Below are 55511 nucleotides of genomic sequence, written 5' to 3' on the forward strand. Positions count from 1 at the left end.
CCGGACTGGCTACACACCTACAATCACCACCGCGGCCACACCGCACTCACCGGCAAACCACCCGCCAGCCGCGTCCCCAACCTCACAGGGCAATACACCTAGCCCGCGGACAGCGCCGCCAGGACCACCCCGCACCCGACACCACAGCACGCGCGATGCGACGCATCACCCGCCGCCCCAAGACGACAGCACCGAAGAAAACCGCCCGCATCATCCAGGAGACCTACATGCGCTACAAAGTCGTCGTCACCCGCGTCCAGGTCGCCGAACGCCTCATCCGTGCCTCCAGCGAGGAAGACGCCGCCACCAAAGTGCAAGCCGAGTTCGACCGCCCCTACGGCTACTTCGGCTCCTGGAAAACCACCGGCACCGAACTCGATGTCGTCGAAGCCGAACAAACCACCGCCATCCAGCCCGCACCCCTCTCAACACAAGGACCACTGCTACTCAGCCTCAAAGACGCCGCCAAAGCCCTCGGCCTCAGCTACTCAACGCTCTACCAAATGATCAACCACGGCGACCTCGACCACGTACTACTCGGCACCCGCAAATACGTCTCCCGCGAACACCTCGTCGAATTCATCGAACACAACACCCATAAGGGCTACCACCGGGCGCGATAGCCCGAGCCGTACCGCCTCATCACTCGACAGCACCTGGTGCAGACAGCCCATCCAGTTCACGGTGAAGCTTCGCCACCCGGCGGACCGCAGCATCAACCTTCTTCTGCGCACGGTCACGATCCTGCACCGCCTTCTCCAACTCCCTCGACAACCGTCCCTGCTCAGCACGCCACCGCACCTCACTGGCCGGCAGCTTCTCCGTCATGACGACACCCCGAGTCCGATCACACTCAACGCATGTAGCGGTGCTGCCCGTCCATGAGCAATGCGACCGATGCTGTGTTCTCTCCACGACATGACCGCACGTGAACGTCAACCGCCACGTGTCCAGATCCTCCGGGCGGGGCGGCGACAGACGTCGAAGAAACGCCACGACTTCCTGGCGATGACGGTCGGTCATCGGCAACGGAGGACAGCAGTAGCCACAGTGCGTCACCCGCGACCCCTGCACGCCCCACCGGTGCGCATCACAGCCACCGTGTCGACGCCGATACTCCACGTCCGCCGCCTCATACTCCGCACGTTCCTCGGCACTCATCCCCAGCAGCGGCCCCCAGTCACCCAACCCATCACTGATCGCCAAACCGCACCCACGGCACGCGACACCAGCCTCGACCTCCTCGAGACTCAAGCGCATACCATTCACCGCCCACTCACGGTGCCGCTCCTCGAAACGCACAGCATCCTGCTCAGCACGCAACGCATCACGACGACGCCGCTGCATCGCACGCCGTGCCTTCTCCTCATCAGACAGCTTGGCCATGACTCCCTCAACAAACAGCGGCAGCAACGGGGCGCACCGTACGCCCAACACAGACACCAACCAGCCGCCCGACAGACCCCTTCGACGAACGTCACCCGATCAGGCTCGACGACGACACCGTGCCAGTCGTCACACCGCAACCCGAGACGAACCGTTAGGCGCTGCGACGCCGAACCATCGATTCGACGTCGCAGCTGCCCCCACCCACAACCCCCCGTCCTTGGGCCATCCACGGGCCAGTAGCAGGGGCCAACAGCGGGCTCCTACGGGCCTCACAGTCCCAAATAATCCCAGCTCAGAGCCACATTCCCGCATGATCAACCTAATTCCCAAGCTGAATACGCGGGTTCGATTCCCGTCATCCGCTCCATAGCATTTTCCGCACTTCACGAGGGTGTGCTTTCCGTCTTGGAAAGCACACCCTTGTTTTTGCTGTCGTAGGTCTGCCGATGTCCGCCTCACGTTCCTTGACCGAACGGCGTCGGCCAGCCCGTCACCGAGTCGCGGCCACTACTCGGCGGGGTAAGCCATGCAACCGTGCGCGACCGGTTCGCGCGGTAAGCGTCTTTCCTCCATTGCGGTAGGCGGCTATCCGCCAGCGCGGCATCCGCCGAAGCGTTGTCGCCCCGCAAGTCCTCGTCAACCGGCCATCCAGGATTTCGAACAGCTTCGGCAGGCTACAACGAGCACTTCGCGAGGTCGCTTGAATGGCTTGTGCCGTCGGCCCAGCGGGCCGACGGGCACGCCCCGATCAGGTCGTGAAGATCGTCGTCACCTGATGGTCTTCGGCGGTTCAGGCGGGTCGACCATACTGTGGGCGCCAACCCTTTTCCCTGATCAGGAGGTCGCCGCGTGCGAGAGCTGTCCGAGCTGCTGGAGATCGCGCGGAGTGCGGTGGGGATCGGCGACCGGCTCATGACCACGGCCGAGCGCGGTGAGGTGCACGAGAAGGGCGATCGCGACTTCGTCACGGATCTGGACGTGCGGGTGCAGAAGGAGATCCGGGCCTACCTGGAGGGCGCCACGCCGGACATCGACTTCCTCGGCGAGGAGGAGGGCGGCGGCACGCTCGACGAGTCCGCCGAGTACGTGTGGGTGCTCGATCCGATCGACGGCACGTCCAACTTCGCGCACGGGCTGCCGCTGTGCGCGTGCCAGCTCGCGCTCGTGCACCGGGGTGAGCCGGTGCTCGGGGTGATCGCGGCGCCGTTCCTCGGCAAGCGCTACCACGCGGCGAAGGGGCTCGGCGCGTTCTGCGACGGCGAGCCGATCCGGGTCCGCGACAACACCGATCTGAAGCGCGCGATCTTCTCGCTCGGCGACTTCGGGATCGGCTCGGCGTCCGCCGCGAAGAACGAACTGCGGTTCGGGATCCTGCGTTCGCTCGCCGACAACGTGGAGCGCGTGCGCATGTTCGGCTCGGCCGCGCTGGATCTCGCGTTCGTCGCCGAGGGCCGCACCGACGGCTGCATCGTGCTCGGCAACAAGCCGTGGGACACCGCGCCCGGGGTCGTGCTGGTGCGCGAGGCGGGCGGCACGGTGATCGACCGGACGGGCGCGGCGCACACCTTCGGCTCGGCGGAAACCGTTGCGGGCGGGGCGGAACTCGTCGGCCTGCCGGACTTCCGCGAGCGCACCGGGCTCGGCTGAACCAGCCCGCGGCGTCCAGCCGGAACCCGTCCTCCGGACCATCGCACGCAGCACGTCTTCGAGATCGCGCCCGCGTTTTCGCTCCGGGTGTCGCCGCCCGGCCAGTCGGCGTGCGGCTGGCCGAGCAGCGAACGAAACCCACCGGACAGCGCCAGGCACACCGCGCGACTGACCGAGCTGGACGCCGGTCCGGCGATCATCTGGGGTGGGAAGAACGCCGACAAGGCCGTCCGTGCGGCAGAAGGTCAGACCTCAGTACCAACCAGAACCGGTCCTCGAACACCTAGGCTTCGGTCATGTTCTCCGGCGCGCACGTCATCATCCACAGCCGCGACGCGGAAGCCGACCGGGCCTTCTTCCGCGACGTGCTGCACTACCCGCACGTCGACGCGGGTCACGGCTGGCTGATCTTCAAGCTGCCACCGGCCGAGATCGCGGTGCACCCGGCGGAGGAGCCGCAGCACGAGTTCTACTTCATGTGCGACGACGTCGAAGCGGCGGTGGCCGAGCTGACCGCCAAGGGGGTCGAGTTCACGCACCCGGTCACCGACGCGCGGTGGGGGCGGCTGACCCGGTTCCGGTTGCCGGGCGGCGGCGAGGTCGGCATGTATGAACCGCGCCACGAGCGCGCGACCGAACTCTGAAATCTACTGTGGACGGTCGTCGACCTCCGGTGAGGCGAAGCGGTCGCCGAGGCGGATGAGCCTGGCACCAAGGCTTTCGGCCAACGAAACCGCGTAGTCGCCGATCCGGACCGCGGCCTGGTCCGAAAAGCGGGCGGTGAAGCACGCCGCCTGCTGGGCCAGGTCGTCGGTGCGGCCGGCGGCCCACTCGGCGGCGTTGTCCAGCCGGCCGGCCAGCCTGCCGCTGTGCCTGGCGACGTGGTCGCGCAGGTACTCCTCCGCCAACCCGGTGAGTGTCGGCACGGCGTTCGCTCCTTTCACAGCATTCCGGCCCGGCGCCAGATCGCGACGCTGGGGCCGCCGATCAGATCCGCTTCCCGCAGGAACCGCACGAGCCGCCCGGCGGCCTCGGTCAGCACCTCGCGCCGATGCGGGTTGTTCCGCGCGGCCTTCGCCGCCTCGCGCGGCGGCAGGCCCGCTCGCGCGTACGCTTCACGCCTGGTCAGCAGGGTGGACAGGAGCAGCGCCCCGATCGCGACGACGTGCCTGCTGAACTCCTTCTCCACCCGGTTCGCCCGCTGCAGCCGGCGGACCAGGTCTTCCCGCGCGTAGCGGACGTGGCGCGCTTCCTCGGTCACGTGGATCCGCATCACGGCGCGCACGAGCGGCTGGATGGACTCGTCGTGCAGGTGGTCGCGCTGGATCGCGTCGAAGATCTCTTCCCCGATCAGCGTCGCCACCCACATCGGCGCGCCGCGCAGGATCAGCGGCAGCGCGTGCGCGGGCCCCTGCAGCAGCGGATGGTTGCGGTACGGGCGTTCGCCGACGCGCTCGATCAACATCGCGAACATGGTGGAATGGCGGCATTCGTCCGCGGTTTCGGTGAGCGCGTACTGGACGTGCCGCGTGGTCGGGTCCTTGCGGTAGGACATCCGCAGCAGCAGCTGCATCAGGATGATCTCGAACCAGATCCCCACGCTGACCGTGTTCACCAGTTCCTGTTTGGACAGTTCGACGCGCTGCTCGTGCGACATCCGCGCCCAGATCCGCGTGCCGTAGAGCGACACCGTGCGTTCCGGGATGAACAGCTTGCCCTCGGCGAGCGGCGCGTCCCAGTCGACGTCGACTTCGGGGTCGTAGGAGAGCTTCGCGCTGGAGCGCAGCAAGCGCTCCGCGGTCGTCTCCCGGTCACCGATCTTCGGCATGGCACCTCCTGAGGCGGTTGTCACACAGGAAAACGCATGTAACAACTTTAGTCAAGCTGTAAAGCACGTATGCTTCGATGATGCGCAAGGACGACCTACTCCAACGAGCACTGTCGTCCGCCACGCCCGGCGACGAAAACAGCGACCGCATCCTCGGCGCCGCACTGGCGCAGGCGGAGGACTTCGGGTTGCGGCGGTTCACCGTCGACGACGTCGCGCGCCGGGTCGGGCTCTCGCGGGTGACCATCTACCGGTACTTCCCGAAGAAGGACCAGTTGCTCAACGCGCTGATCATGCGCGAGCTGCGCCGCTTCCTCACCAAGGCCGACGCGGTGATCGCCGCGCAGCCGACCCCGGAGGCCAAGCTCGTCGAGGGCCTGAAGTTCTGCGTGACCTTCCTGCGCAACCACCGCTTGCTGAACCGCCTGCTGCGCACCGAGCCCGAGTTCATCCTGCCGCACCTGACCGTCAAGGCGGGCCCGTTCCTCGGCGCCGCCAGGAACTGGATCGCCGGGCTGATGCGCGCCGAGATCGCGGCCGGTCAGCTCACCCTGCCCGACGAGGACATCGAGGCCGCCGCCGAACTGCTCGCGCGCACGGTGCTCTCGCTCGTCCTCACCCCGGACACGGTCCTCCCGGTCGATTCCGCCGAAGGCCAGCAACGCCTGGCGGACCTCTACTTCACGCCGATCGTGCACACCCTTCGCCCCTGATTCACCTCGGGTTACCCGGCAGGGCCCGGCAAGTGCGCGAAGGGAGAAGAACTTTCCCTTTCTTTACCCTGGCTTTCCCGTCGTCCGCTCGGTCTCGCCCTAGGCTTCACCACAAGATCGTTTGCACTCGGTGAAACTTGAAAAGGGTTGCCATGCCCCAAGAACTGCCCGAACCCGTGGTCGTCAACTACGACGACTCGAAGTCCGAACTCGGTGCGCAGGCGCAGAAGCTCACGCGCCTCATCCACGACGGCGTGATCCCGGGAATCGGCTTCTCGCTCGGCGTCGTCAACGTGGACCCCGGCCATTTCTCCCGCTCCCACACCCACGAGAACTCCGACATCGTCGTGTACATCGTTTCCGGGCACGCGGCGAGCCTCAGCGGGGAGGACCTGCGCCCCCACTTCCACCGGCCGGGAACGGCGTGCTGGATCGGCGCCGGCGTGCCGCACGCCGCGGTCAACCTCAGCACCACCGAACCGGTGCTCGGCGTCGAATTCCGGACGGACCCCGCGTTCAACGACGACGTGCGGACCCGCCCCGACCTGCAGTGGCTGGTCGAGCGGCGCGCGGCCGAGCTGCAGGACGGATGGGCGGACCTGCAGCGGGACACCGCGGTGACGGTGACCGAGCTGCGCGAGGCCTGGGAACGCGCGGTGACCGCGCAGTTCCCCGGCAGGCAACCCGCGAAGACGTTCGCCTGAGCCGCCGCGGCCGCCCCTGAACGCACCCGAAAGGGCACCGAAACTGTCGTACCCCGCTGAGACGATCGACTCGTCGAAGCAAAGGGGGACACATGAGCCGAGAAGCCACGGATAGCGTCCGGGTCCCGGATGAGGACGAAGGCACGCTGACGGCGGACGACCACACCTGGCTGTGGCTGTTCGACGAGCCCGCGCTGGTGTAGCCGCGGAACTCGGGCCGGCGGGAGCGCGCGCCCGGCTACGATCTGACCCCATCCTGGGAGATCGGGGGACAGACCGGTGCCGAGCACCCTGCACGTATCACCGACGGCCCGGCGCGCGTTCGGCACGATCGGCGCCGCGCTCGAGGTGGCGGCCACCCGCCGCGGGCAGGTGCGCGTGGTCGTCGAGCCCGGCGTCTACACCGGGTCGCTGTTCGTCCGCGGCGACGTCGAGATCGTCGCGGCGCAGGGGCCCGGCACCGTGGAGGTCGCCACCTCCGGAGAGGTGGTCACGGCCGACTGCGCGGGCGATGTCCGCCTCACCGGCCTGACGCTCGTGACCAGGGGCGGCACCGCGGTGTTCTGCGGCAGCGGGTCCGTCACGCTCACCACGTGCCGGGTGCTGGGGCAGGGCGGCGTCGGTGTCGACGCGCGGCAGGGGACGAACCTCGTGCTGCAGGGCTGCGAGGTGTACGCGGGACGCGTGGTGTGCCAGGGCGCCTCCGGCACGATCACCGGCTCCTCGTTCACCGACGCGCGTGACAACGCCATCGCCGTCATCGAAGGCGGCAGCGCGCGGGTCAGCGGGTGCACGATCGCCAACGCGTCGCTGCACGGGATCAGGGTGAGCGGGGCGGCGGCCAGCATCGAGAACTGCGACCTCACCGGTACCGGCAGGGACGCCATCGCCGCCGACGCGCACGCCACGGTGTCCATTGTGGACTGCGTGGTGCACGACGTGCACACGGTCGGGATCGGGGTGGCCGAGCAGTCCACCGGCACGATCAGCGGCACCACGGTGACCGGTGCCGAGGACGGCATCGTCGTGGCCAGCGGCGGGTCGCCGACGGTCACCGGCTGCGCGATCGCCGGCTGCCGCGACGCGGGCGTCATCGTCCGGGACCGCGGGCTCGGCCGGTTCACCGGCTGTTCGATCACGGGCACCGGCAACGTGGGCTTCTTCGTCACCGGCAACGGCGCGCCGACGGTGGAGAACCTGCGGATCGGCGACGGCAACGTCGGGCTGGCGCTGTTCGGCGGCCGCGGCCGGTTCACCGGGCTCGACGTGCTCGACCAGACCATCGCGCTCCGGCTGAAGGAACGGTCGGCGGGGCGGTTCGAGCGGATCAGGGTCGAACGCTGCGACATCGGCTTCGAGGCGGAGGAAAGCGAGACCACGGGCGAACTCCGTGACGTGCGGATCACCGGGGCGAGGCTGTGCGGGATCACGGTGGCGGGCAACGCGCGCGTGACGGTCGAGCGCGGGGTCGTCGACGGCGCGCTCGCGGTCGGCATGGCGGGCAACGGCACCGGCAGGCTGACCGTGACCGACTGCGAGGTCACCGGCGCGGGCACCGGCGGCGTCGTGCTGCTCGGCAACACCGCGTTCCTCGCCACCCGGCTCACCGTCAGCGGCAGCGGCGCCGCCGGGGTGCTCGGGAAGGAGTCCGCGCGAGTCGACTGCACGGAGTGCACCTTCACCGGCAACGCGGTCGACCTGAGCCTTGAGGAGACCTGCATCGAACGCTTCGTGGACTGCGCGTTCGACAGCGGCACGGCCACCGAAGAGTCCACAAAGGACACTGTGCCGCCTGGCGAACCCGCGCCGGGCGCCGCGGGTGACCCGCTCACCGAGCTGGACCGGCTGATCGGGCTGGCCCCGGTGAAGAAGCAGGTCCGCACCCAGGTCAACATGATCAAACTCGCGCAGCAGCGCCAGGCGGCCGGGTTGCCGATGCCGCCGCTGAGCAGGCACCTCGTGTTCTCCGGGCCGCCAGGTACCGGCAAGACCACGGTCGCCAGGCTCTACGGCCAGATCCTCGAATCGCTCGGCGTGCTCGCCACCGGCACCGTGCGCGAGGTCGCGCGCAGCCACCTCGTCGGCCAGTTCCTCGGGTCCACCGCGCAGAAGACCCGCGAGGTCTTCGAAAGCGCCAAGGGTGGCGTGCTGTTCATCGACGAGGCGTACACGCTGGCCAGGAAGTTCGGCGTGAACTCCGATTTCGGCCAGGAGGCGATCGACGAGCTGGTGAAGCTGATGGAGGACCACCGCGACGAGGTGGTGGTCATCGTCGCGGGCTACACCGGCGAGATGGAAACCTTCCTCGAAGCGAACCCCGGACTGCGCTCCCGGTTCTCGCGGGTGATCGAGTTTCCCGCCTACAGCACCGAAGAACTGGTCCGGATCATCGAGGTGACGGCCGCGAAGGACCACTACCGGTTCGACGCGGACGTACCGGCCCTGCTGGCGGACCACTTCGCCCGGCACGAGCACGACGGCGAACCCCGCAACGCCCGCGACGCGCGCAGCCTGTTCGAAGCCATGATCGAAAACCAGGCCGAGCGACTGTCCGAATCGGACGATCCGTCGGTCGACCAGCTGATGCTGCTGCTGGCCGAGGACATCCCGCGACCGGGCGGGGCCTAGCCCCGTCCATGCCCTGAAGGCGTCCTTCGGGGACGCCTAAGGAACCGGCTCGGTCAGCCCTCGTCGTGCTCGGCGACGTAGGAGCGGTATCCGAAGTAGACGCTCACCACGATCAGGAAACCGGCGATCATGAAGCCCACGTAGGCGATCGTCTGCAGTGTCGACAAATCACCGCGGATGAGGCCGACCAGCCCGTAGACGAGCATCACCAGCCCGCCGGCGAGGACCAGCCACCACCAGCGCCGCCACATCAGCGCGCGGTCGAACGCCACAAGCACACCCCCTGCTCGACTGAGCGCACCAGGCTACCGGGCGTCGAGCTCCTTGCGCAGCTTGGCGGGGGCCCTGAGCCGCCACGCTTCCTCGATCATCTCCCGTAGCTGATCCTCGTCGACCTGGCCGAGGTCGACGAGGATGTAGCCGTAACCGTCGTAGTGCGAGGTGGTGAAGAAGGCCGGATCGCCCGACGCGAGCAGGGCCTCCTTCTCCTCCATCGCGCACACGAGCGCCAGCCCGCCCTCGGCTTCGGTGCGCAGGCGCGCGAGGACCTTGCCCCCTGCTTTCAGCGACGGCGTCCGGTACGACGTCGATTCCTCGACACCGGGCAGCTTCTTCGCCATCGCCACTACTTCGTCCCAAGTCGGCATGGCCCCAGTGTTCTCCACCGGGGCCATGGCCGTCTTGGCGAAACGGGAACCCGATCAGGGGACGACCGTGATCCGGCCGGCCGGCGGCGGCGCGATCGCGGGGTGCGCGCCGAGGTAGGCGATCAGCGCGTCCAGGTCGACCGGGCCGCCGGCGAGGCCGGTGCCCTTGGTGAACTCGGTGAACCCGTCGCCGCCCGCGGCGAGGAAGTTGTTCACCGACACGCGGTAGCTGCCGCCAGGATCCACCGGCTTGCCGTCGACGGTGATGCCCGAAACCTTCGACCCGGCAGGCGCGGAGGCGGAGTAGGTGTACTTCAGCGTCTTCGAGATCTGCAGCACCTTCGCCCCGCCCGGACCCCACTGCTGCTCCAGCACGTTCTTCAGGTTCGCGCCGGTGAGCGTGATCGTCTGCATGATGTTCGCGAACGGCTGCACGGTGAACGCCTCGCCGTAGGTCACCACGCCGTCGCCCTCGCCGTTCGGCGACGAGGCGTAGGTCAGGTCCGCCCTGATCCCGCCGGGGTTGGTGATCGCGATCCGCGCGTTGTTCGACTCGGTCGCTTCGAGCTGCGCGTCGGCGATGACGTCCCCGAGCGGGGTCTCCCCGGAGGCGGGGCCGCTCTTGAGCAGATCCGCGGTGATCGTGCCGACCTGCTTGTTCGCGATCGGCGCGGCCTTCGCCTTCGCCTCGTCGATGAGCTTCTGCACCGCGGGGTCCGGCGCCACGTCACGGGTGACGATCTCGTTGCGCGCCTTGGATCGCGCGCGCACCACGTCGCGCGTGCGCAGGTCGATCTTGAGGTCCAGCACGGAAAGCAGCCTGCCGAACGAGGCGCCCTGGATCATCGTGCGCGGGTTGCCTGCGGGGTCCTTGACCGTGCAGTCGTACTGCTGGTGGCTGTGCCCGGTGAAGACCGCGTCGACCTTCGGCGTCACCTTCGCGGCGATCTGCGACGCGGGCCCCGGCGCGACCTTGCAGTCGTCCGGCCCGCCGCCTTCGGTGTTGTCACCCTGGTGCAGCAGGACGACCTGCGCCTTCACCCCGAACAGGTCGAGCAGGTCGGCGGTGCGGTTGATCGCCCGCACCTCGTCGCCGAACTCGAGGCCCTTGATCGCCTCGGGCGTGACCACCGTCGGCAGGTCCTTGAGCGTCGCGCCGATGACGCCGATCGGCACGCCGCCGGAGAACTGGACGCTGAACGGAAGCAGCGCGGGCACCCCGCTGGTGAAGGACACGTTGGCCCCGAGGAACGGGAACTTCGCACCGGGGAAGGACTTCCGGAACTGGCAGCCGTCCTTCGGGTGGCAGCCACCGAACTGCATTCGCTGCAGCTCGGCGTATCCCTCGTCGAATTCGTGGTTGCCGACGACGGAGGCCCGCACGCCGAGCTGGTTGAGGAAGTCGATGGTGGGCTCGTCGTGGAAGAGCGCGGAGAGCACCGGCGAGGCGCCGATGTTGTCCCCCGCGGACAGCAGCACCGAGTTGCGGACCTGCTCCCGCAACTGCTTGACGTGCGTCGCGAGGTAGGCGGCGCCGCCCGCGTCGACGGTCGACCCGTCGGACCGGGTCACCCGCCCCGAGGAACCGGACGGCGGTTCGAGGTTGCCGTGCAGGTCGTTGAAGGCGATCAGCCGGACATCGGTGGCGGGGCTCGCGGCCGCGGGCACCGCCGCGAGCGCGACGGTGGCGAGCACGGCCGTGGCGACCGCGCACGAGCGCAGCACGGCACGAATGGACGAGGTCATCTTTTCCCTCCGCTTCGCGCGCCACGATTCCCCCAACGGCGCGCCCGGCGGAGGATCTTGCCCGCTCGCGATGGCGTTTGACCAGGGTCAGGAGGTGGAAGATAGGTAAACGTCATCCGCCACCGGCGCGCTGCCTTCGAGCAGCACCTTCGCGACGAGTTCGGGGGCGTCGCTCATCGGCACGTGCCCGCAGCCGCGCAGGACCAGCAGGTGCGCGTCCGGTGCGACCCGGCGGAGGTCCGCCGCCTTCGGCCTGGCGAGGATGCGGTCGCGCTCGCCCCACGCGATGGTCACCGGCGGGCCGGTGACCGGCCCGAGGAACCGGAACCCGCCCTTGGCCTCGGCGAGCGTCGGCGCGAAACCGGGCGCGTGGCCGAACGCGTGCGCGTCGTCGATGACGGACTCGGGGGACTGGCGCGCCGGTTTCGCCACGATGAACCCGGTGAGCACGCTCCGGCCAGCCGGGGTCGCGGCGAGCCGCCGCACGCGGTCCTCCGGCATCCGCTCCGCGATCGCGCGGTGCGCGCGCAGCATCGCGAGCGCGTACCGCTGCTGGCGCGGCGTCCACAGCCCGGCCGGGGACAGCGCGGTGACGCTGCGGACCAGGCCCGCCTTCCCGAGCGCGAGCGACAGCAGCCCGCCGAGCGAGTTCCCCGCGACGTGCGGCCGGTCGATCCCGAGATCGGCGAAGAGGCGGCCGAACACGTCGATCGCCGCGTCGACGCTGTAGCCGCCTTCGCCCGGCGGCGACTCCCCGAAACCGGGCAGGTCGACGGCGATCACGTCACGGTGTCCGGCGAGCAGCGGCAGCACGGGCGCCCAGGCCTGGCGCCGGTGGCCGACGCCGTGGATGAGCACGAGCGGTTCCCCGCGACCGAGCCGGTCATAGACGACGGTGTCCATGGCCGGAGGGTAACCCGCAAAACTACCCAGCGGTAGATACTGGCGTTATCCGGATCATGCGCTCGCGCCGCCCCCTGCCCGTCGCCTCCCACTCGCCCGTGGCCGTGAAACCAAGCCGCTCGTAGAGGCGCCGCGCGGCGGTGTTGTCCTCCTGGACCTGCAGGGCGAGCACCGGAAACCCGTGCTCTGCCGCGGCCGCCGCGACCGCGTCCACCAGCGCCGCGCCGACCCCGCGCCCGCGTGCCGCCGGGGCCACCCACATCGCCGCCAGAAGCCACTCGTCCGGGCGAGGCAGCCCGGACGCGATGCCGACCGCGCGAGCGTTGTCGAGGGCCAAGAACCACGGCCCGGTACGCAGGCGCGCCCGCCAGTCGGCCTCGGTGAAGTCGACTTCCCGCGCGTAGGAGGAGCTGAACGCCTCGGGCGCTTCGCCGAGCGCGGTCAGCCGGACCTCCCGCAGCCGCTCCCAGTCGTCTTCGGCCACTTCCCGCAGGTCAACCACGGGCAGGCAGCGACAGGACCATCCGTTCGCGGCGCATGCCCGGGATGGTCTCCCACTCGCCGGTCGCGACGAATCCGTGCCGCTCGTAGACGCGGCGGGCGCCCATGTTTGCTTCGGCGACCTGCAGGACGAGCTTCGGCGCCCCGTGCGCGACGGCCTCTTCGGTCACCGCCTTGATCAACTTCGCCGCCACCCCGCGTCCTCGCGCGGCCGGGGCGACCCACATCGAGTGCAAGGTCCACTCGCCGTCGCCCCGTTTGCCCGCCGCGACGCCGAGGGGTTCGCCGCCGGGCCCGTCGGTCGCGAGGAAGTAGGTGCGTTGCGTGAGGCGCCCGCGCCAGTCGGCCTCGCCGAATGCGGCTTCGTCGGCGTAGGTCGACCCGAACGCCGACGGTGCGTCGGCCAGCGTGGCCAGCCGGACCTCGCGCAGGGTGCGCCAATCGGCTTCGGCGAGCCTTCGCAGGTGGACCATGATCGCCAGCGTCACACGGGGCGGTGCGGGGCGCATCCGAATTACCGATCGGCAGCGGTGGCATCGGCCGAATGGCCGACGCGGCGGACCGCACCGCCAGCCCTTCGACCGAAGTGCGCGCGCCGCCGGACTCCTAGCTTCGAAGCATGACAACAGCGCAGGTCACCGCCATCGGATACGGGTTGCTCGCGTTCGTCGCCGTGTGGGCCACGATCGGACTCCCGCAGCTGCTCGTCCAGCGTGCCAAGCACGGGCGGGTCGACCTCGGCCGCGTTGTCAGAACCGGTGCCGTCACGCTGTACTCCTGCCTCGCCGTCGCGGTCGTCATGCTGCCGCTGCCGGGGCCCGGCACGAAGCCGCTGGAGCAGACCATTCAGCTCCAGCCGTTCCAGTGGGTGGCCGACATCGGCACGGAACTGCACAAGTACGGGCTGAGCACGGCGGACTGGTTCACCACGCAGACCTTCCAGCAGGCCGCGATGAACGTGCTGCTGTTCGTGCCGCTCGGGATCTTCGCGAAGCTGTGGTGGCGGCGCGGGTTCACCGGCGCCACGCTGCTCGGCTTCGGCGCGTCGCTGCTGATCGAGATCACGCAGCTGACCGCGAACTTCGGCACCGCGCCGTTCCAGTACCGGATCTTCGACGTGGACGACCTGATGACCAACACGGCGGGCGCGACGCTCGGCTGGACGGCGGCGGCGCTGTTCGCGATCCTGCGTGCGGGGATCGCCAAGGCGGTGGTGGCGAAGGTCGAGACCCCGGTGACCATGCCCGTGCGGCTCCCGGCCCGCCCGTCTCTCGACGCGCTGCGCACGACACCGTTCCCGGTGCCCGCGAGGTCAGCCGTCTACGCGCAGCCTGCCCGGCGCCAGCGGGTCGACTTCTCCCATTCGCGCTAACCGGGCCTTGCGGCGCAGTGCCTCGCGGCGCTGCGCCCTGCGGTCTTCGAGCAGCACGGTCGCGGTCGCGGCGGCGAAGACCAGCAGGACGATGCCGACGATGATCGCCAGTTCCACGCGGCGCCTCCTCCGACCTCGTCGTCTTGTAAGGCAGATCACACAGGGTACGCAGGTCGTGGCGACTTTGACCACCCCCGGCCTGGTTGCCCGTTCGACCACGGTTCGCCACCCCATCGGCCCGAGGTGACACCAGCGGCGCCGCCGGGTGACGACAATCCGGCCACCACGAGCTCACGGAGGCCGCCATTTCCCCGCAGTACTTCACCCCGGACGCAGTGGACGAGCTGGGGAACCCGCACTGGATCAGCGCGCTCGCGACCGGAGACGACCACAACCACGTGGTGCACGCCGTCCGCGACCTCGAACCGGCCGAGGCGCTGGAGCTGCTCGGCGTGGACCGGACGGACATCCGACCGTGCGAGCTGCCGGACCAACCGGCTGAACTCGCCAGGGCCGCCGTGCGGCCGCTGAACCCGTCCGCCGTGCTCATCGCCGGGCGCGCCGGTGACTGGACCTTCGTCTACGACGACTTCGGCGTGACCGGGTGGCTGTCGCACCTCGCTGAACGGCCGCCCCCGGAGGCGGCGAAAGTGTTGTCCGGCAAGGGATCCGCGGCCGCGACGAGTCACGTTTCGATCACCGGCAACACCGGGTTCACCTACGCGACCGGTGGCGAGATCCTGGTCGACGTGTCGGACAAGCCGTTCGAACGAAGCGATCTCCTGGAAGAGCCCCCCGCCGAAATCCGTGCCGCGCTCGACGCCGCCGGAAGTTTCGACATCGAGTACGACGACGGTCTCCCGATGCGCATGATCTGCGCGCTGGCCGGACTGCCGAGGACACTGGACGAACTCCGCCGGATCCCGCTACTGATCGCCCCGCTCGAAAGCTGAGCTCACCAGGGGATGTGCCTCATGGCGACCTCGGTCATGAGTGCTTCCATGAAGGTCTAGGAGTGGGCTCTGCATGCACACAGACCTCGAAACGAGAGTGTGGCCTCTACGAGGCCGAGGGTCATCACGGTGGCCATGGGAAAACGGCCGTGTCCGAGAACTCCAGCTCCGGGAGTGCGCCTCAGCGCGGCGGGAGGACGCAGAATTCGTTGCCTTCCGGGTCGGTGAGCACGACCCACGGGAATTCGGGCTCGTCCGCGATCACCACGGCACCGAGCGCGACGAGCCGGTCGATTTCGTCGTACTGGCCGCCTTCGACGGGAGCAAGGTCCAAGTGGAGCCGGTTCTTCAGCGCCTTCGCATCGGGAACCGGTTGGAACACGAGAACGGGATCGCCGGAGGTCTCCACGTAGGTGACGCCCTCGGCGTCGTCGAAGCGGGTCGAGATCTCCTGCCCGAGCGCACCGCACCAGAACCCCGCGAGCGCTTCCGCGTCGTGGCAGTCGATCGCGATGGCGAGAACCTTGGCCGTCATGCGCCGGGGATACCCGGCGGGGCAGACTGCACACATGGCCACCCGCGCGGCTAAGCCGACCAAGGACCAGCTCGCCGCCGCGCACGGCACCACGATCCCCGACGTGCTCACGCCCGGCCTGCGCGTGCTGTTCTGCGGGATCAACCCCGGGCTGTACTCGGGCGCGGTCGGCCTGCACTTCGCCCGCCCGGGAAACCGGTTCTGGCCCGCGCTGCACGGCGGCGGGTTCACACCCCGCCGGTTCGACCCGAGCGAGCAGGACGCACTGCTGCCGCTCGGGATCGGGATCACGAACGTGGTGGCGAGGGCGACCGCGCGCGCCGACGAACTCTCCGCCGACGAACTGCGCGCGGGCGGGGCAGCGCTCGCGCGCAAGGTCGAGAAGTACCGGCCGGGGTGGCTCGCGGTCGTGGGGATCACCGCGTACCGGGTCGCGTTCGGACGTCCGAAGGCGACGATCGGCCCGCAGCGGGAAACCGTCGGTGGCGCCTCGGTGTGGGTGCTGCCGAACCCCAGCGGGCTCAACGCGCACTGGACACCGGCCGGGCTCGCCGCGGAGTTCGCGCGCCTGAACAGCAACTTGCCCTGACCGCGACCTCACAACCGGGGCATACCCTTAGTATCCGGACTCGCGGTAACAGATACTGGCGGCGCGCACGGTTTCCCACGAACGGGTGAAACACCCACCGAGAGATGCATGGGTGACCGCGCCCACCCCCGTGAGGGGGATATCGCGTCACGAAGACGCTCACGGCGACTCGGAAAAGTCAACAAGGTGTCATTCCTGGACTGGTCCTGACAGGGGGGACCGGTTCGCCGTGTGAAAGGTCTTGGGGGCGGTGCTTCGGGGGAGGCAGCGACAGCTCGACACGGCAGCCAGGGTGACTTGCTGAGACGGAGTGCCCCATGACGCGCAGCATCGAGCCGAACCGGCCGCACCATCCCGGCAGAAGCCTCGGGGTGGCCTCCATCGATCCCGTGCCCCTCTTCCGCGACGGGCTGTCGGCGCTGGTCCACCGCACGCAGGGCCTGCACTGGGCCGGGCACGCCGCGTCGCACCACAGCGCGCTCCAGCTCGCCGAACAGGTGCGCCCCGACGTCGCGCTGATCGACTCCGGGCTCGACCCGCAGTGCCACCTGACGAAACTGCTCGCCGCGGGCGACCCGGCGCTGCTGATCATCGTGCTGGTGCGCCAGTCGAACCGCACCGCGCACTACCTCACGGCCGCGATCGGCGCCGGCGCGCACGCGGCCATCCCCCGCGAAGCCGAAGCGCGCCGGCTCGCCGAGGCCATCCGGCGGGCCTACACCGACCGCCGCTACATCGACCCGGCGCTGTCCGCCCTCATCGCGCGCCCGAAGCGGCAGTCACCGGACGGCGCGAACCCGAAGGCGCAGATGCCGCTGTCCCGCCGCGAGTACCAGGTGCTGCAGCTCGTCGCGGAGGGACTGGAGAACTCCGCGATCGCGAAGATCCTCTACCTGTCCGTGGAAACCGTCCGCACGCACGTGAAGAGCATTCTGCGAAAACTGTCCGCGCGTGATCGCACGCACGCGGTGACCACGGCGTTCCGGAGTGGAATCCTCGTCACGCAGCCCGATGACGCGGTCGGCGTGCCGAGGGAAACGCAGTTCACGAAGGCCGTCGGAACCGCCGATACCCCTACAGTGTGATAGGTCTCACCGATATCGCGGCGATCCACCCAGAAGAAGCGTGGTTTCCCTTGCCGTCGGTTACTCACAGGTAATATCCTGAAGTTACCGGCCAGTAAGGGAAGCGTGCCCAGCCGGAAACCCGAGTACAGACGGAGCGACGACATGGGCCACTACAAGAGCAACGTCCGAGACCTGGAGTTCAACCTCTTCGAGGTGCTCGGCGTCCAGGACCGCCTCGGCAAGGGCGTGCTGGAGGAGTCCGACGAGGAGACCGCCCGTGGCGTGCTCTCGGAGCTGAACAACCTCGCCGTCGGCCCGCTGGCCGACTCGTTCGCCGACGCGGACCGCAACCCGCCGGTGTACGACCCCAAGACCTTCTCGGCCACGCTGCCCGAGTCGTTCAAGAAGAGCTACCAGGCGCTCTGGGACGGCGAGTGGTGGCGGCTCGGCCTGCCGAACCACCTCGGCGGCTTCGGCCTTCCCCCCACGGTCCAGTGGGCCGCGTCCGAGCTCATCCTCGGCGCCAACCCGCCGCTGTTCATGTACCTGGCCGGCCCGAACTTCGCGATGATCGTCGACAAGAACGGCACCGACGAGCAGCAGCGCTGGGCGCAGCTGATGATCGACCGCGGCTGGGGCGCCACCATGGTGCTGACCGAGCCGGACGCGGGCTCCGACGTCGGCGCCGGGCGCACCAAGGCGGTCAAGCAGGAGGACGGCTCCTGGCACATCGACGGCGTGAAGCGGTTCATCACCTCCGCCGACCAGGACCTGACCGAGAACATCATGCACCTGGTGCTGGCCCGTCCCGAGGGCCCCGGCATCGAGACCAGGCCGGGCACCAAGGGCCTTTCGCTGTTCCTGGTGCCGAAGTTCCACTTCGACACCAGCACCGGCGAGCTCGGCGAGCGCAACGGCGCCTTCGTGACCAACGTCGAGCACAAGATGGGCATCAAGGCCTCGACGACCTGCGAGCTGACCTTCGGCCAGCACGGCACGCCCGCGAAGGGCTGGCTGCTCGGCGAGGTGCACAACGGCATCGCCCAGATGTTCCAGGTGATCGAGTACGCGCGGATGATGGTCGGCACCAAGGCCATCGCGACGCTGTCCACCGGCTACCTGAACGCGCTCGAGTACGCCAAGGAGCGCGTGCAGGGCGCCGACCTGCCGAACATGCTCAACAAGACCGCGCCGCGCGTCACCATCACGCACCACCCGGACGTGCGCCGTTCGCTGATGCTGCAGAAGGCGTACGCGGAGGGCCTGCGCGCGATCTACCTGTACACGGCGTCGTTCCAGGACCAGGTGTGGACCCAGGAGGGCGACGAGGCGTCGATCAAGCTCGCGGAGGCCGTGAACGACCTGCTGCTGCCGGTCGTGAAGGGCGTCGGCTCCGAGCGCGCCACCGAGCAGCTCGTGCAGTCGCTGCAGACGCTCGGCGGGTCCGGGTTCCTGCAGGACTACCCGATCGAGCAGTACATCCGCGACGCGAAGATCGACTCGCTGTACGAGGGCACCACGGCGATCCAGTCGCTGGACTTCTTCTTCCGGAAGATCGTCCGCGACAAGGGCCAGGCGCTCGCGCACGTGGCGGGTGAGATCAGCGCCTTCATCGAGGCGGAGGCAGGCAACGGGCGGCTCAAGAACGAGCGCGCGCTGCTCAAGCAGGCGCTCGAGGACACCCAGGGCATGCTGGGCTCGATGATCGGCGACCTGACCGCGTCGCAGGAGGACCCGCGGAACATCGACAAGGTCGGGCAGCACAGCGTCCGGCTGCTGATGTCGGTCGGCGACCTGCTCGTCGGCTGGCAGCTGCTCAAGCAGGCCGAGATCGCGATCGCGAAGCTCGACGGCACGCCGTCGGCGAAGGACAAGCCGTTCTACGAAGGCAAGATCGCCGTCGCGTCGTTCTTCGCGAAGACCGTGCTGCCGGAGCTGACCTCCCGCCGCGCGATCGTCGAAGCGGCCGACAACGACCTGATGGACGTGTCCGAAGCGGCCTTCTGACCCAGCGGAGAATCCCCCGTGCGGCCACCGCGCGGGGGATTTTTCACGTCCGGGGTGAATCCGGGGTGAAACAGCGTTTGGCGATCTCCGGTTCCGGCCATTACCCCTGTGCACCATCCACCGCACAGAGGAGAAAATGCCCATGACCGTCACCGGAGTGATCACCGCGATCGTGGTCGGCCTGATCCTCGGCGTGCTGGGCCGGCTCTTCGCACCCGGCAAGCAGGGCATCCCGATCTGGCTCACCATCGTCGTCGGCATCGCGGCCGCCTTCATCGGCACCGCGATCGCGCGTGGGCTCGGGTACGCCGACACCAAGGGCTTCGACTGGCTGGAACTGATCACCCAGATCGTGATCGCCGCGATCGGCGTCAGCCTCGCGGCCGGTCTCTACGGCAGGCGCGGCGTCAGCCGATAGGGGTCCCCCGAACGCGGGTTCCGACGCGCGATGTCCGGTTCGCGATGGGACCCTTCGCCCAGCACAGGGCGAAAGGAGAAACAAAATGCTTGGTGGACTGTGGGGCATCATCACGACCGTGGTCGTGGGCCTCATCCTCGGTGTCATCGGCCGGTTCCTCGCCCCTGGCGAGCAGAAGATCCCGATGTGGCTGACGATCGTGGTCGGCATCGTGGCCGCGTTCATCGGCAACTGGCTCGCCGGGGTGTTCGGTGTGCGCGACACACCGGGCATCGACTGGATCCGGCACGCGTTCCAGGTCGTGGCCGCGATCATCGGCGTGATCGCGGCGGCGGGGATCTACGCGAAGGTCAAGGGCGGCCAAGTCGCCTCGAAGTCGTAGCCGGCGCGGAAAGGGCCCGCCGCATCGTGAATGCGGCGGGCCTTTTCGCGGCCGGGGTCAGACGCGCACCGCGCCGCAAGCGATCGCGACGTAGGCGCGCTGCGGCGCGCGGTAGAGCACCTCGGCCCAGCGGTTGTCGTTGACCTGCGCGCCCTTCGGCCCGACGCACGAGTACTTCCCGCCCACCACGAACGGCCCGCACGGGTCCTTGGCGTCGGCGTGCGCGCAGGTGGTGTAGTTGTCACAGCTCAGGGTCGTCAGGTTGGCCGAGGTGACCTCGGAGCCAGCCCGCACGTTCAACCGGCAGGCGTTGTCCGCGTTGGCGTGCACGAGCCCCTTCGGCGGCTCGTCGGCCCCGGCCGCGGCACCGCCCGCGAGCATGATCGCGGCCGCACCCGCGGCCACCGCGAACACCCTGACCGGCAAAGCACTTCTCGGCGACACCAAACCTCCATTGTGGACTGAGACGAATCCTGGACACTACTGACCGTAGCCGAATGTGGTCACGGAGCGAAGGGGGTCGCCGGGCCCCGACCGGGTGATCGTGGCGGCTGGGGTCGATGCCCATGAGAAATCAGCGAGCTGCCCGAACTCACCGAGTACCTCTACCTCAGCGACAACCAGGATCCAGACCCTGCCCGCGAGGATCGGCGCTCTGCGGTCGATGCGGGAACTGCATTTGCGGGGGAACCGGATCACGCGCCCGCCCTCGGCCTCGGGCTCGCTCGCGGAACTGCGCCAGCTCGATCTGCGCGACAACGGGCTCATCGAACTTCCGCCATCGCTGCTCGAACTATCCCCATTGGACAACCTGGATCTGCGGTGGAACAAGCACCTCCGGTTGCCTTCGTGGCTGCCAGCATGTGCGAGATCCCGTGCCGGGACAGCGCGGGTCAGGCGCAGATGACCAGGGGGCGGGGCTGGTAGGTCACCGCGGTGGTTTCGCGCCGCACTTCGGCACCGGAGGCGATATCGCGCAGGATGCGGGTGTCCGAGGTGCTGAACCCGGCCTTCCCCTCGTTCGGGACGCAGCCGGGGCCGGAGCCCGGCTGGATCGGGGGTGGCGCGAGGTTCGACCGGTCACCGGTGGAACTGTCCACTGTGTACCGTTTGGTGCTCCAGATCTTGACGGTCACGGTGGCGCCGGTGGCCGAAGCCTGGATCGCGACACCGGACGGCGAGTCGTTCGTGAACTTCAGGTCGGCCGCGGAACCGCTGTCGGAGAAGGAAGTCGCGTCGCGGCCGGGCGGGTAGCGGTCGAGATAGGTCGAGTGCGCGGTGTGCCCGGCGTCGCCGAGCCCGGCGAAGTAGACGGCGTTGTAGAGCGTGCTCGTGAGCTGTGAGATACCGCCTGCCGCGACCTGCGGGCCGGTGCCGTCCTCGTTCATCGGCGCGGTGTCGTAACCGCTTCGCGCGCCGAGGTGCGCGTTGAGGCTGAAGGTCTCACCCGGTTTCAGCACGACACCGTTGACGGCCGCCGCCGCGGCGCGGACGTTCCCCGCGACCTCGGGGGAGAAGCCGCCGGTGGTGAACTGCCCGACCACTTCCCTGACCCCGAGCGCGTTCACCGCGTCCGTGCTCAGGTTCGGCTTCTTCGTCTGGTAGGCGACCTTGAGATCGCGGGACTCCGGCAGCGTCAACACCCCCATGAACGGCTTGAAGGTGGTGAGCCAGTCGATCTTGCGGCCGTCCTGCGACGGCTGCACGGTCGGCACGTCGGCGACGAACACGAGGCTCGCGTCCTTGCCGTCCTGCTCGGTGCTGGCCAGCTCCGGCTGGAGGCCCTGCTGCAGCTTCGACTGGTCGACGCGGACTTCGAGATCACCGTTGTCGAGCGGGGCGAACCGGAACGAGCTCGCGATCGCGTCCGGTTTGAGCGCCACGTCCTTGCCATCGCCGTGCACCGTGATCGGCTTCGCGACCGCCGGGTTCACGATCTGCTCCAGCGCCTTGTGCACGCCGGCCGAACTGGCCTTCACCGGGGTCGCGGCGACCGGCACCTGCACCCCGCCGCGGTCGAGCCAGTGCTGGTGGACGAGATCGGCGGCCGCGTTCGTGTCCCCGACCGACTGGCCCTGCCGCGGTTCGACGGCGCGCGCGGTGACCCCGCCGTCGCTGCCGGGGACCGGGTCGAACCCGATACCGCCTTCGGCGGGCGGGTGGTCGAGCTGGGTGCGCGTCAGTTCGGCGACCGAGGACGCGAGGACCTTGTCGTCCGTCCTCGTCTCGACCCCGACCTCGCGCTTGGTGAAGAAGGACATGATCCGCGTGACCGGGCTCAGCGGCTGGTGTCCCGCCTTTTCCAGCGTCGTGGGCCAGTCGAGCCCGAGCCCGGAGTTCTTCGGGTCGAGCTTGGTCTCGACGTCACCGGCCCTGACCAGCACGGGCTGGGTCAGCCTCGGCTCCAGCTCCCGCCGCAGCTTCGACTCGGCGTCCTTCTGGCTGAGGCCGCCGACGTCGATCCCGGCGACGGTGACGCCGCGCGGCACGTCGCCCGCGCTGAACATGAGGTCGCCGACGTAGAGCAGGACGAACACCGTGAGCCCGACCCCGGTGATCATCATCGCCTTGCCGAGCCCGTGCCGGAACCGGCTGGCCGGCGTATCCGGTTCGGGGGCCACGTGCTCGCCGTCGAGCAGCTCCCCGGCCAGTTCGGAGTCGTAGTCGTCGTAGGCGTCGGCGCCCGCGGGCTCGATGACCTGGGGAGCGGGAAATGCCTCGGTGTCACCGGCGGCGGGCAGCCCTCCGGTGGTCTCACCGGAGTCGGTATCCCAAACCGGCCAGTGGTGCTCGTCGGCCACCCGTCCCCTCCACGGTCGCTTCGGCTACAAGTAAAGCCCCGTACCCTGCTCGGTGCGCTCGGTGGCGATCGCGTGAATGTCGCGCTCCCGCATCACCAGATACCCGTCCCCCTGTATCTCCACTTCGAGCTGGTCCTCCGGGTTGAACAGCACCCGGTCGGATACTTTCACGTTGCGCACATTATTGCCCACACCCAGTACATCGCCCCAGGACAGCCGACGGGCCACCTGGGCCGTCGCGGGGATGACGATGCCGCCCGTGCTGCGGCGTTCGCCGTCCTCGTCGGCCAGTTTGACCAGCACCCGGTCGTGCAGCATCTGGATCTCGAGCTTGGTCACGGGGGCCGGCACGCGGCTGGTTTCGGACACGCACGGAATGCTACTTACCCGCTGGAAGCGCGAAGGGCACGCGTACTTCACCCGGGTGGGGTACGTCTTGACCGGTCATGCCCCCGCGAGGATGAGTTCGAGGGTGCGCTCGGCGCCCGCTGCCACCCGGACGGGTAAGCCCCAGTCCTGGCGGGTTACCCGGCACACCGGGTGCTCGGCGCCGTCATCGCAGCTCGCGGCCTGCGCGACGACCTGGAGCACGCCGTCGGTGATGCCGTCGGCGAGGCGGATCCGCCTGGTCAGCTCGGTGCCGACGCCCGCACCGGAGAGCAGGAGCTCCGGCGGGGAAGCGCTGATCTCCAGCCTGGTCGACGGGCCGTAGCGATCGTCGAGCTTCTCGCCGGGCGGCGGGGAGAAGACCACCGAGAAGTCGAGGTCACCCGGCGCGAGGACGGCCGGCGGGCGGCGCACCTCGTGGGCGCCGCCGTCGACGTGTTCGCCTGCCGCGGCCGGGATGCGGACCAGGCGGTGCGCGGCGGACTCGACCACGATCAGCTCGTCTCCGTCGACCAGCAGGCCCGACGGCTCGGCGAGTCCGCTCGCGAGCGTCGAGACCGTCTTCGCCTCGGGGTCGTAGCGGCGGATCGCGCCGTTGTAGGTGTCCGCGATCGCGATCGAGGCGTCCGGCAGCACGGCCACGCCGAGCGGGTGCTGCAGGAGCGCGTCCCCGGCGGCGCCGTCGCGGTGCCCGAAGGAGAAGAGGTCGGTGCCGACCGCGGTGTGCACGGTCCGGCCGGCGTCCACCCAGCGCAGCGCGGAGGTCTCGGGATCGGCGAGCCACAGCCGGTCGCCGTCGACCGCGAACCCGGAGGTCTGGGCGAAGAACGCTTCCTGCGCGGGCCCGTCGCGCAGGCCCTCCACCGTGGTGCCCGCGAACCGCGACACCTCGCCCGTGACGGGGTCGAACAGGCCGAGCGTGTGGTTGCCCGCCATCGCGACGACGATGCCGCCCGCAGGCTCCCACCACGCCACGTCCCACGGGCTGGACAGCGCGATGCCGAGTGCCTTGCCGTCCGTCTCGCCGTTCATCCACTGGGCGCCGGTCCCGGCGACCGTCGTGACCTCACCGGTGTCGAGGTCCAGCCCGCGCAGGAGATGACCGGCCGTGTCGGCGACGACGGCGTGGTACCCGGCCTTCGCGGCGACCTCGGACGGCAAGAGCGCGATGCCGGACGGCTCGGTGAAGCGGGGCTGCTTCCCGTCGGCGTGGCCGGGTTCGCCGGTGCCGAAGCGGCGCAGGACCGTCTCTCCGTCGGCCGCGAGTTCGGCGATCGAATGGTGCGCGGTGTCGGCGACGAGCAGGGTGCCCCGGTCAGTCCTAACGGCCTTGCTCGGGAACTTGAGGTCGCCGTCCCGCTCGTCGCCCGGCACGTACGGGCTTCCGCCGCGCCGCAGCGTGCCCTTCGCTTCGTGCTCGGCGACGAGTTCGGTGATGACGCGGCGCAGTGCTTCCGCGTGGCCCTCGCCCGCCGCCGTGTGCACGACGTAGCCCTCGGGGTCGACGATCACCAGCGTCGGCCACGCGCGCACGGCGTACTGGGACCAGGTGGTCAGGTCCGGGTCGTTCAGCACCGGGTGGTGCACGCCGTAGCGGCTCACCGCCGCCTCGACCGCGGCCCGCTCGCCCTCGTGGAGGAACTTCGGCGAGTGCACCCCGATCGTCACGAGGACGTCGGCGAACTCCGCCTCCAGCGGCCGGAGTTCGCTGAGCACGTGGAGGCAGTTGACGCAGCCCGAGGTCCAGAAGTCGAGCAGGGTGATGCGGCCGCGCAGGCCGGCCAGCCGGATGCGCTCGCCGCCGGTGTTGAACCAGTGGTCACCGGTGAGCTCGGGTGCGCGGACGCGGGCCCGGTTTCGTGGAGCAGTCACATCCCGAGTCAACTACACCGCCGCGGGCGGTGTTCCTTCGTCCCGGAAGTCGGCGGCGTGATCCGCCGCCCATCGCGCGTACGAGGCCGGTTCGCGGCCGGTGATCTCCTGGAAGTCGGGCGCGATCGGCTGGGGGACGCCGTCGGCGGCGCGGAGGTGGCCGAGGAGCGTGTCGACCAGGCCGCCGTCGCCCCATTGGCTGAGCGTGCGGCGGTATTCCCCCGGAGTGATCTCCTCGAACCTCACGTCGGCGCCGATCGCCTCGGCGATGGCGGCGACCTGCTGTTCCTGGGTCAGCGAAGCGGGGCCGGTGAGATCGCGGGCCTTGCCGTCGTGCTCGCCGGTCGTCAACGCCCGCACGGCGATCTCGGCGACGTCCGCCTCGTGGACCAGTGCGGCGTGCGCGTGGCGGAAGGGGGCGCGGACCACTCCTTCGGCGCGGATCGAGGACGCCCACTGCAGGGTGTTGGTGGCCAGGCCTCCCGCGCGGAGGAAGGTCCACGGCAGGCCGGACGCCCGCACCGCGGCCTCGGCGGCGAGGTGCATCCGCTCGATCGGATCATCATCTGCCGCCCCGCCGGCACCGAGCGCGGATATCAGGACCAGCCTGGAGCTCGCACTGTCCACAACGGACTGGATACCGGCGGGGTCGGCGTAGAGGAGCGCGCCGTCGACGCCGTCGAACGCGCGCCGCCAACCGTCCGCTTTGGACAGGTCGCCTTCGAAGACCTCGACCCCTTCGAAGTCCACTTCGGACGGACGGCGGCTGGCAACGCGAACGCGGTGACCGCCCGCGAGCAGGCGGGCCACGGCGGCGCGGGCGATCCGGCCGCGTCCCCCAGCGACGAGAAACATCGAGAGTATCCTCCGGGTTAATTCGGACCAGCAGTCCGCTTCACCATACGGACCGACAGTCCGCTTTGGCAAGGAGGTTCGCGATCAGGCAGGACGCGGCACGGAACCGGGCGGCCATCCTCGAGGCCGCCACCGCCCTCTTCGACCGCGAGGGCGTCGAAGGGGTCTCCATGGACGACATCGCGGAGGCGGCCGGCGTGGGCAAGGGCACGGTGTTCCGCCGCTTCGGCGACCGCACCGCGCTGATCGAGGCGGTGCTCGAACCGAGGGTGCGCGAGCTGCGCGAGGCCGTCGAAACCGGGCCGCCGCCGCTGGGTCCCGGCGGCACCGTGCCCGCCTACGTGGACGCGCTGTTCGACTTCGTGTGGCGGAACCGGCCGCTCATCCGCGCGCTCGAACACCGCGGGCCGTACGCGTACTACGCCAACGACGCCAGCCAGTTCTGGATCGCGGAGCTGGCGAGGCGGCTCGAAGGCGTCGACACCGACTACCTCGCACACGCCGTGCTGACCGCGCTGCGCGCCGACGTGATCGACTACCTGATCAGCGCGCGCGGCATGACCCGCGACCGGATCAGGGCCGGGGTCCAGCTGCTGGCGGCGGCCCGTTAGGCGCGCTCGGCGGTGTCCTTGATGCGGCGCAAGGTGGTTTCGATGTTCGCGCGGTTGTGGGGGTCGCGGTGCCGCACGCCGGTGACGAGCCCGGTGATCGCGCGCAACCAGCCGGGGCGGCGGTCCCAGGTGCTTTCGGTGAGCCGGACGCCGTCGCCCGCGGGCTCGATGTCGTACTGCCAGCGCGAAATGGACAGCCCGATCGACGAAACGTCGAACGCGAACCGGCGGCCCTCGTCGGCGTCGGTGATCGTGGAAACCGTGCTCCACCGGCGGGCCCCGAGGCGGTTGCGCCCGCGGAACCGGGCCCCTTTCGCGGGCGCGGTCGCGCCGCCGAGCCACTGGTGGCCGTCGTACTCCTCGGCGCAGTCCGCCAGCGCGGACGGGTCGCTGACCAGCGCGTACACCTGCAGCGGCGGTGCGGCGACGTCGATGCTCGCGGACGCGTTCGGCTCAGTCATGGCCCGCACCATACCGTCGGTATGCCCCGCTTGGCGAGTTGTCCACAAGCGGCGGGCGAATGTGGACAACCCGGCCCCCGGAGCCTCGCCCGCCCCACCCCGCCCGAACACCCCGATAAACTGGGCTGGGGTCGCCCCCCGGAGCGGGTGGGGGATGAACCATGGTGTGCGCGCCGGGTGAGCTGGGTGTTGGCTGGTCGGGGCGGTGGGTTGACGCGGGCGCTGCCGGTCAGGTGTTCCGGCGCAGGGTGCGGGTGACGCCCGCGGCGACGGTGGTGGCCAGTATCCAGCCCATCGCGGTGAACCCGGCCGCGACCCACTTGTCCGCGTCGGCCATGTACCAGCGCGCCTTGTTCCCGAAGTCGACGATGGGCACCAGCAGGTCGGCGGTGTAGAGCACCGGGTTCCACTCCATGCCGGAGTCGTCGCGGTTCACCACGCAGCGCGGGCCGCTGTGCTGCAGATCGGGGTTGGCCACGCACGCGTCGTCGCCGAAGCCGAACCAGACACTGCCCGCGACCAGCAGCGTCAGCAGCCAGCCCAGCGCGCGCACCGGGCGGTACCCGTAGCCGAACATCCAGCGCTGCAACCAGCTCCACACCTTGACGCCGGGGCCGAAGACGGTGAAACCGCGAGCCAGCGCGTCGTAGCGGAACTGCTGTTTGCGGAGCAGGACGGTGTCGGCGTGTTCTTCGTTCCCGCTCGCCCTCAGCATCGTGGCGAGCTGGTCGTACGGGCCAGGCCGGTACCGGCCCATCGCCTTCCGCAGCAGTTCGATGCGCTCGTCCACCGAGTCGTCGTCCTTGACGTCGATGGGGGTCTTCATCACGTCGTAGCGGAAGTCCTCCAGTTCGAGCCCGCCGGTGGCCGCCCACAGCTCGCGGTTGTCGCTCAACGTCCCGCAATGCGCGCGCCGCAGCGAAACCCGGCCCTTCGGCGCTTCGGCGGGGGTCAGCTGGAACTCGTCGGCCGCGACGTCGCCCGCGTCGAGCGCGATACCGTCGCGTTCGGACGATCCGAGCACCGCGCCCGCGAAGTCGATGCGCCGCCCCGCGACCGCGCCGTCCATGTTGACGCCGCCCTCGGCGCGGAACTCGCGCTCGGAGTTGGCGGTGAGCACGAAGTCCCTGCCGACCTTCGCGGTCCGCAGGTCCAGCGAGAAACTCGACCGCTCGGTGACCGCGGGCTTCGTCAGCCGCGTGCCGAACAGGTCGATGCTGCCGCCGACGTCCACGCCCTGCAGCCGCAGCGTGCCCTGCACGGTGGCGTCGGTGAGGTGCAGGTTGCCCGCGATCTTGGTGCGGCGCGCGGAAAACACGTCGCGCTCGCCGTGCAGGAACGTCGCGTTCCAGGCCAGCAGGTTGCCGCCGATCGTCACGTCCGCGAGCCGCAACTGCCCCGACGGCACGGTGAGGCCGGTCGCCTCGATGTCTCCGCTGATCTCGCTGCCGTCGAGGTGCAGCGCGCGGTCGTAGTACGGCTCCGCGTCACGCCGCCGCACGGAAACGGTGGCGCCCGCGAGCCGCAGGGAGCCGCCGATCCGGGTGTTCAGCATCCGCAGGGTGCCGATCGCCTCCAGCCCGTCGGACAGTTCGACGTCGCCGTCCACCCGGAGCCGGTCCGCCACCAGCGCCGGGCGCGGATCGAGGTACGGGTCCGCCGATCGCCACGACTCGACCACGATCCGGCCGTCGGGGCTCGTTTCGAGCTTCGCACCGCGCAGGACGATGTCGCTGTCGACGCGGGCGCTCGGCATGAACACCACGCCGTTGGCCGAAAACTCCCGGCGCTCGCGCCGCGGGCCGTACGTGTCGACCTCGCACAGCAGGCTGCCGCCGATGTGCAAACCGTTGCCGTTGAAGGCGAACCCGTCCGGGTTGTGCAGCGTCGCGCCGGAGAAGTTGACGTTACCGCCGGTCCTCAGGCCGGGAAGGCGGACTTCGCCGTCGGCCTCCAGCCGGTACGCCAGCAGCGCGCCGGTGATGTGCAGCCGGTCCGCCAGGATGGCCTTGCCCCTCGGGTGCCGGATGACCGTGCGCGTCAGCACCATCGAGCCCTCGATGGTCGCGTCGGTGAGGTTGACCGCCGCGTCCGGCATGCCGCGGTCGCGGTCGTCCGCGCGCCGCACCGTCGTCTCGGCCTTCTCGTGCTTGCTGGTCTCGACCTCCACCACGCACCGGATCAGCCGGACGTCGTTGCGGCTGCGGAGGTTCCGCGCCTTCAGGCCGGGCAGCCAGCACTTCCGGAACACCAGGCCGAGCAGGTTCGCCTCGCGGACGTCCGGCGGGAACTCGAACCGGCACCGTTCGAACCGGAACAGGTACTCGAGGTCCGCCGCGCGCAGGTCCAGCCGCCCGGTGATGTAGGCGTCCTCGACGTAGACGATCGGCGCGTTCGTCGCCGGTTTGCGCCAGCGCAGCAATCCGCCGGTCCCCGGTTCGAGGAACGGCTTCAGCAGATCCGCCGCCTTGATCTCGTACCGCTTGTCCGGCACGCCGGCCATCGGGTCGAGCGGCGGCTTGCCCTCCGGCGGGATCGCCTGGCTGTCGTCGGGCTCGCTCCCGTCGCGTGTGGCGCCGCGTCGGAAGTTGGGCATCGGCGATCTCCTTGACGAGGTTCGGGGGGGCACCGGCAGTACAGCGGGTGAGTGATCATCCGCGCAACGGCAGAACTTCCCACGGCAGCATCCTGTCACCGAACAGTTGCGCCACACCGCGGTGTGCTGGGCCATCCGGGTTAATCTGTGCCACTGAACAGACAAAGCGCTTACTGGGGAGCCCGTCTTGAACCAGCAGTACCCGAACCAGCACTGGCCGCATCCCGGCGGGCCGCCGCGGGGATATCCGCCCTACCAGGGGTTTCCCGGCGCGCAGCCGCCAGGGATCCCGCCGAAGAAGTCCAAGAAGAAGCTGGTCTTCGGGATCGTCGGCGGGGTCGTGGTGCTGGTGGCGGCCTCCATCGTCGCGATCAACGTGTTCGGCTCGCACTCCGGCCGGAAGGCGGACACCGGCGGCGGCACCGCCACCGCGGCCACCTTCGAACGCCCCGGCTACCGGCGCGGCCCGGCGGAGGCCGACCCGTTCGCGATCGTCGAGGAGCCGAACCCGGCCCCCGCCCGCTACGAGGGCAAACCCGTGATCCAAGCGTGCAACCTCGTGTCGCTGAAGGACCTGGCCGACCACGGCCTCCGCCTGCTTTCCTTCACCGACCCGGACACCGCGATCAAACGGGTCCACCCGGTCGACGAGAACGAACCCGGCCTCGGCAAACCCCCGAAGTCGGACATCACCGTCCTCACCGACGACTCGCGGAACTCCTGCGACTACCACTTCGAACTCACCGGTGACCGGCCCGAGTCGGTCATGATCAGCGTCCACCAGGAGACCTACTTCGACGTCAGCAAGGTCCCCGGCCGCTACCTCTCCGGCCCCGACGCGGAGTACACGAAACAAGGCCAGGTAGGGGCCGTCGAGCAGTACACGACGATCAAGCGACCGGTGCTGGCCGATCGCGAGGCGCTGCTCAAGCTGGGCGACACCTACGTCCGCGTCAGCGCCTCGATGCCCGGCAACGGCGAGCTGAGCAAGCAGTTCGACCCGCTGGTGCGGCTCGCGGCGGAGAACGTGGCGAAGCAGGCCGCGAACCCGGCCGGCCCGAGCCGGTACCGGTTCGACAGCCCGGCCTTCCGGACCCCGGCCGGGATCGCCTGCGACATCCTGCGCGCGGGCGATCTGCAGACCCTGCTCGGCCAGCCGACCACACCGTTCATCCAAACAGGACCCCCGACCGCGATCGGCACGATCTCGGTGCCGGACAACCACACCGAAGGGAACTTCCTGCACACTTCGTGCTTCAGGCGAGCGGTGAACCGCGCCGGACTGGTGCTCACCGTGGACACCTACGACGACGCCAAGCTCGCCACCGGCGTGTTCGACTACTTCCGCGGCAATCACAAGGGCATACCGCTCCCGGCGCCGATCGCCGACGGCGCCTACGTCGACTCGGAAGGCGACCCCGACCTCGACCTGCGGACCCCGCCGGGGCGGCTCACGGTGCGCAAGGGGAACGTGATCCTGTCGCTTTCGCCATCACTGGGCCAGCTCGACCAGAGCAAGCTCGTGGAGACCGCGGACAGGTACCTCCGGCCGGTGGTCGAGCAGATGCTGACCAGGCTTCCGAAGTAGACGTCCACAGTAGACAGACGAAGGGCCCGCCGGGGCGGGCCCTTCGCCGTCAGTTCTTGTTCGGGTTCAGCACCCGCGCCAGGAACTCCTTGGTGCGCTCGTGCTTCGGGTCGCCGATCACCTGGTCCGGCGGTCCCTGTTCGACGACGACGCCGTCGTCCATGAACAGCACCTTGTCCGCGACCTCGCGCGCGAACTGCATTTCGTGCGTCACCACGACCATCGTCATGCCGTCCTTGGCGAGCTGGCGCATCACCTCGAGCACGTCACCGACGAGCTCGGGGTCGAGCGCCGACGTCGGCTCGTCGAACAGCATGAGCTTCGGCCGCATCGCGAGCGCGCGGGCGATCGCGACGCGCTGCTGCTGGCCGCCGGAGAGCTGCGCGGGGTAGTTGTCCGCCTTGTCCGCGAGCCCGACGCGGTCGAGCAGTTCGCGGCCGCGTTCGCGCGCCTGCGCCTTGTTCTCCTTGCGGACCTGCACCGGCGCCTCGGTGATGTTCTCCAGCGCGGTCATGTGCGGGAACAGGTTGAAGCGCTGGAACACCATGCCGATGTCCTTGCGCTGCGCGGCGACCTCGTTCTCCCTCAGCTCGTGCAGCACGTCGCCGCGCTGGCGGTAGCCCACCAGCACCCCGTCGACGTAGAGGCGGCCCGCGTCGATCTTCTCCAGGTGGTTGACGCACCGGAGCAGGGTCGACTTGCCGGACCCGGACGGGCCGATCAGGCAGAGCACTTCCCGTTCCTGCACTTCCAGGTCGATGCCCTTGAGCACGTCGACCTTGCCGAAGCTCTTGAAGATCCGCTGCGCGGAAACGACCGGGGTCATCACGCACCCCCTCCCGCGCCACCGGCACCACGGCCGAACCGGAAGCCCAGCATGCGCGAGCCCCACTTGTGCTGCGTCACGACCTCGCGCGAGGTCCCCTTGGCGAACTTCTTCTCGATCTGCATCTGGACCAGCGTGAGGATCGAGGTCATGAACAGGTACCAGAGCGCGGCCACGATCAGCAGCGGCACGATCTTGTAGTTCTGCGCGTAGATCGTCTGCGCCGCGACCATCAGCTCGAAGTACCCGATCACCACGACCAGCGAAGTCGTCTTCAGCATCGCGATCGTCTCGTTGCCGGTCGGCGGGATGATCACCCGCATCGCCTGCGGCAGGATGATCCGGCGCAGCGTCTTCGTCCGGCTCATGCCGAGCGCGCCCGCCGCTTCGAGCTGACCGCCGTCGACGGACAGGATGCCGCCGCGCACGATTTCGGCCATGTAGGCCGCTTCGTTCAGCCCGAGCCCCAGCAGGGACGCGATGAACGGGGTGATCAGGCTGTTGGTGTCCGCACCGACGAACTCGGGCCCGAACGGGATGCCGAGCCCCAGCCGCGGGTAGGCCAGCGCGAGGAAGTTCCAGAACACCAGCTGCGTGATGAGCGGGGTGCCGCGGAAGAGCCAGATGTAGAGCCCCGCCGCCCCGGAGGTCAGCGGGTTGGGCGACAGCCGCATCACCGCGAGCAGGATCCCGCCGACCACGCCGATGACCATCGAGATCACGGTCAGGATCAGCGTGTTCTGCAGACCACGGAGGATCCGGTCGTCGAAGAGGTAGTCGCCGACGACACCCCACTGGAGGTTTTCGTTGGTGACGACGCTGCGCACCACGATGAACGCGAGGAACAGGATGAGGACGCCGGCGACCCATCGCCCGTAGTGCCGCACGGGCACCGCCTTGATGGGCTCGTCGAGCGATGGCTCACCGGTCCCCGTCGTGTTCGACGGACTTGCCACGAGAATTCTCCGTGTTTCGGGCTACGAGGGTCAGGGCTGCGGGTTGACTTCCGACTTGGCGATCACGCCGACCGGGTTGAGGCCCCACTTCTCCAGGATCTTCTTGTAGGTGCCGTCGTCGATCAGCGCCTGCAGCGCCTGCTGGACGGCCTGGCTGAACTGGCCGTTTCCCTTCGTGACCGCGATGCCGTACGGCGCGCTGTCGTAGGGCTGGCCGACCACTTCGAGCTGCCCGCCGGTCTGCTTGACCGCGTAGTCCACCACCGGCGAGTCGGCCAGCATCGCCTGCGCGCGCTTCGAGGTCAGCGCCAGGTTCACGTCGGTCTGCGCCTGCAGCTGGGTCACGTTGATCGCGGGCTTGCCTGCCCCGGTGCACTGCGCGGTGCGCTTGTCGAGGTCCTCGACCTGGGTGGTGCCCTTCTGCACGGCGATGTTCTTGCCGCACAGGTCGTCGACCGCGATCTTGTCCGGGTTGCCCTTCAGCACGCCGAGAGAGGTGCCCGCCTTGTAGTAGGACACCATGTCGACCGTCTTCAGCCGGTCGGCGTTGATCGTGAACGACGACATGGCCAGCTCGTACTTGCGCGCGGACAGGCCGGTGATGATCCCGTCGAAGGCCGCGTTCTGGAACTCGGGCTTGAGGCCGAGCTTCTGCGTGACGGCGGTGCCGAGGTCGACGTCGAAGCCGACGACGGCGCCCTTCTCGTCGACGAACTCGTTCGGCGGGTAGCTCTGGTCCTGACCGAAGACGATCTTCCCGTCCGTTTTCACCGCGTCCGGCACCATCGCGGCCAGTTTGTCGTCCTTCGCCGCCGCCGGAATCGCGGCCGCTTCCGACGAGCCCGCCGCAGGAGCGTCCTTGGTGCCGCCGGAACCATCGCCACCGGCGCCGCACGCCAAGCTGATGCCGCCGGTCAGCGCGAGCACGGGCAGCAAGGCGAACGCTTTGAGTCTGGTTCCACGGGCCACGTTGTCACTCCTAGTAGTTCTTACTCGGCGAGTTCCCGCATCCTGCCATTCGGACGGGGTTGTGCACAGCATCAATCCGTTACAGGCAGGTTGCGGCACGCCAGTTCTCCGCGGCGTCCGGATGGGGTCCGGTGGGCATTCGGAGTAGGCAAGTACGCTGCGCGAATGCTCCAGGGGCGGCAACAGACCGAGGCGTACCTGAGCCGAGGGGCTCTGATCATCGCCCTCCTTCCGACCGGCGCGGCGTTACTCCAAGCGGTACGCGCGCCGAAGCTGCACGTGCTGCTCGACTACTGGTACGTGCTGGCGAAGATCACCGACGACAGCGGCTCGCTGCTGCCCGGCATGCTGTTCAGCTACCACCTCGATCAGCCGTTCGTGGTGCCGTCGCTGCTGTTCTGGGCGGACGCGGGCCTGTTCGGCGGCGACAACCGGGTGCTGACGCTGCTGGCGTTCCTGCTGATGGCGGCTTCGGTGGTGCTGCTGGGCCTGCTGGTGCCGAAGTCGTACGACCTGACCAGGCGCGCGGCGCTGCTCGCGGCGTTCGCGTTCCTGCTGCTCTCGCCGCACGGCACCGAGCTGTGGGTGCAGGGCACGAACGGGATCAGCTGGGTGCCCGCGCTGTTCTTCCTGGTGCTCGGCGTGTTCCTGGCGCACCGCGGCCGGTTCTGGCCGTCGCTCGCCGCGGCGGCGGCGGGCTGCTTCTGCTTCAGCGTGGCGTTCCCCGCGTGGTTCGCGATCGCGCTGGTCGGGCTGGTCCGGCGCGACCGTCCATTCCGGATCGCGCTGCCCTCGGCGCTCGGCGTGGCGACGCTGGTGTTCTGGTTCCTGACGAAACCGGGCGAAGCGCAGTCGCTCGCCAGCACCGATTTCGACCTCGGCCGCAGGCTGCTCGCGTTCACCGAGGCACTGGGCTCGATGTGGTCGCCCGGCTCGCGCCCGGTCGCGGTGATCGCCGGGGTGCTCGTGCTCGCCGCCCTCGTCGTGCTGGGGGTGCGGACGCGTGACGCCGAGCGGGCCGGCTGGCTCGGCATCGGGCTGAGTGCCGTCGCGCTGGCGCTGATGGTCGGGCTCGGCCGCACGAGCACCGCGATCGACGTCGGCCTGATCAGCCGGTACTCGGTGATCTCCGCGCTCGCGACCTGCGCGATCTTCGCGCTGGCCGCACCGCTCGTCCGCGGTGGCGTCGTGCTCGCACTCGCGCTCGTCACCGGGCTGGCCACCTATCTGACCGGGAGCGTGGTCAGGGACCAGGTCAACGCCTCCTACGGCAGGCTCGGCGTGGTCGCGCCCGCGCTACGGGCCGAGTCGCCCGAGGCGTTGCGCGCGTTGAACATCGAGCCGGGTGTGGTGCCCGCGGCGAAGGCGCTCGGCGCCTACCCGTTCACCGACGGCTTCACGCTCGGCTGCGGCGGGCACGAGCTGGGCGGCAGGATCGACCTCGCCGCGCTGCCGCCCGCCGCCGGGAAGATCGACGACCCCGCGCCGCTGCTGCGCGGCTGGACCTCACCGCATCCCGACTGCGTGCTCGTCACGGACCAGGGCGGCACCGTGGTCGGCGGCGGCATGGCGGCGATCGCGCGGCCGGACAGCGAGGCCGCCGCGCACGATCCGAACGCGGGCTGGCGTGCCGTCGTGCGCCCCGGCGTGACCAGCCCGGTGATCGTCGTGTCGTCCGCTGGGCAGCTCTACCGGCTGGGAGGCCAATAGGATGTCGGCCATGAACAGCACCTCGTCACCGCGGCTGCCGCCGTCGGGGCGCCGCGCGCGGGCGGCACGGACGCGGCGCAACGGGAAACCGGGCGCGCAGTTCGACGGCTACCTCGCGCCACAGCGACCGCACGCCGACGCCTACGACGAGATGTTCGCGCCGGACGGCACCGTCCGGCCGCCCTACCGCGCGCTCTACGAGTCGATCGCGGGCCTGGACAACTCGGACCTGAACAACCGGTCCGCCGCGCTGGACCGCGCGATGGTGGACCAGGGCATCACGTTCTCGCTGTCCGGGCAGGAGCGGCCGTTCCCGCTCGACCTGGTGCCGAGGGTGGTCGCCGCCGCCGAGTGGTCCAAGCTCGAACGCGGTGTGGCGCAACGGGTTCGCGCGCTGGAGGCGTTCCTCGCCGACGTGTACGGCGACGCGCAGATCCTGCAGGACGGGATCGTGCCGCGCCGCCTCATCACCTCGTGCGCGCACTTCCAGCGCGAAGCGGTCGGCGTCAACCCGCCGAACGGGGTCCGCATCCACGTCTCCGGGGTCGACCTCGTGCGCGACGAGGAAGGCACCTTCCGCGTGCTGGAGGACAACCTCCGCAACCCGTCCGGGGTCTCCTACGTGATGGAGAACCGGCGCACCATGGCGCGGGTCTTCCCCGATCTGTTCGTGCAGCACCGGGTGCGCCCCGTCGGCGACTACGCGGCCCACCTGCTGCGGGCGCTGCGCGCGGCGGCGGCGCCGAACGTGGCCGACCCGACCGTGGTGGTGCTGACGCCCGGCGTGCACAACTCGGCGTACTTCGAGCATTCGCTGCTGGCGCGGCTGATGGGCGTGGAACTGGTCGAGGGCCGCGACATGTTCTGCCGCGACAACGTGGTCTACCTGCGCACCACCGAGGGCGAGCGCCCGGTGGACGTGGTGTACCGGCGCATCGACGACGAGTTCCTCGACCCGGTGCACTACCGGCCGGACTCGGTGCTCGGTGTCGCGGGCATCCTCAACGCCGCGCGCGCGGGCAACGTGGTGATCGCGAACGCGGTCGGCAACGGCGTCGGCGACGACAAGCTGGTCTACACCTACGTGCCGGACTTCGTGAAGTACTACCTGAACGAAAAGCCGTTGCTGCCCAATGTGGACACCTACCGGTGCTGGCTGCCGGACGAGATGGACTACGTCCTGTCCCATTTGGACGAACTGGTGGTCAAGCCGGTGGAGGGTTCCGGCGGCTACGGCATCGTGTTCGGGCCGGAGGCATCGCAAGCCGAGCTGGCCGCGTTGCGCCGCAAGGTGAAGGCGAACCGGCGCGGCTGGATCGCGCAGCCGGTGGTGCAGCTCTCGACCGTTCCGTCCAAAGTGGACGACTGGCTGGCACCGAGGCACGTCGACCTCCGCCCGTTCGCGGTCAACGACGGCAAGGAGATCTTCGTACTGCCCGGTGGGCTCACCAGGGTCGCGCTGCCGGAGGGCAGCCTCGTGGTGAACTCCTCGCAGGGCGGCGGCTCGAAGGACACCTGGGTGCTCGCGGCGCGGTCGTCGAGCGCGGAGCGGGAGCTGGAGCAGCCCGCGCTCGCACCGTCCAGTGTGGACGGCAGGGCAGCCGAACAGGGCCCGGAGCTGACCACCGACCAGCAGCAACAGCAGCAGCAGCAATAAGGAGGGCCGGTGCTCGCACGCAACGCCGAATCGTTGTACTGGATCGGCCGCTACGTGGAACGCGCGGACGACACCGCGCGGATCCTCAACGTCTCCGTGCACCAGCTGCTGGAGGACGCGACCGTCGACCCCGACCACGCCAGCCGCCAGTTGCTGGCGGTGCTCGGCATCCCGCCCGGCGGCACCGGCGACGACCAGCTCGACCTGTGGAAGCTGACCGAGCTGGTGGCGTACTCGAAGGAGAACGCCAGCTCGATCGTCGGCTCGATCAACTCCGCGCGGGAGAACACCCGCGGCGCCCGCGAGGTCGTCTCGACCGAGCTGTGGGAATGCCTGAACGCGACCTGGAACGCGGTGCCGGACCGCCAGCGCTACGCGCGCCGGGCCGGACCGCACGCGTTCCTGTCCTTTGTGGAGGAACGCGCGGCGATGTTCGCCGGGCTCGCGGACTCCACGATGAGCCGCGACGACGGCTGGCTGTTCATGGTGCTCGGGCGCTCGGTGGAGCGCGCGGACATGGTGATCAGGCTGCTGCTCTCGCGGGTTCAGGACCGCGCGTCGTCGCCGGGGTGGATGACGGTGCTGCGCTCGGCCGGCGCGCAGGACACCTACCTGCGCACCTATCGCGGCGCGCTCGACGCGGGCCGGGTCGTGCAGTTCATGTTGCGCGACACGCTGTTCCCGCGTTCGGTGTTCCACGCGCTGCGGCAGGCGGAGGACTGCCTCAACCAGCTCGACCCGGCGCTCAACAGCCGCGGCAACGAGAAGGCGGAGGCGCTGCGCCTGCTCGGCCGCGCGCGCAGCGAGCTGGAGTTCCTGCGGCCGTCCGATCTGCTGGAGGACCTGCCCCACCGGCTCGGTGAGCTGCAGCAATCGATCAGCGAGATCGGCGAAGCCGTTTCGGTGCAGTACTTCAACACCTCGCCCTGGGTGGCGTGGCGAGGCGCGGAGGTGTCGATGTGACCGCCGTCAGCGAACCGTCCTCGAACGAGGCCGCCCGGAGCTGGCAGGTGCGCGTGGTGCACAGCACCGGCTACCACTACGCGCGCCCCGCGACCCAGTCGTACAACGAAGCGAGGCTGACCCCGCGCTCGGACCGGCGCCAGAACGTGCTCGCGACGCGCGTCGAAACGACGCCCGCGACCAGGGCCTACCGGTACACGGACTACTGGGGCGCCGTGGTCACCTCCTTCGACCTGCACGCGCCGCACACCGCGTTCACCGTGCTGGCGACTTCGGTGGTCGAAACCTCCGACGCCGCCGAGCCGATCCGGGAAGTCACCTGGACGGACCTGCGCGGCGACGCCGTGATCGACGAGCACACCGAGTTCCTGACCCCGACGAAGTACACGCCGCGCGACCGCGAGCTGGCGACCGTGGCGCGGGACCTGCGCAAGGGCAAGGAGCCTGCCGACGCGGTGCTCGCGATCTCGGACTGGGTGCACGAGCAGCTCACCTACCGCCCCGGCAGCACCGGCGTGCACAGCACCGCGACCGACGCCTGGAAGGCCCGCGAAGGCGTCTGCCAGGACTACGCGCACGTGACGCTGGTGATGCTGCGGTCGGTCGGCATCCCGGCGCGCTACGTCTCCGGTTACCTGCACACCCGCCCGGAATCGAAGCTCGGCGAAACCGTCGAAGGCGAAAGCCACGCCTGGGTCGACGCGTGGACCGGCGGCTGGTGGGCGCACGACCCGACGAACGCGATCCCGGTCGGCCCGCGCCACGTATGGGTCGCCACCGGGCGGGACTACGCGGATGTCGCCCCCCTCAAGGGAATCTTCACCGGCGGCGGAAAGTCCACTTTGGACGTCAAGGTGCAACTGACCAGGTTGGCATGACCGACGTCGAGCGCTCGTGGCAGCGGATCATGGCGTGGCTCGAGGAACACGCCCCGCTGACCGCGCGCACGATCCGCGCCCCGGACGCGGATGCCGGTGCGTTCGAGGACGAGGTCGGGATCGCGTTCCCCGCCGAGCTCCACGCCTGGTGGGGCCTGATGGGCGGGGTCGACATCGATCGCGACTACCGCGCCGGTTTCTGCGTTCCGCCGTTCTCCATGCCGCTCTCGGTGGCCAGGGCCAGGCACGAGTACGCCAGCTTGGCGGTGTCACCGGACCCGACGTGCTGCGGCCCCGGCCGGCAGCACCAGCGGGAAGCGGGCGATCGGGGCGGCAACTACTGCTTCGCGCTGGTACCGATCGCCCGTGACGTCTGCGGCGACGTCCTCGCGGTGGACCTGCGGCCCGGCGACCGCCACGGGCACGTCATGTCGTGGTACGCCGAAGAGGGCTTCCGCCCGGACAAGTGGTCCGATGTGGGCACGATGCTGCGGTACACCGCCGATTGCTTCGACCCCGGCGGCACGGAGGACGTCCCGCTGGTCAACGAAGAAGGCTTCCTCCGATGGGACCGTCGCTGAACTGGGCCCCGCACCGATCGGGAGAAGCCCGCGTGACGCTGTCCCCACCCGCGCACATCATCACGGTGACGTTCATGAGCGGCGCGCCCGGGCTCACGACCAGGCGGCGCGGCGGCGGGTGGCGAGGAAGAAGACCAGATACAGCCCGCCGAGCGCGGCCGCGACCACGCCGACCGGCAGCAGTGACGCGGCCAGAAGCCGTTGTCCCGCATAGTCCGCGCACACCACGAGCAGCGCGCCCATGCACATCGACCCGATCAGATTGGGGCCCGGCGCGCGAGTCAGCCGCTTGACGAGCTGCGGCGCGCACAGCGCCACGAACGGGATCGGGCCCGCGGCGGCGGTGGCGACCGCGACCAGCGCGACCGAAAGCACGAACAGCGCGGGGCGCACGCGCTGGACGGGGACGCCGATGCCGATGGACGTGTCGTCGCCCATTTCGAGCATCCGCAGCGGGCGCGAAAGGAGCGCGACGGCGGGCACCAGCACGACGAGCGCGACGGCGAGCGGGGCGAAGTGGTCCCAGTCGCGGCCCGCGAGGTTGCCGACGAGCCACACGGTGGCCTGCCCGGCGCCGTCCGTGGTGGCGCGGCTGAGCAGGTAGGAGTTGATGCCGGCCAGCACCGCGCTCAACGCGATCCCGAGCAGCACGATCCGGCTGCTCTGCAACCCGCGCGGCGCGGCGAACAGCACGACCAGTCCGGCGGTGACCAGCCCGCCGACCAGCGCGCCACCGGCGACCGCCACGGGCGCACCGCCGAAGAGCAGGATCGTCGCGACGCCGCCGGTGGCCGAACCGGTGGTGAACCCGACGATGTCGGGGCTGCCGAGCGGGTTGCGGGTCAGCGTCTGGAACACCGAGCCCGCGAGGCCGAGCGCGGCGCCGACGAGGATGCCGACCAGCGCGCGCGGCAGCCGGTCGGTGACCACCAGGTACTGGGCCTTGGTCCCGTTGCCCGCCAACGTGGTCAGCACGTCGCCGAAGCTCAGCTCGAACTCGCCGGTGCCCACCGACAGCACGCCGACCGCGAGCATCACGAGCACCAGCGCCGCGATCGTGAGCAGGGACCTGCGATTCACCGCCGCACCGCCTTCAGCTTCCGCACCACGAACAGGAACGCGAGCCCGCCGACCACGTCGGCGACGATGCCGACCTGGATCTCGGCGGGTGAGCCGACCCACCGGCCGAGCACGTCGCAGCCGAGCAGCAGCACCGGCGCGAGGATCATGGACAGCACCGAAACCCACCGTTCGTCGTGGCCGACGAGCAGCCGGACGAAATGCGGCACCATCAGGCCGACGAACGCGATGGGCCCGCACGCCGCGGTCGCCGCCGCGGAGAGCAGGCCGACCGCGACCATGCTCCCGACCCTGGTGAGCGTCGGGTTCGCGCCGAGCCCGCGCGCGGTGTCCTCGCCGAGCGCGATCGCGTTGAGCGCGCGCCCGAGCACCAGTGCGAGCACCACGCCCGCCGCGAAGAACGGCAGCAGCCCGCTGAGCGCGCCGACGTCGCGGTTGACCAGCGAGCCGACCAGCCAGGCGCGCATCTTGTCCAGGTTGTGCGTGTTGATCACCTGCATGCCCTGGTTCACCCCGGCGAACACGGCCTGCAGCGCGACCCCGGCGAGCACGAGCCGGATCGGGCTGGACGTGCCGCGCCCGCCGCCGACCAGGTACACCAGCGCGGTGCCGCCGAGCGCGCCCGCGAAGGCGAACCAGATGATCGCGGCAGGCGCGGTGATGTCGAACAGCGCGCCGGCGAACACGATCATCACCGCGGCGCCGTGGTTGATGCCGAGCAGGCCCGGTTCGGCGACCGGGTTACGGGTGACCGCCTGCATGAGCGCACCGGCCAGCCCGAGCGCCATGCCGACGAGCAGGCCGAGCAGGGTCCTCGGCAGCCGGTCGTCGCGGACGACCGCGTCGGTGTAGCCGTGCTCGCCGTCCCCGTAGGCGAACAGTCCGTGGAACACTTCGCCGAGCGAAAGGCGGTTCGAGCCGATCGCGATCGACAGCACCACGACGGCGGCGAGCGCGAGCAGGGAACCGGCGAGCACGGCGGTGCTGACGGCGCGGGTCGCACGCCGGGGTGTGCCCTGGTCAGGGCCCGTGCCGGGTGGGGAGGCGATCGTCACCATGGTGAGAAGACTAAGGCAAGGCTAGCCTTCAGCCATGCACCCTCTCGACAACCGGCTCAGCAGGCGCGGGTTCCTCACCGGGCTCGCCGCCGCCGGGGCCGCCGGCACCCTGGCCGCCTGCGGTTACCAGGAAGATCCCAGCTCGGCACCGGCTGGCGCGACCTGGAACTTCACCGACGACCGCGGCCGCGCGCTGTCCGGCCCGCGCCCGGTCAGGATCGTCGCCGAGGTCGCCGCGGCCGCCGCGCTGTGGGACTTCGGCGTCCGGCCGATCGGCATCTTCGGCCCGTCCAAGATGCCCGACGGCAAGCCCGACCCGCAGGTCGGGTCGGTGGACCTGAACGCGGTGACCTCGCTCGGCAACGTGTTCGGCGAGTTCAACTACGACAAGTTCATCTCGCTCAAACCGGACCTGCTGGTCAGCGTGATCTACCAGAACAACGACCTCTGGTACGTGCCGCAGCAGCAGGCAGGCCAGATCGACAAGGCGGCGCCGAGCGTCGGCATCCGGACCGAGAAGGTGTCCACCCCGGACGCGATCGTCAAGTTCGAAGCGCTCGCGAAGCAGCTCGGCGCGGACCTGGACGCGCCAGCCGTCAAACAGGCGAAGGCCGACTACGAGAAGATCGACGCCGAGTTCAAGAAGACCGCGAAGGAGACTTCGAAGGTCAAGGTGCTCGTGGTCGCCGCGCAGCAGGACGCGCTGTACGTCACGAACCCGCCCGCGCTGTCCGCCGCGAAGTACCTGCAGGACCAGGGCGTGCACCTCGTGGTGCCGGAAAAGACCGACAGCCCCGGCTACTTCCAGCAGCTGAGCTGGGAGAACGCGGGCCACTACCCGGCCGACCTGATCATGTACGACAACCGGACCGGGTCGCTCGGGCCCGCCGAGCTGGCGAAGAACCCGACGTGGTCGCAGCTGCCCGCGGTGAAGGCGGGGAAGCTGCTCGCCTACAACTCGGAAACCCCGTTCAGCTACCAGAAGTTCGGCGCGCTTCTGCAAGACGTCACGAACGCGCTGAAGAAGTTCCCGGCCTGAAGCCGAGGTCCCCGGAGGGGCTGCCTCCGGGGACCTCGGCGATCAGCTCCGGGCGTGGGCGTCCAGGATGTGCGCGACGGCCTCGGTGATCCGCTGCGCCTGCGCCAGGTTCAGCCACTCGTCGGGCACGTGCGCGTTCGAGTCGGGGCCGAGCGCGCCGGTGACCAGGAACTGCGCTTCGGGGTACTTTTCGCCGAGCAGGCCCATGAACGGGATCGAGCCGCCGAGTCCGACGCTGCGCCACGGCGCGCCGAACACGTGCTCGCTCACGTCGCCGAGCGCGGTGTCGAGCCACGAGGCGGTGTCCGGCGCGTTCCAGCCGTCGGCGTGTTCGACACCGGCCAGCTCCACGGTCGCCGAGTAGGGGACGTCCGTGGTGAGCGCCTTCTCGATCGCCGCGAGCGCGGCGGCCGAGTCCGCGGTGGGCGGCAGCCGGAAGCTCAGCGCGAGCGTGGTCGCGTCGCGCAGCACGTTCCCCGCGTCGGCTGGCTCGGGGAAACCGGACGCGCCGATCACCGACAGCGTCGGGCGCCAGCTGTTGTTGAGCAGCAGTTCCAGTTCCTCGCCCGCGACCGTGCGGGTGTCACCGGAGGTCGGGAACGCGTTCGAGATCGCGCCGGGTGCGCTGTCCGCGGTGGCCTTCGCCTCGCCGCGGCGGTTCGCCGGGATCTCGACGTTCAGCTCGGCGAGCTTGATCTCGCCGGTCGCCGAGTCCTCGAGCCGGTCCAGCAGGGTGCGCAGGACCCGGAACGAGCTGGGCACGACGCCGCTGGCGAGCCCGGAGTGCTGCGCCGAGTCGAGCACGCGGACCGTGACGTGCACCTGCGCCAGCCCGCGCAGGCTGGTGGTGAGCCACATGCGCTCGTAGTCGTTGCCGCCGGAGTCGAGGCACACCACGAACGTGACGCGGCCGAGCTTCTCGCTGAGGTGTTCGAGGTAGGCGGGCAGATCGGGGCTGCCGGATTCCTCGCCGGTCTCCAGGAGCACGACGGCGCGGGCGTGCGCGCCACCGGCTTCGCGGATCGCTTCGAGGGCTGTGGTCGCGGCGTAACCGGCGTACCCGTCGTCGGCCGAGCCGCGGCCGAAGAGCTTGCCGTCCTTCACCACCGGTGTCCACGGCCCGAGCCCCTCGGACCAGCCGCCGACCGGGGGCTGCTTGTCGAGGTGCCCGTACAGCAGCACGGTGCCCTTGTCCTCGGCGCCGGGCGTCGCGGGCACGTCCAGCAGCAGCACCGGGCTGCGGCCGTCCAGCTCGACGACGTCGATGGTGGCGCCGGGGATCTCCCGCGCGGCCAGCCACGCCTTGACGTGCGCCACCGCGGCGGCGAGGTGACCGGTCTGTGCCCAGTCGGAATCGAAGGCCTGCGACAGGGCGGGGATCTCCACCAGGCCGGACAGGCTCGGCAGGACCTCGTTGGCCCACTGCCGGATGACGGTTTCGCGTACGGTTCGCTGCTCCACCCCGCCATCCTGCCACGCGGGATCGGCCGGGATCAGCCGTTCGCCCGCTGGACGAAGGCGCCGATCCGCTCGGTCAGCTCCGGCCACAGCTCGCGCGGCAGGCCGTGCCCCATGCCTTCGATGATCACCAGTTCGGCGCCGGGGACGGCGGCGGCGATGGCCTTGCCGCCGCTGACGTCGCACATGGGGTCGGCGTCGCCGTGGATCACCAGCGTCGGTGCGTCGATCGACCGCAGCAGGTCCGTGCGGTCGCCGGAAGCGACGGACGCGACGGCCCCGCGCGCGATGCCGAGCGGATCGTGTCCCCGGTCGTAGGCGCGCGTGGCCCGCGCCCGGACGTCCGCCTCGTCGAACGCGAAAACGGGGGACCCGACGACCCTGGCGGCGTTGACGCGCTGCTCGATCACTTCGTCCCTGGTCTCGGCCGGCGGCCCGCCGAACAGTGCTTTCAGCGTTTCCGGCTTCGGCTGCCCGACGGCCGGATCGCCGGTGGTGGAACTGATCGGGATCAGTGACCGGATCCGCGCCGGGTGCTCGATCGCGACCGTCTGCGCGATGTACCCGCCGAGCGAAAGGCCGACGAGATGCGCGCTGTCCAGCCCGAGCGCGTCGAGCAGGCCGACGGTGTCGGCCGCCAGGTCGGACAGCGTGTAGGACACAGTGGACAGATCGCCCGCCTGCACCGCGGGCAGATCGGGCACCGGCGCGTCGTCGAGGTGCGTCGAACGGCCGTTGTCCCGGTTGTCGAACCGGATCACCTGGAGGCCGCGCGCGGCGAGCAGGGCGCAGAAGTCCTCGTGCCAGTGGATCAGCTGCGCGGCGATGCCCTGGATCAGCAGCACCGGCGGCGCCTGCGGGTCACCGAAGCGCTCGTAGGCGATTTCGACACCCGACGGGCCGACGTTCGACGCTCTTTCTTCGCCCACCACACATCATCTCCTCGACCTGGGGGAATGCCCGGAAAAATACCACGGCGGTTTCGCGAAAGGCGACCCGAAAACGGGAATAGACCCCGGGTGGAATTGAATTCGTATTGGCGTCTACAGTAGGAACGGGATGAGGGGCACTGGTCCCGGTTTCCCGGAACGTGCCTGGTGAATTGATCTCGATCCCGCCGCGACCGGAATTGCGCCGAGGCAAGCCGACGAGCACCGAACACCGCCCAGCCAAGAGGCCCACCGACACCAATTCCGCGGCTGTACCCACCAATAGCGCATCCCCCACCCGATCCCGGGGGGCGACCCCAGTCCATTTTACCCGGGGTCGCGGCCTGGCAGGGGCGGAGAGCGGAGTTGTCCACAGGCGCGGTCGAATGTGGACAACTCCGCCCGGGCGCGGCGGATCAGGTGGCGCGGGTCGCCGGGTCCTGGCACCTGCCGTGTGGCAGCGACGTGCGGGACGACCAGGACGAACAGCGCGCCGGGAAACCTCGATCGCGACGACGAGTTCGCGCACGAGCCCGGTAAAGCCCTCTAAGAGGATCGCGAGCCGGCGAGCACGAACGCCCAGTCGTCCGACCAGGTCGCGTGTCTCGACCGGCGGGTTCACGATGTCCGTCATTTTCCTGTTTCCCGCGGATGCCGCAGGTTTCCGCCGCTCGCACCCCGTCAGCGCCCCGAAGCCACGGACCTCCGGTGGCGCACGTCACATCCGAACGGACCAGCGCCGTACTGGCACCGGGGGAGAGCCGCGACGGAGCGCGCTGAGCTGGCGACTCACGGCACTCCATACCCCTACTTTCGGCGGCCACAACGTCGGGCTTCCTAACATTTTCGCAGCTCAGACATGGTTTCTCAGCAACAAATCAGGTTCAGGGCTGACGTGCGCGGCGGTCTTCATGCCAGGATGTCCGCACAAACCGTCACCGCCGACGGTGACCCGGGCGCTTGGAGATCCGATGCGCAGGTGACCGACGGCGCTGTCGTGCTGGACGCCACAAGCGTTCAGGCGGCACCGACACCGAGGAGTAACTGCGCATGCCGTCCCCCGAGCAGTGGACGCACCCCGAACCTGGCGCCGGACCTGCCGCCGAAGCGGCACAACCCACCCCGGAACAGGTGATCGCGGGTTTGCGAGCAACGAACGAAGGCGGCCCTGAGCTCACTCAGCTGCTGACCCCCGAAGGCGAGCGGGTCTCGTCGTCCGTTTTCGACCGGTACGTCGCCGACATCGACTCCGAAGCCCTCCGCGGGCTCTACCGCGACATGGTGCTGGTGCGCCGCGCCGACCGCGAGTCCAACGCGATGCAGCGCCAGGGCCAGCTCGGCATCTGGGTGCCGCTGCTGGGCCAGGAAGCCGCGCAGATCGGGTCCGGCCGCGCGCTCAAGGCCGACGACATGGCCTTCCCCAGCTACCGCGAACACGGCGTCGCCTACACGCGCGGCGTCGACTTCAAGGAGCTCATCGGGATCTTCCGGTGCAGTGACCACAGTGGATGGGACTTCACGAAGCACGGCTTCCACCCGTACACGATCGTCATCGGCAACCAGGTGCTCAACGCCACCGGGTACGCGATGGGCCAGAAGTTCGAGGGCAAGGTCGGCGACGACGACGGACAGGCCACGATCACCTACTTCGGTGACGGTGCCACCAGCCAGGGCGACGTGCACGAGGGCTTCGTCTGGGCCGCGGTGTACGACGCGCCAGTGGTGTTCTTCTGCCAGAACAACCAGTGGGCGATCTCCGAGCCCACCGAGCGCCAGTCGCGGCTGCCGCTGTACCAGCGCGCACGCGGCTATGGCTTCCCCGGGATCAGGGTGGACGGCAACGACGTGCTGGCCTGCCTCGCGGTCACCCGGTGGGCGCTCGAAGAGTGCCGCCACGGCAACGGGCCGGTGCTGATCGAGGCGTTCACCTACCGGATGGACGCGCACACCACCACCGACGACCCCAGCCGCTACCGCCTCTCCGACGAGCTGGAGGAGTGGAAGCTCAAGGACCCGATCGAGCGCGTTCGCGCCTACCTCGCCCGCGGCGGCGGCGCCGACCAGGCCTTCTTCGATCAGGTGCAGGCCGACGCCGACGCGTTCGCGGCGGAGCTGCGCGAGTACGTGTTCTCCATGCCGGATCCGCCGCCGTCGCGGATCTTCGACAACGTCTACGCGGAGCCTTCGCCGGTGCTGGACGCGCAGCGTGAAGAGTTCCTGTCCTATCTCGACGGTTTCGCCACGGCAGGTGAGCACTGATGACCACGTCCGTGAAGTCCACTGTGGACGCTCCGAAGAGCGAGATCCAGAAGCTCACCATCGGCAAGGCGCTCAACCTCGGCCTGCGCACCGCGATGGAGGCCGACGACAAGGTCATCGTGATGGGCGAGGACGTCGGCAAGCTCGGCGGCGTCTTCCGCATCACCGACGGCCTGCAGAAGGACTTCGGCGAGCAGCGCGTGCTGGACACGCCGCTCGCGGAGTCCGGCATCATCGGCACCGCGGTCGGGCTCGCCGTGCGCGGGTTCCGCCCGGTGTGCGAGATCCAGTTCGAGGGTTTCATCTTCCCCGGGTTCGACCAGATCGTCAGCCAGGTCGCGAAGCTGCACTACCGCACCCAGGGCAGGGTGAAGGTGCCGATGGTGATCCGCGTGCCGTTCGGCGGCGGCATCGGCGCCGTGGAGCACCACTCCGAGTCGCCCGAATCGCTGTTCGCGCACGTACCGGGGCTCAAGGTGGTCTCGTGCTCGAACGCGGTCGACGCGTACTGGATGATCCAGCAGGCGATCGCCTCGGACGACCCGGTGCTGTTCTTCGAGCCGAAGCGGCTCTACCACTCCGGCGCACTGCGCGCGGAGATCGACCCGGCGGCCACCCCGGGCCCGCTGTTCGCTTCCCGGGTGCTGCGCACCGGCACCACCGCGACCCTCGTCGCGTACGGGCCGTCGGTGAAGGTCGCGCTCGACGCGGCGGCAGCCGCCGAAGAGGACGGCCACTCGCTCGAGGTCATCGACCTCCGCACGCTTTCCCCGCTCGACCTCGGCCCGGTCTTCGACTCGGTGCGCCGCACCGGACGGCTCGTCACGATCAGCGAAGCCCCCAGTGAGTCGTCGCTGACCTCGGAGATCGCGACCAGGGTGCAGCAGGAGTGCTTCTACTCGCTGGAAGCCCCCGTGCTGCGCGTGACCGGATTCGACACGCCGTACCCGCCCGCGAAGCTCGAGGAGCACTACCTCCCCGATCTCGACCGGGTGCTCGACGCCGTCGACCGTTCACTGGCCTGGTAAGGGGAAGCGCGAAAATGCCCGAGTACAAGCAATTTCCGCTGTCCGACACGGCGGAAGGCCTCACCGAGGCCGATATCCTGGACTGGAAGGTCAAACCCGGCGACACGGTCACCGTCAACCAGATCGTGGTGGAGATCGAGACCGCGAAGGCCGCGGTGGAGCTCCCCATCCCGTGGGCGGGCGTGATCACCGAGCTGCTCGTCGAGCCGGGGCAGACGGTGGAGGTCGGCACGCCGATCCTCACCGTGGACGTCGATCCCGGTGGGGCGGCGGCATCGGCGGCCGCGAACGGCTCGGCGCCCGCGAAGGCGCCTTCCGCGGAAGCCCCCGCCGAGGAGGAGATGAAGCCGCTCGTCGGTTACGGCTCCAAGGCGGTCTCGGCGCACCGGCGTGCCCGCAAGGGATCCGCTCCGGCACCGGCTCCCGCCGCCGCGGCACCGGCTCCCGCACCGGTCGCGCAACCGGTACGCGGCGGGTACGTTCCGCTCGCGAAGCCGCCGGTCCGCAAGCTCGCCAAGGACCTCGGCGTCGACCTGCACGCGCTGACCGGATCCGCCGACGGTGGCGTGATCACGCGTGACGACGTCCAGCGCGCCGCCACCGGCACACCGGCGAACTCCACTGTGGACACCGCGGCCGGATACGATCCCGCGACGCGGGAACGCCGGGTGCCGATCAAGGGCGTCCGCAAGGCGACCGCGGCGGCGATGGTGCAGAGCGCGTACACCGCTCCGCACGTCACCGAGTTCCTCACCGTCGACGTGACGCCGATGATGGAGCTGCGCGCGAAGCTGAAGAACAGCAGGGAGTTCAGCGGCGTCAAGCTGACCCCGCTGGTCTTCGCCGCCAAGGCGGTGTGCCTCGCGGCCAAGCGCACGCCCGACATCAACGCGGTGTGGGACGAGGCGGCGCAGGAGATCGTCTACAAGGAGTACGTGCACCTCGGGATCGCGGCGGCGACCCCGCGCGGGCTCGTGGTGCCGAAGATCAGGGACGCCGACGCGATGTCCCTTTCGGAACTGGCGTCGGCGCTCGGCGAGCTGACCGACACCGCGCGCCAGGGCAAGACCACGCCGGCGGACATGCTGAACGGCACGTTCACCATCTCGAACGTCGGAGTGTTCGGCGTGGACACCGGGACGCCGATCATCAACCCCGGCGAGTCGGCGATCCTCGCGGTCGGCGCGATCAGGGACACCCCGTGGGTCGTCGACGGTGAGCTCGCGGTGCGCAAGGTGATGCAGCTTTCGCTGAGCTTCGACCACCGCGTGATCGACGGCCAGCAGGGCTCGGAGTTCCTCGCCGACGTCGGCGCGCTGCTGTCCGACCCGGCGGTGGCGATCACCTACTGAGCGAGGCGGCGGGGGCCGGTTCTCCGGCTCTCGCCGTCAGCTCAGCTCGCCGACGCTGTTTTCTGGCCGCGGGGTGCCTGCCCCGAAGGTGACCTTCGGGGCGTCTAACGCCACAAACTCCGCCCTCGCGGCAGGCGCCCGGCCGACACCCATGCCCCGAAGGTGACTTTCGGGGCGTTCACATCCCCGAAGGTCACTTTCGGGGACGTCCGAAGGCCACCTGAGCCGCACACGAACCGGAATTCGCGACCCTGACCTGGGATAACTCGCCCTATACCGGTACCAAGACAGCCCCCACCCATCCCGGGGGGCGACCCCGCTCCAGTCTACCCGGCCCCGTCCGGCCGACCGGAAAATTGCGGGAGTTATCCACAGGCCCGGCTCGGTGTGGATAACCGTGCCGATGCGCCCGACTGATCGTACGCACAGCATGCCAACTTGACGGAGTGAGTGCTCACTCCGTACTGTCGGGGCCATGAACCCACCCCCTGCCCGGCGCCGCGCGCCCGGAATGAGCACCGAGGACCGCAGGCGGATGATCGTGACGGCCGTGCTGCCGCTCGTCGCCGAGCACGGCGCCGCGGTCACCACCAGCCAGATCGCCCGCGCCGCCGGCATCGGCGAAGGCACGATCTTCCGCGCCTTCAAGGACAAGGAGGAACTGATAGACGAATGCATCGCCGAGGCGCTCCGGCCGGACGGTGTGCTGGACGTGCTCGCGGACATCCCGCTCGACCAGCCGCTTGACCGCAAGCTCGTCGAAGCGGCAGGAGCGATGAGCGCGCATCTCGACCGCATCGGCGCGGTGCTGGGCGCGGTCGCGGTGGGCAAGCGAATGCACCGGAAGCTGCCGGAAGGCGACGATCTCGAGAAATCGGTCGACGCGCGGCAGCGGTCGTTCACCCTGATGAACGAGGCCATCGCGGAACTGTTCGACCCCGAGCAGGAACGCCTGCGCGCGCCTGCCGAAGAACTGGCGGCCCTGTTCGTCGCGCTGATGTTCACCCGCACGCGGGCGGGTGGACTGTCCGATGTGGACAAAATGGTGGACGTGTTCCTGCACGGCGCGGTCGAGGCGGGATGATCGGCGCGGGCGGGGGAGGACCGCACACGCTGAGACACCTGTTCGACGGCACCACCACGGTCGCCGACAGCGGATTGACCGGGCCGATCGACATCCCGGACGAGAAACCCGTTGGCACGCCTAAAGATCTGCGGTCCCGGTGGGACAGGCTGCGTGCGTCGGCGACGGGCACGGTGCGCGGATTGCCGCGCGTCGCGAGGCTCACCTGGCAAACCAGCCGCCCGATGACGATCGTCACCGTGCTCGTCACGGTCGTCGCCGGGCTGATGCCGACCGTTACCGCGTACGCCGCGAAACTGCTGATGGACGCCGTGGTCGCCGCATTGCAGGGACGCGGCGGCACGGGCACGATCGTCTGGCTCGCCACCGTCCAGTTCGGACTGTTCACGGTCACCGCGGTGACCGGCGCGCTGACGAACGTGTGCCAGCAGCTCATGCAGGAGAAGATGGTGCTGACCATCCGGCACCGGGTGATGGCGCACGCGAGCCGGATGCACCTGTCCTTCTTCGAAGGCTCGCGCTCGTACGACCTGCTGCGCCAGGCCGACCAGGAGGCGCCGACCAGGCCGCTGGGCATGATGAGCTCCGCGCTCGGCCTGATGAAGACCTCGATCACGTTCGCGAGCATGATCGCACTGCTGTTCTCGGTCAGCCCGCTACTCGCCGTCGTCGCGCTGCTCGCGCCGATCCCCGCGTTCGTCGCCGAATCCCGTTACGGCGCAAGGGGATTCGCGTTGACGGTACTGGGCTCCCCGATCCGGCGGCGGATGGAATACCTGGCGTCGCTCGTCACCACCGACACCTACGCCAAGGAAGTCAAGCTCTTCGGGCTCGGCAATCACCTCGTCGACCGGTTCCGGCAGCTCGGAAAGGTCTACTACGAGCGCCAGCGCAAACTCGTCGGCACGCGGAACGCGGTGGGCGCGTCGTGGGGTTTGCTCACCACGTTCACCGGATCGGCGATCGCGCTGTACATCTCGCTCGAAGTCGTCGGCGGGACGCTGACGCTGGGGGACCTCGCGCTGTACACCGCCGCCGCGGCGGGCGTGCAGGCCGCGGTGGCCGGGTTGTTCATCGGCTTCACCGGCATGTACGAGAACAACCTCTACCTCGACACGCTCTACACGTTCCTCGGCACGGAACCGGAAATCACCACGCCGCCGCAGCCGCGGCCGATGCCGGACCCGGTGCGCGGGCACATCGAGTTCGATCACGTGTCCTTCCGGTACCCCGGCGCCTCGGACCCCGCGCTGGACGACGTCAGCTTCGAAATCCAGCCGGGTGAAACGGTCGCCGTGGTCGGCCGCAACGGCGCCGGGAAGTCGACGCTGGTCAAACTGCTGTGCCGGTTGTACGACCCGACGGCGGGCACGATCCGGCTCGACGGCGCCGACATCCGCGAATTCGACCCCGCCGAACTGCGCGCGCGCATCAGCGCGATGTTCCAGGACTACGTGACCTACCAGGCCACCGCGGCCGAGAACATCGGGCTCGGCGACCTCGACCGCATCGAGGACCGCGACCGCGTCGAAGAAGCGGCGCGCCGGTCCGGCGCCGCCGAGCGGATCGAACGGCTCGCGCGCGGCTACGACAGCCCGCTCGGCCGCTGGTTCGACGACGGCGTGAGCCTGTCCGGCGGCGAATGGCAGAAAATCGCGCTGGCCAGGGCGTTCATGCGAGACGCTCCGCTGCTGGTGCTGGACGAGCCGACGGCAGCACTCGACGCGCAAGCGGAACACGAGCTGTTCACGCGCCTGCATGAGCTGTCCCGCGGCCGCACCACGCTGTACATCTCGCACCGGTTTTCCACGGTCCGGCAGGCGGGGCGAATCCTGGTGCTGGACAACGGAAAACTCGCCGAGTTCGGCGCGCACAGCGAGCTGATGGCCGCGGGCGGCGGTTACGCCGATCTGTTCACCTTGCAGGCGTCGGCCTACCTGGGCTGACCGTCGTCGAGTGGGACTCCCATGCGCCGTGCCGGTACAAGGGGGAACATGGTCATCTCGGGGGAAGATCTCGGCGTGGCGATCGACGACACATGGCTCTTTCGCGGGCTGAATGTCGTCGTCGACACCGGCGAGTGCCTGGTGCTCGCCGGACCGAACGGGGTCGGTAAGTCGACATTTCTCCGCCTGCTCCACGGCACCCAGCGACCGGCGGAAGGAAGCCTGACGGTGTGCGGAGGAACGCCGGACGAGCGGCGAGCGGCGTTCCTCCGCAAGGTCTCGGTGCTGATGGACGACTTCGCGCTGTTCGACGAGCTGAGCCCTCGCCAGCACCTCGACCTGCTGCTCCGCTCCCACCCTGGCGCCTCGGGTGATCCCGCGGAGTTGCTCGAACCGGCCGGTCTCCAGCACCGCGCGGACGCCCCGGCCGCGGACCTTTCGGCAGGGCAGTGGCGGCGCCTGCTCATCGTCGCGGCGATCGCCCGGCCGCACGAGGTGCTGCTCCTCGACGAACCCGAACGCGCGCTCGACGCCGAGGGCCGCGAATGGCTCAGGTAAGTCATCGCGGCGAACACCGCCGCGGTCGTCACCGCGAGCCACCACCCTCCGCTGGTCGACCGGGTCGCCGACACCGTGCTGGAACTGGGATGAAGCTCGGTGCGAACGCCCAGGAGGTCGCCGACCGGGTCGCCGCGGCCGTGGTGGTCGTCGGCGTGCTCGGCGCACCGTTCTACCACCCCGGCGCGCTCGGAGCCGCTGCTTCCTCCGCCGTGCTGTGCCTCGGGCTCGCGCTGGCCTGGCGTTCCGTCCTGCGCCGCGACTACGCGTGGACCGATCCCGCCCGGCTGACCTGGGCGGACTTCGACGACAGCCGGGTGCGTGCGCTCACCCGGCGCCTGCTGCTCGGCTGGGGAGCCAGGTTCGCGTGCGTCGCCTACCTGACAGTGGTGACCGCGATCCTCGCGCACGTCGGCGCCCCGGCCGGGTTCTTCGATGCGCCGAGCCGGTCGTCGCGCTCGCGCTGGGCCTGCTGGCCGCGATACCGCCGCCGTGGTTCCGGTCCGCGGCGGGCGTGCTCGCGCTCGCCGCGCTGGCACTCGCCAGCACACCCGGCCGCCTCGTCGCCCCCTCCGCCGGGCGCCTCGAACTGGTGCGCCGGTTCACCGACCGGATGATCCGGCGCACCTCCGTATCCATGCTCGACCCGTGGGCCCTGCTGCCGCCCCCAGCTGCAGTTAGCGGGCTAAACGTCCTCGGCGGCCGGTTCGTGGTGAGCCGCTTACTGGTGCTCGGCGCGTTCGCCCGCGGCCGCTCCACCCTGCTCACGGCCGTCGGCGTGCTCATCCCGCTGATGGCGGTGTGGCTCGGCGCCGCGCTCACACTCGGGCTGCCCTGGTCGTGGCGGCTCGCGGTGGCGCTGGTACTCGCGGTCGCCGCCGTGGTGCGGACGGTCACGCGCCCGATGCTCGACTTCGGCAACCTCGGCCTCGTCTCGATCGAGGGCGTGCTGATCCCGGCCGGGCTGATCGTCCAGCTCGTCCGCGGCCCGGACCTGCTGCTCGTCGGCACCCTCCTGCTCACCTGATCGAGCGGGAGCAAATCGGGCGCCCCGTTCGTTGACCCGGTATGGCTGTCGTGCTGCTGCTCTACGTGGTTGCCGAGGTGGCCGCCGTCTGGGCGGTCAGCTCCGCGATCGGTTTCCTGGGGACCATCGGGCTCCTCATCGCCGGCGCCTTCGTCGGCTCATGGCTGGCGAGGCGGGAGGGCGCCCGCGCGATGCGCGCCTTCGTCGAAACCGCGCAGGCAGGCAAACCCGCGCACAACGAACTGACCGACGGCATGCTCGTCGCGCTCGGCGGGGTGCTGATCCTGCTGCCCGGGTTCGTCAGCGACGTCGCGGGCCTGCTCATGCTGTTCCCGCCGACGCGCATCCTCGTCCGCAAGTGGTGGCTGCGCCGCGCCGAACGCCGCGCGGTCGCCTACGCGAACCATCAGCGCGGCCCGGTCATGGTGGTGGACAGCGAAGTCGTCCCCGAAGAGCCGAAGGAGCCGACGGCCCGGCCCACCGTCATCGAAGGCCGGATCGTCGAAGGCTGAGCGAATACTGTCGGTGCCCGCCCGTACTCTCGTAGAGGGTATGGGGAGGAGAAAGGACCGTGCAGGATTTCCAGCCGTTCGCGCATCTGACGGCGCCGAACACCGCGCTCTACCGGAGCGTGATGGGGGCGTTCGTCCAGGCCAAACGCCGTTTCACCGTGCACCTGCGGCCGGAGGACGTGCACGAAACCCTGGACGCCGCCGAGCTGACCTCGATCGCCGACGCCCTCACCAAGCTCGTCAGCTGGGGGAACCTGCGCGCCGATCCCGACACCAGCCGGGTCACCACGGTCGAGGACTTCCACCGCGCCCGCTTCCTCTACCAGCTCACCGAGCGTGGTGAAGCGGCCGAGCAGGCGCTCGCCACCTACGACGAGGCCCTCGGCAAGCGCGGCGCGCTGCAGGCGGTCGCGTTGTCGGACATCGCCACCCAGCTCCACG

Annotated in this window: 57 protein-coding genes and 1 pseudogene (1 of these 58 running past the window's edge); 33 read left to right on the plus strand and 25 right to left on the minus strand. The window is 69.7% G+C overall.

Translation table 11 applies throughout. The features are described from left to right. Together ABD256_RS23335 and ABD256_RS23340 are read left to right on the plus strand one after the other, a co-directional pair. A pseudogene (locus ABD256_RS23335) lies at nt 1-102 on the plus strand (IS481 family transposase); the annotation flags it as partial. Nucleotides 103-155: 53 nt separating this feature from the next. Continuing rightward, entirely contained in the window at nt 156-623 is a 468-nt protein-coding gene (locus ABD256_RS23340; RefSeq protein WP_344422588.1) for a helix-turn-helix domain-containing protein, read from the plus strand. 19 nt (nt 624-642) lie between these two features. Here the strand turns inward: ABD256_RS23340 and ABD256_RS23345 are convergent, their stop codons facing one another. Then, nucleotides 643-1386 carry a hypothetical protein gene (locus ABD256_RS23345; protein ID WP_344422590.1) on the minus strand — a complete coding sequence of 248 codons (744 nt, stop codon included), beginning with the start codon at nt 1384-1386 and terminating at the stop codon, nt 643-645. A gap of 852 nt (nt 1387-2238) precedes the next feature. Between ABD256_RS23345 and ABD256_RS23350 the strand changes: the two genes are divergently transcribed. Then, nucleotides 2239-3036: an inositol monophosphatase family protein gene (locus ABD256_RS23350; protein ID WP_344422592.1), complete on the plus strand. Its 798-nt coding sequence runs from the start codon at nt 2239-2241 to the stop codon at nt 3034-3036. Between the two features lie 296 nt (nt 3037-3332). Next, a complete protein-coding gene (locus tag ABD256_RS23355) occupies nt 3333-3680 on the plus strand; it encodes a VOC family protein (protein ID WP_344422594.1) in 348 nt (115 codons plus the stop codon). A gap of 3 nt (nt 3681-3683) precedes the next feature. Here ABD256_RS23355 and ABD256_RS23360 read toward each other — a convergent pair whose 3' ends face one another. Then, nucleotides 3684-3962 (minus strand): hypothetical protein, encoded by a 279-nt coding sequence (locus ABD256_RS23360; protein WP_344422597.1) that lies wholly within the window; start codon nt 3960-3962, stop codon nt 3684-3686. Nucleotides 3963-3976: 14 nt separating this feature from the next. After that, nucleotides 3977-4864: an AurF N-oxygenase family protein gene (locus ABD256_RS23365; RefSeq protein WP_344422601.1), complete on the minus strand. Its 888-nt coding sequence runs from the start codon at nt 4862-4864 to the stop codon at nt 3977-3979. 80 nt (nt 4865-4944) lie between these two features. Between ABD256_RS23365 and ABD256_RS23370 the strand changes: the two genes are divergently transcribed. From ABD256_RS23370 to ABD256_RS23380, 3 genes are all read left to right on the plus strand, one after another. Further along, nucleotides 4945-5577 (plus strand): TetR/AcrR family transcriptional regulator, encoded by a 633-nt coding sequence (locus ABD256_RS23370; protein WP_344422604.1) that lies wholly within the window; start codon nt 4945-4947, stop codon nt 5575-5577. A gap of 152 nt (nt 5578-5729) precedes the next feature. Beyond that, complete coding sequence (locus ABD256_RS23375; protein ID WP_344422607.1) at nt 5730-6281, plus strand: cupin domain-containing protein; 552 nt, start codon at nt 5730-5732, stop codon at nt 6279-6281. A 279-nt stretch (nt 6282-6560) separates the two neighbouring features. Next, nucleotides 6561-8909 (plus strand): right-handed parallel beta-helix repeat-containing protein, encoded by a 2349-nt coding sequence (locus ABD256_RS23380; protein ID WP_344422610.1) that lies wholly within the window; start codon nt 6561-6563, stop codon nt 8907-8909. 53 nt (nt 8910-8962) lie between these two features. Here the strand turns inward: ABD256_RS23380 and ABD256_RS23385 are convergent, their stop codons facing one another. The 6 genes from ABD256_RS23385 to ABD256_RS23410 form a co-directional block, all read right to left on the minus strand. After that, a complete protein-coding gene (locus tag ABD256_RS23385) occupies nt 8963-9181 on the minus strand; it encodes a hypothetical protein (RefSeq protein ID WP_344422613.1) in 219 nt (72 codons plus the stop codon). A gap of 33 nt (nt 9182-9214) precedes the next feature. Further along, the gene (locus tag ABD256_RS23390) at nt 9215-9556 is read right to left on the minus strand and encodes an MmcQ/YjbR family DNA-binding protein (protein WP_344422615.1); all 342 of its coding nucleotides are present in this window, start codon (nt 9554-9556) and stop codon (nt 9215-9217) included. A 54-nt stretch (nt 9557-9610) separates the two neighbouring features. Further along, nucleotides 9611-11302, minus strand: a complete 1692-nt coding sequence (locus ABD256_RS23395) for a bifunctional metallophosphatase/5'-nucleotidase (RefSeq protein ID WP_344422618.1) — start codon at nt 11300-11302, stop codon at nt 9611-9613. 87 nt (nt 11303-11389) lie between these two features. Then, nucleotides 11390-12205, minus strand: a complete 816-nt coding sequence (locus ABD256_RS23400; protein ID WP_344422621.1) for an alpha/beta fold hydrolase — start codon at nt 12203-12205, stop codon at nt 11390-11392. A gap of 22 nt (nt 12206-12227) precedes the next feature. Beyond that, a complete protein-coding gene (locus ABD256_RS23405) occupies nt 12228-12707 on the minus strand; it encodes a GNAT family N-acetyltransferase (RefSeq protein WP_344422624.1) in 480 nt (159 codons plus the stop codon). Then, nucleotides 12700-13179 (minus strand): GNAT family N-acetyltransferase, encoded by a 480-nt coding sequence (locus ABD256_RS23410; protein ID WP_344422627.1) that lies wholly within the window; start codon nt 13177-13179, stop codon nt 12700-12702. Before ABD256_RS23410 ends, ABD256_RS23405 begins: the two co-directional genes overlap by 8 nt. 146 nt (nt 13180-13325) lie before the next feature. On the opposite strand from ABD256_RS23410, the gene ABD256_RS23415 reads away from it, so the two are divergent. After that, entirely contained in the window at nt 13326-14078 is a 753-nt protein-coding gene (locus ABD256_RS23415; RefSeq protein WP_344422630.1) for a VanZ family protein, read from the plus strand. On the opposite strand, the gene ABD256_RS23420 is transcribed toward ABD256_RS23415, so the two are convergent. Next, nucleotides 14019-14195 (minus strand): hypothetical protein, encoded by a 177-nt coding sequence (locus tag ABD256_RS23420; RefSeq protein ID WP_344422633.1) that lies wholly within the window; start codon nt 14193-14195, stop codon nt 14019-14021. The genes ABD256_RS23415 and ABD256_RS23420 overlap by 60 nt on opposite strands. Nucleotides 14196-14413: 218 nt before the next feature. On the opposite strand from ABD256_RS23420, the gene ABD256_RS23425 reads away from it, so the two are divergent. After that, nucleotides 14414-15031: a hypothetical protein gene (locus ABD256_RS23425; RefSeq protein WP_344422636.1), complete on the plus strand. Its 618-nt coding sequence runs from the start codon at nt 14414-14416 to the stop codon at nt 15029-15031. A gap of 181 nt (nt 15032-15212) precedes the next feature. On the opposite strand, the gene ABD256_RS23430 is transcribed toward ABD256_RS23425, so the two are convergent. Beyond that, nucleotides 15213-15566: a VOC family protein gene (locus tag ABD256_RS23430; RefSeq protein ID WP_344422639.1), complete on the minus strand. Its 354-nt coding sequence runs from the start codon at nt 15564-15566 to the stop codon at nt 15213-15215. Nucleotides 15567-15600: 34 nt separating this feature from the next. On the opposite strand from ABD256_RS23430, the gene mug reads away from it, so the two are divergent. The 5 genes from mug (at nt 15601) to ABD256_RS23455 (ending at nt 20029) form a co-directional block, all read left to right on the plus strand. Further along, complete coding sequence (mug, locus tag ABD256_RS23435) at nt 15601-16155, plus strand: G/U mismatch-specific DNA glycosylase (protein ID WP_344422642.1); 555 nt, start codon at nt 15601-15603, stop codon at nt 16153-16155. Between the two features lie 317 nt (nt 16156-16472). Further along, nucleotides 16473-17240, plus strand: coding sequence for a response regulator transcription factor (locus tag ABD256_RS23440; protein WP_344422645.1), 768 nt, complete (start codon nt 16473-16475; stop codon nt 17238-17240). Nucleotides 17241-17384: 144 nt separating this feature from the next. After that, the gene (locus ABD256_RS23445; protein WP_344422648.1) at nt 17385-19229 is read left to right on the plus strand and encodes an acyl-CoA dehydrogenase; all 1845 of its coding nucleotides are present in this window, start codon (nt 17385-17387) and stop codon (nt 19227-19229) included. A gap of 142 nt (nt 19230-19371) precedes the next feature. Continuing rightward, the gene (locus ABD256_RS23450) at nt 19372-19647 is read left to right on the plus strand and encodes a GlsB/YeaQ/YmgE family stress response membrane protein (RefSeq protein WP_344422651.1); all 276 of its coding nucleotides are present in this window, start codon (nt 19372-19374) and stop codon (nt 19645-19647) included. Nucleotides 19648-19732: 85 nt separating this feature from the next. Beyond that, the gene (locus ABD256_RS23455; RefSeq protein WP_344422653.1) at nt 19733-20029 is read left to right on the plus strand and encodes a GlsB/YeaQ/YmgE family stress response membrane protein; all 297 of its coding nucleotides are present in this window, start codon (nt 19733-19735) and stop codon (nt 20027-20029) included. Between the two features lie 57 nt (nt 20030-20086). On the opposite strand, the gene ABD256_RS23460 is transcribed toward ABD256_RS23455, so the two are convergent. Next, a complete protein-coding gene (locus ABD256_RS23460; protein ID WP_344422656.1) occupies nt 20087-20473 on the minus strand; it encodes a hypothetical protein in 387 nt (128 codons plus the stop codon). A gap of 220 nt (nt 20474-20693) precedes the next feature. Between ABD256_RS23460 and ABD256_RS23465 the strand changes: the two genes are divergently transcribed. Continuing rightward, a complete protein-coding gene (locus tag ABD256_RS23465) occupies nt 20694-20936 on the plus strand; it encodes a hypothetical protein (protein WP_344422659.1) in 243 nt (80 codons plus the stop codon). Here ABD256_RS23465 and ABD256_RS23470 read toward each other — a convergent pair. The 4 genes from ABD256_RS23470 to ABD256_RS23485 all read right to left on the minus strand — a co-directional run bounded on the left by ABD256_RS23470 (nt 20923) and on the right by ABD256_RS23485 (nt 25944). Beyond that, nucleotides 20923-22830, minus strand: coding sequence for a VanW family protein (locus ABD256_RS23470; RefSeq protein WP_344422662.1), 1908 nt, complete (start codon nt 22828-22830; stop codon nt 20923-20925). The two genes, ABD256_RS23465 and ABD256_RS23470, sit on opposite strands and share 14 nt — an antisense overlap. Nucleotides 22831-22854: 24 nt before the next feature. Next, on the minus strand, nt 22855-23148 hold the full coding sequence (locus tag ABD256_RS23475) for a GroES family chaperonin (protein WP_344423054.1): 294 nt from the start codon (nt 23146-23148) through the stop codon (nt 22855-22857). A 126-nt stretch (nt 23149-23274) separates the two neighbouring features. Next, nucleotides 23275-25089 (minus strand): NHL domain-containing thioredoxin family protein, encoded by a 1815-nt coding sequence (locus ABD256_RS23480; protein WP_344422665.1) that lies wholly within the window; start codon nt 25087-25089, stop codon nt 23275-23277. Nucleotides 25090-25101: 12 nt separating this feature from the next. Then, the gene (locus ABD256_RS23485; protein WP_344422667.1) at nt 25102-25944 is read right to left on the minus strand and encodes an SDR family oxidoreductase; all 843 of its coding nucleotides are present in this window, start codon (nt 25942-25944) and stop codon (nt 25102-25104) included. A gap of 65 nt (nt 25945-26009) precedes the next feature. Between ABD256_RS23485 and ABD256_RS23490 the strand changes: the two genes are divergently transcribed. After that, nucleotides 26010-26555, plus strand: coding sequence for a TetR/AcrR family transcriptional regulator (locus ABD256_RS23490; RefSeq protein WP_344422671.1), 546 nt, complete (start codon nt 26010-26012; stop codon nt 26553-26555). On the opposite strand, the gene ABD256_RS23495 is transcribed toward ABD256_RS23490, so the two are convergent. Both ABD256_RS23495 and ABD256_RS23500 read right to left on the minus strand, forming a co-directional pair. Beyond that, on the minus strand, nt 26552-27016 hold the full coding sequence (locus ABD256_RS23495; protein WP_344422674.1) for an SRPBCC family protein: 465 nt from the start codon (nt 27014-27016) through the stop codon (nt 26552-26554). The genes ABD256_RS23490 and ABD256_RS23495 overlap by 4 nt on opposite strands. Before the next feature lie 229 nt (nt 27017-27245). After that, entirely contained in the window at nt 27246-29612 is a 2367-nt protein-coding gene (locus ABD256_RS23500) for a translocation/assembly module TamB domain-containing protein (protein ID WP_425546504.1), read from the minus strand. Between the two features lie 187 nt (nt 29613-29799). On the opposite strand from ABD256_RS23500, the gene ABD256_RS23505 reads away from it, so the two are divergent. Beyond that, nucleotides 29800-31200 carry a hypothetical protein gene (locus ABD256_RS23505; RefSeq protein ID WP_344422677.1) on the plus strand — a complete coding sequence of 467 codons (1401 nt, stop codon included), beginning with the start codon at nt 29800-29802 and terminating at the stop codon, nt 31198-31200. Nucleotides 31201-31249: 49 nt separating this feature from the next. Here the strand turns inward: ABD256_RS23505 and ABD256_RS23510 are convergent, their stop codons facing one another. From ABD256_RS23510 to ABD256_RS23520, 3 genes are read right to left on the minus strand one after another with little or no spacing between them, the layout of a single operon-like run. Continuing rightward, entirely contained in the window at nt 31250-32026 is a 777-nt protein-coding gene (locus ABD256_RS23510) for an amino acid ABC transporter ATP-binding protein (protein WP_344422680.1), read from the minus strand. Continuing rightward, the gene (locus ABD256_RS23515) at nt 32026-32982 is read right to left on the minus strand and encodes an amino acid ABC transporter permease (protein ID WP_344422681.1); all 957 of its coding nucleotides are present in this window, start codon (nt 32980-32982) and stop codon (nt 32026-32028) included. The genes ABD256_RS23510 and ABD256_RS23515 overlap by 1 nt, the downstream gene beginning before the upstream one ends. A 30-nt stretch (nt 32983-33012) precedes the next feature. Next, nucleotides 33013-33951, minus strand: a complete 939-nt coding sequence (locus ABD256_RS23520) for an ABC transporter substrate-binding protein (protein WP_344422683.1) — start codon at nt 33949-33951, stop codon at nt 33013-33015. Nucleotides 33952-34116: 165 nt separating this feature from the next. On the opposite strand from ABD256_RS23520, the gene ABD256_RS23525 reads away from it, so the two are divergent. From ABD256_RS23525 to ABD256_RS23545, 5 genes are read left to right on the plus strand one after another with little or no spacing between them, the layout of a single operon-like run. After that, nucleotides 34117-35661, plus strand: coding sequence for a DUF2079 domain-containing protein (locus ABD256_RS23525; RefSeq protein ID WP_344422685.1), 1545 nt, complete (start codon nt 34117-34119; stop codon nt 35659-35661). Between the two features lies 1 nt (nt 35662). After that, nucleotides 35663-37318 carry a circularly permuted type 2 ATP-grasp protein gene (locus ABD256_RS23530; RefSeq protein ID WP_344422688.1) on the plus strand — a complete coding sequence of 552 codons (1656 nt, stop codon included), beginning with the start codon at nt 35663-35665 and terminating at the stop codon, nt 37316-37318. 9 nt (nt 37319-37327) lie between these two features. Then, nucleotides 37328-38281, plus strand: coding sequence for an alpha-E domain-containing protein (locus ABD256_RS23535; protein WP_344422691.1), 954 nt, complete (start codon nt 37328-37330; stop codon nt 38279-38281). Beyond that, nucleotides 38278-39159, plus strand: coding sequence for a transglutaminase family protein (locus tag ABD256_RS23540; protein WP_344422694.1), 882 nt, complete (start codon nt 38278-38280; stop codon nt 39157-39159). Before ABD256_RS23535 ends, ABD256_RS23540 begins: the two co-directional genes overlap by 4 nt. Further along, nucleotides 39156-39740, plus strand: coding sequence for an SMI1/KNR4 family protein (locus ABD256_RS23545; protein ID WP_344422698.1), 585 nt, complete (start codon nt 39156-39158; stop codon nt 39738-39740). Before ABD256_RS23540 ends, ABD256_RS23545 begins: the two co-directional genes overlap by 4 nt. A 93-nt stretch (nt 39741-39833) precedes the next feature. On the opposite strand, the gene ABD256_RS23550 is transcribed toward ABD256_RS23545, so the two are convergent. Further along, complete coding sequence (locus ABD256_RS23550) at nt 39834-40820, minus strand: FecCD family ABC transporter permease (protein WP_344422702.1); 987 nt, start codon at nt 40818-40820, stop codon at nt 39834-39836. Then, on the minus strand, nt 40817-41878 hold the full coding sequence (locus ABD256_RS23555) for a FecCD family ABC transporter permease (RefSeq protein ID WP_344422705.1): 1062 nt from the start codon (nt 41876-41878) through the stop codon (nt 40817-40819). Before ABD256_RS23555 ends, ABD256_RS23550 begins: the two co-directional genes overlap by 4 nt. A gap of 34 nt (nt 41879-41912) precedes the next feature. Between ABD256_RS23555 and ABD256_RS23560 the strand changes: the two genes are divergently transcribed. Continuing rightward, on the plus strand, nt 41913-42917 hold the full coding sequence (locus tag ABD256_RS23560; protein ID WP_344422708.1) for an ABC transporter substrate-binding protein: 1005 nt from the start codon (nt 41913-41915) through the stop codon (nt 42915-42917). A gap of 42 nt (nt 42918-42959) precedes the next feature. Here the strand turns inward: ABD256_RS23560 and ABD256_RS23565 are convergent, their stop codons facing one another. Both ABD256_RS23565 and ABD256_RS23570 read right to left on the minus strand, forming a co-directional pair. After that, a complete protein-coding gene (locus ABD256_RS23565) occupies nt 42960-44378 on the minus strand; it encodes a M20/M25/M40 family metallo-hydrolase (protein WP_344422711.1) in 1419 nt (472 codons plus the stop codon). Between the two features lie 32 nt (nt 44379-44410). After that, on the minus strand, nt 44411-45304 hold the full coding sequence (locus ABD256_RS23570; protein ID WP_344422713.1) for an alpha/beta fold hydrolase: 894 nt from the start codon (nt 45302-45304) through the stop codon (nt 44411-44413). 1050 nt (nt 45305-46354) lie between these two features. Between ABD256_RS23570 and pdhA the strand changes: the two genes are divergently transcribed. The 10 genes from pdhA to ABD256_RS23620 form a co-directional block, all read left to right on the plus strand. After that, complete coding sequence (gene pdhA / locus ABD256_RS23575) at nt 46355-47563, plus strand: pyruvate dehydrogenase (acetyl-transferring) E1 component subunit alpha (protein WP_344422716.1); 1209 nt, start codon at nt 46355-46357, stop codon at nt 47561-47563. Then, nucleotides 47563-48591: an alpha-ketoacid dehydrogenase subunit beta gene (locus ABD256_RS23580; protein WP_344422719.1), complete on the plus strand. Its 1029-nt coding sequence runs from the start codon at nt 47563-47565 to the stop codon at nt 48589-48591. The genes pdhA and ABD256_RS23580 overlap by 1 nt, the downstream gene beginning before the upstream one ends. Before the next feature lie 14 nt (nt 48592-48605). Beyond that, complete coding sequence (locus tag ABD256_RS23585; RefSeq protein ID WP_344422722.1) at nt 48606-49943, plus strand: dihydrolipoamide acetyltransferase family protein; 1338 nt, start codon at nt 48606-48608, stop codon at nt 49941-49943. 511 nt (nt 49944-50454) lie between these two features. After that, entirely contained in the window at nt 50455-51027 is a 573-nt protein-coding gene (locus ABD256_RS23590; protein ID WP_344423060.1) for a TetR/AcrR family transcriptional regulator, read from the plus strand. Further along, nucleotides 51024-52973, plus strand: a complete 1950-nt coding sequence (locus ABD256_RS23595; RefSeq protein ID WP_344422724.1) for an ABC transporter ATP-binding protein — start codon at nt 51024-51026, stop codon at nt 52971-52973. Before ABD256_RS23590 ends, ABD256_RS23595 begins: the two co-directional genes overlap by 4 nt. Before the next feature lie 48 nt (nt 52974-53021). Beyond that, nucleotides 53022-53531, plus strand: coding sequence for an ABC transporter ATP-binding protein (locus ABD256_RS23600; RefSeq protein WP_344422727.1), 510 nt, complete (start codon nt 53022-53024; stop codon nt 53529-53531). Between the two features lie 89 nt (nt 53532-53620). Continuing rightward, nucleotides 53621-54148, plus strand: a complete 528-nt coding sequence (locus ABD256_RS23605) for a hypothetical protein (protein ID WP_344422730.1) — start codon at nt 53621-53623, stop codon at nt 54146-54148. Further along, nucleotides 54124-54558, plus strand: coding sequence for a hypothetical protein (locus ABD256_RS23610; protein WP_344422732.1), 435 nt, complete (start codon nt 54124-54126; stop codon nt 54556-54558). Before ABD256_RS23605 ends, ABD256_RS23610 begins: the two co-directional genes overlap by 25 nt. A 41-nt stretch (nt 54559-54599) precedes the next feature. After that, nucleotides 54600-55070: an FxsA family protein gene (locus ABD256_RS23615; RefSeq protein ID WP_344422735.1), complete on the plus strand. Its 471-nt coding sequence runs from the start codon at nt 54600-54602 to the stop codon at nt 55068-55070. 59 nt (nt 55071-55129) lie between these two features. Continuing rightward, nucleotides 55130-55511, plus strand: the beginning of a protein-coding gene (locus ABD256_RS23620) for a TIGR02677 family protein (protein ID WP_344422738.1). The gene runs 1163 nt beyond the window's last position; 382 of the gene's 1545 nt are visible here — the first part of the coding sequence; the start codon lies at nt 55130-55132; its stop codon lies beyond the right edge, outside the window.

Source organism: Amycolatopsis minnesotensis, from assembly GCF_039529815.1.
Lineage (GTDB): Bacteria > Actinomycetota > Actinomycetes > Mycobacteriales > Pseudonocardiaceae > Amycolatopsis > Amycolatopsis minnesotensis.

What these genes read in the sequence shown, in the direction of transcription:
- ABD256_RS23340 (WP_344422588.1), top strand. Translation starts at nt 156, where the DNA reads ATGCGACGCATCACCCGCCGCCCCAAGACGACAGCACCGAAGAAAACC.
- ABD256_RS23345 (WP_344422590.1), bottom strand. Translation starts at nt 1,386, where the DNA reads ATGGCCAAGCTGTCTGATGAGGAGAAGGCACGGCGTGCGATGCAGCGG.
- ABD256_RS23355 (WP_344422594.1), top strand. Translation starts at nt 3,333, where the DNA reads ATGTTCTCCGGCGCGCACGTCATCATCCACAGCCGCGACGCGGAAGCC.
- ABD256_RS23365 (WP_344422601.1), bottom strand. Translation starts at nt 4,864, where the DNA reads ATGCCGAAGATCGGTGACCGGGAGACGACCGCGGAGCGCTTGCTGCGC.
- ABD256_RS23370 (WP_344422604.1), top strand. Translation starts at nt 4,945, where the DNA reads ATGCGCAAGGACGACCTACTCCAACGAGCACTGTCGTCCGCCACGCCC.
- ABD256_RS23375 (WP_344422607.1), top strand. Translation starts at nt 5,730, where the DNA reads ATGCCCCAAGAACTGCCCGAACCCGTGGTCGTCAACTACGACGACTCG.
- ABD256_RS23390 (WP_344422615.1), bottom strand. Translation starts at nt 9,556, where the DNA reads ATGCCGACTTGGGACGAAGTAGTGGCGATGGCGAAGAAGCTGCCCGGT.
- ABD256_RS23395 (WP_344422618.1), bottom strand. Translation starts at nt 11,302, where the DNA reads ATGACCTCGTCCATTCGTGCCGTGCTGCGCTCGTGCGCGGTCGCCACG.
- ABD256_RS23400 (WP_344422621.1), bottom strand. Translation starts at nt 12,205, where the DNA reads ATGGACACCGTCGTCTATGACCGGCTCGGTCGCGGGGAACCGCTCGTG.
- ABD256_RS23410 (WP_344422627.1), bottom strand. Translation starts at nt 13,179, where the DNA reads ATGGTCCACCTGCGAAGGCTCGCCGAAGCCGATTGGCGCACCCTGCGC.
- ABD256_RS23415 (WP_344422630.1), top strand. Translation starts at nt 13,326, where the DNA reads ATGACAACAGCGCAGGTCACCGCCATCGGATACGGGTTGCTCGCGTTC.
- ABD256_RS23430 (WP_344422639.1), bottom strand. Translation starts at nt 15,566, where the DNA reads ATGACGGCCAAGGTTCTCGCCATCGCGATCGACTGCCACGACGCGGAA.
- mug (WP_344422642.1), top strand. Translation starts at nt 15,601, where the DNA reads ATGGCCACCCGCGCGGCTAAGCCGACCAAGGACCAGCTCGCCGCCGCG.
- ABD256_RS23440 (WP_344422645.1), top strand. Translation starts at nt 16,473, where the DNA reads ATGACGCGCAGCATCGAGCCGAACCGGCCGCACCATCCCGGCAGAAGC.
- ABD256_RS23445 (WP_344422648.1), top strand. Translation starts at nt 17,385, where the DNA reads ATGGGCCACTACAAGAGCAACGTCCGAGACCTGGAGTTCAACCTCTTC.
- ABD256_RS23450 (WP_344422651.1), top strand. Translation starts at nt 19,372, where the DNA reads ATGACCGTCACCGGAGTGATCACCGCGATCGTGGTCGGCCTGATCCTC.
- ABD256_RS23455 (WP_344422653.1), top strand. Translation starts at nt 19,733, where the DNA reads ATGCTTGGTGGACTGTGGGGCATCATCACGACCGTGGTCGTGGGCCTC.
- ABD256_RS23465 (WP_344422659.1), top strand. Translation starts at nt 20,694, where the DNA reads ATGCGGGAACTGCATTTGCGGGGGAACCGGATCACGCGCCCGCCCTCG.
- ABD256_RS23475 (WP_344423054.1), bottom strand. Translation starts at nt 23,148, where the DNA reads ATGCTGCACGACCGGGTGCTGGTCAAACTGGCCGACGAGGACGGCGAA.
- ABD256_RS23485 (WP_344422667.1), bottom strand. Translation starts at nt 25,944, where the DNA reads ATGTTTCTCGTCGCTGGGGGACGCGGCCGGATCGCCCGCGCCGCCGTG.
- ABD256_RS23495 (WP_344422674.1), bottom strand. Translation starts at nt 27,016, where the DNA reads ATGACTGAGCCGAACGCGTCCGCGAGCATCGACGTCGCCGCACCGCCG.
- ABD256_RS23500 (WP_425546504.1), bottom strand. Translation starts at nt 29,612, where the DNA reads ATGCCCAACTTCCGACGCGGCGCCACACGCGACGGGAGCGAGCCCGAC.
- ABD256_RS23510 (WP_344422680.1), bottom strand. Translation starts at nt 32,026, where the DNA reads ATGACCCCGGTCGTTTCCGCGCAGCGGATCTTCAAGAGCTTCGGCAAG.
- ABD256_RS23525 (WP_344422685.1), top strand. Translation starts at nt 34,117, where the DNA reads ATGCTCCAGGGGCGGCAACAGACCGAGGCGTACCTGAGCCGAGGGGCT.
- ABD256_RS23530 (WP_344422688.1), top strand. Translation starts at nt 35,663, where the DNA reads ATGTCGGCCATGAACAGCACCTCGTCACCGCGGCTGCCGCCGTCGGGG.
- ABD256_RS23545 (WP_344422698.1), top strand. Translation starts at nt 39,156, where the DNA reads ATGACCGACGTCGAGCGCTCGTGGCAGCGGATCATGGCGTGGCTCGAG.
- ABD256_RS23555 (WP_344422705.1), bottom strand. Translation starts at nt 41,878, where the DNA reads ATGGTGACGATCGCCTCCCCACCCGGCACGGGCCCTGACCAGGGCACA.
- ABD256_RS23560 (WP_344422708.1), top strand. Translation starts at nt 41,913, where the DNA reads ATGCACCCTCTCGACAACCGGCTCAGCAGGCGCGGGTTCCTCACCGGG.
- pdhA (WP_344422716.1), top strand. Translation starts at nt 46,355, where the DNA reads ATGCCGTCCCCCGAGCAGTGGACGCACCCCGAACCTGGCGCCGGACCT.
- ABD256_RS23580 (WP_344422719.1), top strand. Translation starts at nt 47,563, where the DNA reads ATGACCACGTCCGTGAAGTCCACTGTGGACGCTCCGAAGAGCGAGATC.
- ABD256_RS23585 (WP_344422722.1), top strand. Translation starts at nt 48,606, where the DNA reads ATGCCCGAGTACAAGCAATTTCCGCTGTCCGACACGGCGGAAGGCCTC.
- ABD256_RS23590 (WP_344423060.1), top strand. Translation starts at nt 50,455, where the DNA reads ATGAGCACCGAGGACCGCAGGCGGATGATCGTGACGGCCGTGCTGCCG.
- ABD256_RS23595 (WP_344422724.1), top strand. Translation starts at nt 51,024, where the DNA reads ATGATCGGCGCGGGCGGGGGAGGACCGCACACGCTGAGACACCTGTTC.
- ABD256_RS23600 (WP_344422727.1), top strand. Translation starts at nt 53,022, where the DNA reads ATGGTCATCTCGGGGGAAGATCTCGGCGTGGCGATCGACGACACATGG.
- ABD256_RS23605 (WP_344422730.1), top strand. Translation starts at nt 53,621, where the DNA reads ATGAAGCTCGGTGCGAACGCCCAGGAGGTCGCCGACCGGGTCGCCGCG.
- ABD256_RS23615 (WP_344422735.1), top strand. Translation starts at nt 54,600, where the DNA reads ATGGCTGTCGTGCTGCTGCTCTACGTGGTTGCCGAGGTGGCCGCCGTC.